Here is a 54,084-nt window from a genome sequence, read left to right as displayed (position 1 = left end):
GCCGAGCCGACCATCCCGGCGACGACTCCGACGCCGAGCGAATCCGTCTCCGCCACGCCGACGAAGACGACGCCGGCGGGCGGCAACGGCGGCGGCACGACGGTCTCCTCGTGCACCTCGTCGAACCTCGCCGCGAGCATCGCCGAGGGCGACGGAGGCGCCGCCGGCACGATCGGGATCACCCTCGTGCTCACCAACAAGGGGTCGGCCTCGTGCACCCTGCAGGGCTGGCCCGGCGTCTCGCTCGTGGGCGGCGGCACCGGCACGCAGATCGGCGCCGCGGCGAAGTTCGATCGCACGACCCCCCACGGCACAGTCACTCTCGCGTCGGGCTCGACCGCGAAGGCCGACCTCCGCTACCTGCAGGCCGGCAACTTCGACAGGGCCAAGTGCAAGCCGACCGCGACCGACGGGTTCCGCGTCTACCCTCCCGGGCAGAAGGCCTCGGTCTTCGCCGCCTACAAGGGCGTGACCGGCTGCAAGTCGACGTCGGTGCAGCTGCTCACCGTCGGCGCACTGCAGTAGCCCGCGGCGCACGCGTCGAGCACAGGCCAGCGCAGGCCAGCGGCAAGCACCGGGCGCAGGAACTAGCTCACGTACTCGAGCAGATCCAGCCCGACGGTCCGGAGCACGTCGAGCACCCGCAGCCGCGTCGGCAGGTCGGCATCGTCGAACGCCACGGTGGCCGCGTACGAGACGCCCCGGCGGCGACCGCGAAGCGCCCCGGCTTCAGAGCGCACGCCCTGGTCGGCCCCGGTGAGGTTCACGAGCTGGAGGCCGTGGTCGCGCGCCCGATGGGCGACGGGGTCGAGCCCGAAGGCGGCGGCGACCATGCTCAGGTCGCTGCCGGTGGAGAGCCAGCCCAGCACGCGGTTGCTGACGGCGGTGTCGACGCAGCGGCCGCCGACGAGGTCGCCGAAGAGGCCCTGCAGCTCGAGGGCTGATCCGATCGAGAACTGCGGTGCGTCGTCGGGCCCGCGGGTGGCCCGGGCGTAGTCGAGCAGCGCCGTGCGGTTGAGGCCGAGCTCTTCGGCGCGGGCGTGGACGGCATCGAGGCCGACGAGCCGGATCAGGGCGTTCGTGGCGACGGGGTCGCGGAAGGCCCCCACGAGGGTCGCGGCATCGAGCACCCGGAGCGACGGCACCAGCATCGACGACCAGAGCCCGCCGACGCGGGGGTCGTCGACGCGCGTCTCGCCCGCGCCGTCACCCGTGGCGGACTCGCGCGACACCTCGTCGACCGGCCCCAGCCGACCGTCCGCAAGGCGCGCGGCGACCTCGACGAGCAGCAGCAGCCCGCCGACCTCGGCGGTCGGCAGGGCGATCTTCTCGTCGATCGCCAGCACGACCTCGCCGGTGTCGAGATCGGCGGCCGATGCCGACACCCGGGCCTCGGCGAAGGCCAGGGTGCCGAGCGCCGTGAAGCTGCGCTCGAACGGCTCGGCCGCCCGCTCGCCGCGGTGCCGGCCCGGATCGCGCGGGACGTCGCGCGACCGGCGGCCGCGTCGACTGTCGATACCGGGGTCAGCCATCGGAGCGGCTACCAGATCGTGACGCGCTCATCTTCCGGCAGCCAGAGCGCGTCGGCGTCGGACACCGCGAAGGCGACGTAGAACTCGTCGATGTTGCGGACGATCTGGTTGCACCGGAACTCGTTGGGCGAGTGCGGGTCGATCGACATGAGACGGATGGCCTCCTCGTCGCGGATCTTCATCTGCCAGGCCTGCGCCCAGCTCAGGAAGAAGCGCTGCGCGCCGGTCAGTCCGTCGATCACCGGCGGCTCCTGGCCGTCGAGCGAGATCAGGTACGCCTTCCACGCGATCGAGAGGCCGCCGAGATCGCCGATGTTCTCGCCGATGGTGAGCGCGCCGTTGACATGGTGACCGGGGGTCTGCGCCGGCTCGAGCGCGTCGTACTGGGCGATGAGCGATGAGGTGAGCTTCTCGAACGCCTCGCGGTCGGCCGGGGTCCACCAGTCGGTGAGCTTGCCGTCGCCGTCGTACTTCGAGCCCTGGTCGTCGAAGCCGTGGCCGATCTCGTGGCCGATCACCGCTCCGATCGCGCCGTAGTTGGCGGCCGCGTCGCGGTTCTCGACGAAGAACGGGAACTGCAGGATCGCCGCCGGGAACACGATCTCGTTGAAGCCCGGGTTGTAGTACGCGTTGATCGTCTGCGGGGTCATGAACCACTCGTCGCGGTCGATCGGCTTGCCGATCTTGCCGAGCTCGCGGTCGAAGCCGAAGACGGCGGTGGCGCGGATGTTGCCGACGAGGTCGGTCGCATCGATCTCGAGCTTCGAGTAGTCGCGCCACTTCACCGGGAAGCCGATCTTGGGCGTGAACTTGTCGAGCTTGTCGAGGGCGCGGGTGCGCGTCTCGTCGGTCATCCACGCGAGGCCCGTGATGCTCTGGCGGTAGGCCTCGACGAGGTTCGCGACCAGGACGTCCATCGCGACCTTCGCCTCGGGCTGGAAGTTCCGCTCGACGTAGATGCGGCCGACGGCCTCGCCCATGGCGCCCTCGACCAGCGAGACGCCGCGCTTCCAGCGGGCGCGCTGCACGGGGGTGCCGGTGAGGGTCTTGCCGTAGAACTCGAAGTTCGCCTTCACGAAGCCGCTCGAGAGGTACGCGGCGAACGAGCGGACGATCTGCCAGCGCAGCCAGTCGCGCCACGCGTCGAGCTGGTCGTCGACGAGCAGCGTTGCGAGGCCGGTGACGAACGAGGGCTGGCGCACGACGATCTCGTCGAAGACGCCGGCGGGAGCGCCGACCGCGTCGCGCCAGATCGAGAGGTCGACGCCCTCGGCGAGCGCCGCCGCATCGGACCACGGCAGGAGGTTGTAGGTCTTCTCGGACTCGCGGGTCGCCACGTTGTCCCAGTGGTGCGAGGCGATGGCGGTCTCGAGCGCGACGACGCGAGCGGCGCGGTCGGCCGCCTGGTCGAAGCCGGCGCGCTCGAGCTGCGAGGCGACGAACGCCTCGTAGGCGGTGCGGATCGACGCGAACTTGTCGTCGCGGTAGTAGGACTCGTCGGGGAGGCCGAGGCCGGCCTGCTCGAGGAACACCATGTAGCGCTCCGGGTTGCCCGGGTCGTTGTCGACGAAGAGCTGCGCGAAGCCCGAGACGCCCTGCAGCTCGAACCGGCCGACGGCCTGCAGCAGCGCGGCGACGTCCGTCACGTCGTCGACGCTCGCCAGCAGCGGCTGGATCGGCGTCGCCCCGAGCTCCTCGGCGCGGTCTTCGTCGAGGAAGCTCGCGAACAGGTCGCCGACCTTGCGGGCCTCGCTGCCCGGCTCGGCCTCCTGCGACTCGTCGATGATGTCGCGCACGGCCTGCTCGGCGGCCTCGGCCAGCAGGTAGAACGAGCCCCAGCGAGCCTTGTCTTCGGGGATCTCGGTCTCGCGGATCCAAGTGCCGTTGACGTGGCGGAAGAGGTCGTCTTGGGGCCGGGTGGCGGGGTCGAGGGCGTCGGTGGCGATTCCGGACTTCGAGGAGACTTCGGTCATGGGGGCAAGCCTAGGCGTGTGGTCCGACAGCCGCGATCGGCTCCCAGTACAGTCACTGCATGGCCCTCCCCTGGAAGCTCCACGCCGACGGCAAGGCGGTCGACCAGACCGCGATCGTGCTCCCGGAGGAGCGGCTGTCGTGGCCGCGCACGGTGGGGCTGGGCGCACAGCACGTGGTCGCCATGTTCGGCGCCACGTTCCTGGTTCCCATCATCACCGGCTTTCCGCCCACCACGACGCTCCTCTTCTCGGGCATCGGCACCTTGCTCTTCCTGGTCATCACGAAGAACCGCCTGCCCAGCTACCTCGGCTCGTCGTTCGCCTTCATCGCCCCGATCGGCGCCGCGACCAAGATCGGCGGGATCCCGCTCGCGCTCAGCGGCATCATCGTCGTCGGCGCGCTGCTGGCGATCGTCGGCCTCATCGTCCACGTGCTCGGCACGAAGTGGATCGACGCGCTGCTGCCGCCCGTCGTGTCGGGCTCGATCGTCGCCCTCATCGGCTTCAACCTGGCCCCGACGGCGGGGGCGAACTTCCAGAAGGCGCCGGTGATCGCCGTCATCACCCTGGCCGCGGTCGTCCTCGCGGCGGTCGTGTTCCGCGGCATCCTCGGCCGGCTCTCGATCGTCGTCGGCGTCGTCGTGGGCTATGTCGCCGCCGTCATCAGCGGGGCCGTCGACTTCAGCAAGGTCGACGACGCGGCGTGGCTCGGCCTCCCCCAGTTCACCGCGCCGTCGTTCGAGGCGACGCACATCGCCGTCTACGTGGGCTTCCTGCCGGTCGTGCTCGCCCTCGTCGCCGAGAACGTCGGCCATGTGAAGGGGGTCGGCCAGCTCACCGGCCGCAACCTCGACGACCTCACCGGCCGAGCGCTCTTCGCCGACGGCCTCAGCACCGTGATCGCCGGCATCGGCGGGGGGTCGGCGACCACGACCTACGGCGAGAACATCGGCGTCATGAGCGCGACGCGCGTGTTCTCGACCGCGGCGTACTGGGTCGCCGGCGTCATCGCGATCCTGCTCGGGCTCTCGCCCAAGATCGGCGCCGTCATCGCAACCGTGCCCCCGGGCGTCATCGGCGGCGTGACCGTGGCGCTCTACGGTTTGATCGGCATCATCGGAATCCGCATCTGGGTCGAGAACGGGGTCGACTTCTCGAAGCCGAAGAACCAGCTCACCGCCGGGATCGCACTCGTCGCCGGCATCGCGAACCTGACCTTCACGGCCGGCGGCGCGGTCTTCGAGGGCATCATCATCGGCACCGTCGCCGCCGTCGTCGTCTACCACCTGATGAGCGCGATCGGGCGGGCGCGCGGCACCGAGTGACCACACCCGCGCGGGCGCTCGACCGCGAGATCGCCCGGCTGGCCGTCCCGGCCCTGGGTGCCCTGATCGCCGAGCCGCTCTTCCTGCTGACCGACACGGCCCTCGTCGGCCACCTCGGGGCGGCGCCGCTGGCCGGCCTCGGCATCGCCGGCGTGATCCTCCAGACGGCGGTGGGGCTGCTGATCTTCCTCGCCTACGCGACGACTCCGACCGTGGCCAGGCGGCTCGGCGCGGGCGATCGCACCGGGGCGCTCCGGGCCGGCATCGACGGGCTGTGGTTCGCGCTGCTGATCGGCGTCGTCCTGCTCGTGGTGGGTGCTCTGGGCGCAGGAACCCTGGTGCTCGCGTTCCAGACCGGGCCCGCCGTCTCCGAGCAGGCCACGAAGTACCTCGTCATCTCGGTGCTCGGCCTCCCGGCGATGCTGTTCGTCATCGCGGCGACGGGGCTCCTGCGCGGACTCCAGGACACCCGCACGCCGCTCGTCGTCGCGACGGCGGGATTCGCCGCCAACGCGGGCCTCAACGCCCTGTTCATCTACGGCTTCCACTGGGGCATCGCCGGGTCGGCGGCGGGCACCGTCGTCGCGCAGTGGGGCATGGCGGCGGTCTACGCGGTCATCGCTGTCCGGGCGGCCCGCGCCGTCGGGGCCCCGCTGCGACCGGGACTCGGAGGCGTGGGCAGGACGGCCTCCGCCGGCGGCTGGCTGCTGATCAGGAGCGCGGCCCTTCGGCTGGCCATGCTCGCCACGGTCTGGGCGGCCGGGATGCTCGGCGTGCCGGGGCTCGCCGCCGTGCAGGTCGCCCTGACCCTCTTCTCGACGCTGGCGTTCGCGCTGGATGCCCTCGCGATCGCCGGCCAGGCGATGGTCGGGCACGCGCTCGGGGCCGGCGATGCGGCGCGGGTGCGCGCCGTCACGCGGAGACTGCTGACATGGGGCGTCGCGGGTGGAGCCGTGCTCGGGCTGCTGCTCGCCAGCGCGGCGGGGGTGCTGCCCGGCGTCTTCACGGGCGATGGGGCCGTGCGGGCGATGCTCCCCGGGATCCTGCGCGCCATGGCCGTCGGGGTGCCGCTCGCCGGTCTGGTCTTCGTGCTCGACGGGGTCCTGCTCGGCGCCGGCGACGCCCGCTACCTCGCCTGGACCGGCCTCGTCGACGTGGCCGTGTACCTCCCGCTGCTGTGGTGGGCGGTCGCGGGCGACGGCGGGCCGGTCGCGCTCTGGCTGGCCTTCGGCATCGGCTACATCGGGGCTCGAGCCGTCACGCTCGGCGTCCGCGCCGCCGGCTCGCGCTGGATCGTCACCGGCGCCTAGCGCGGCGGGGCCGTCGTCGCCCCGCGCCGGAACGCCGACGTGAACGAGACCGAGCGGCCCTCGCGGCCGGCGAGCAGCTCGAGGATGCCGCGCCCCGCCGCCTGCCCCTTCGCGAACCCCGGCTGCACCATGGTCGTCAGCTCGGCGGCGACCGGGTCGTCGATCCGCACGCCGTCGAACCCGACGACGCTGAGGTCGCCGGGCACGGCCAGGCCGAGCTCGGCCGCGGCCCGGATGACCCCGACGGCGAGGAGGTCGCTCTGCGCGATGACGGCGGTCGGCCGCGTCTCGGGATCGCCGAGCAGCGCCAGCCCGGCGATGCGCCCCTCGTCGACCGTGCTTCCGAGCGTGGTGAGCCCGCCGGCCGCGGGGAAGACCTCGCGGGCGCCGTGGACGCGCTCGAGGGCAGTGTGCGACGTGGCTCGGGCGAGGAGTTTCTGCGTCACTCTGCTTCTGCGGCGGTCGCGGTCGAGCTCGAGGGTGACGAGAGCGACGTCGGAGTGGCCCAGGCCCTTGAGGTGCTCGGCGAGCGAGCGCGTGGCCTCGCGGTTGTCGAGGCCGATGTCGAGCACCCCGGGGATCGGGCGGCCCTCGATGGCGACCACCGGGATACCGCGACGCAGCAGGATCGCGACCTTCTCGTCGACGACCGGGCTGCACCCGAACAGCACGGCCGCGTCGACCGGTGCGTCGACGAGGGTGGACCGACCGGCGGCAGTCTCGGTGAGCAGCAGCAGCGAGTTGCCCGCCGGGCCTGTCAGGTCGGCGATCCCGTCGAGCATCGCGAGGTTCATCGGGTCGCGGAAGGCGTCGCGCAGGGACTCCTCGAGCACCACGCCGACGATGCCCGACCGTCCGCGCCGCAGCGACCGGGCGCGCGGGTCGGGACCGGCGTAGCCGAGCGTCCGTGCCGCGTCGAGCACCTTCTCGCGCGTGGACGCCGACACGGGGCCGGAGTCGTTGAAGGCCAGGGAGGCCGTCGACGCCGAGACACCGGCCAGCTTCGCCACGGAGGCGAGGGTGGGGCGGGTCGCGATGCTCATGCTCCAGAACTGTAGTCGCACTCGAATCGATTCGACGAAGGTCTTGTCGGAGTCGCCCGCGGCTTGATAGCGTGTGGTCGATCCCGCGGGTCGAATCGATTCGAGTCGCGCCACCTGCACGCACGAACCGAAGAGAACCGATGGCGACCCCCTCCTCCCTCGACACCCGCACCTACGACGGCGGCCTGACCCGGCGCGACGTGGTCCGCTGGCGCAATGCCCTCTTCGTGATCTTCGCCCTGTCGGGCCTGGCCATCGCGACCTGGCTCGGCCGTGTGCCGTCGATCCGCGACCTGCTGCACGCCAGCACCCTGCAGATGGGGTTCCTCGCGTTCGGCATCAGCGTCGGAGCCATCGTCGGCGTCATCTCGTCGAGCCACATCATCGCCTCGTTCGGTGCGAAGAAGACCGCGACCGGCGCGCTCCTCGTCGTCGCCGTCGGCCTGATCGTGGCCGGCATCAGCGCCACCCTCGGCGCCGGGTTCTGGGCGATCCTCGTCGGCATGGCGATCGTCGGCTTCGGCAACGGCACGCTCGACGTCGCGATGAACGTCTCGGCCGCGGCCTGCGAGCGCGTGCTCGGCAAGACCGTGATGCCGCTCTTCCACGCCTCTTTCAGCCTCGGCACGATGGTCGGGGCTCTGCTCGGCGCCGGTGCGGAGCGGCTGTCGCTGCCCGTCGCCGTCCACGTCTCGACGGTCGCCGTCGTGATCGCCGTCGCCGGAGTCGTCTTCGTGCGCCGCTTCCAGTCCGAGGAGCTCGGGCACGCCGCCCAGACCGACGCCGCCGGCGCGGCCGAGAGCTCGTGGCGCGGCCGCCTGGCCATCTGGGCCACACCCGGCACGATCCTGATCGGCCTCATCGTGCTCGGCATGTCGACCGCCGAGGGCTCGGCGAACGACTGGCTGGCCCTCGCGATGGTCGACGGCCATGGCGTGAGCAACGCCGCCGGATCGAGCATCCTCTTCGTCTTCCTGACCGCGATGACCGTGGCACGCGTCGCCGGCTCGCCGCTCATCGACCGGTACGGCCGTGTGCTGATGCTGCGCCTCTCGGCCGTGTCGGCGATCGTGGGCCTGCTGCTCGTGATCCTGTCGCCGGTCGTGTGGCTGGCCGTGATCGGCGTCGTGTTCTGGGGCTTCGGGGCCGCTCTCGGCTTCCCGGTCGGCCTCTCGGCCGCCGCCGACGACTCCCGCAACGCGGCGGCCCGCGTGAGCGCCGTCGCCACGATCGGCTACGTCGCCTTCCTGGCCCTGCCGCCGGTGATCGGCGTGCTCGGCGAGCGCTTCGGGCTGCTGCACTCGCTGTTCGTGGTGTTCGCGCTGATCGTCGTCGCCGGGCTCGTATCGGGTGCCGCGCGCGAGCCGTCGCGGCGCCGCCCCGTCGAGAACTAGCCGCCCCGGCCGCGCGTTAGGCTCGTCGTCGTGCGTCTCGTCATTGCCCGCTGCTCCGTCGACTACGCGGGGCGCCTCTCGGCCCACCTCCCGCTCGCCACCCGCCTCCTGATGGTGAAGAGCGACGGCAGCCTGCTGGTCCACTCCGACGGCGGCAGCTACAAGCCGCTCAACTGGATGAGCCCGCCGTGCAGCATCACGACGGAGGAGCCCGACGACGACCAGCGCGAAGCCGGGATCGTCGAGCTCTGGAAGGTCACGCAGGGCAAGACCAACGACGTGCTCCTGGTGTCGATCCACGAGTTCCTGCACGATTCGGCTCATGAGCTCGGCATCGATCCCGGCCTGGTCAAGGACGGCGTCGAGGCGCACCTGCAGAAGCTGATGGCCGAGCAGATCGAGGTGCTGGGCGACGGTCACACCCTGGTGCGCCGCGAGTACATGACCGCGATCGGGCCGGTCGACATCCTGGCGCGCGACGCGAAGGGCGGCGCCGTCGCCGTCGAGATCAAGCGGCGTGGAGACATCGACGGCGTCGAGCAGCTCACCCGGTACCTCGAGCTGATGAACCGCGACCCGCACCTGAAGCCGGTGCAGGGCGTGTTCGCCGCTCAGGAGATCAAGCCGCAGGCCCGCACGCTCGCCGAAGACCGGGGCATCCGCTGCGTCGTGCTCGACTACGACGAGATGCGCGGCATGGACGACGGACACTCGCGCCTGTTCTGACGATCGGCTTCTGAAATACAGTATTGACTTCGTGGAGAGACCTCGTAGGATGTGAAATACACAATCCGAAAGGCTCTCTCATGTCCACTCCGCTCTTCGACCAGCTCGTCTCGACCGCCTCCCCGCTCTCCCGCCACGTCGTCGCCCCGATCGCGACCCGCCGCCGCCGGCCCGCCGCACCCGTCCTCTCCGAGACCGAGCCGCTCACGGTCGACGAGCTGACCACCGCCGAGCGTGAGATCGTCGCCGAGATGGGCGGCTCCGTCGCGCGACTGATCCTCCGCATGCTCGACGACGACACGACGTCGAAGCGTCGCTGGCCCTTCCACGAGGTCCGCTGATCCGCTCCCCTGCCAGACCGTAGGCTGGAGGGGATGAGCGACTTCCCCTACTCGGCCGTGCTGTTCGACCTCGACGGCACCATCGCCGACTCCGCACCCGGCATCACGAAGACCCTGGCCAGCACCCTCGCACAGCTCGGCGAGGCCGTGCCGACACCGGCGGAGCTCCTCGAATGGGTAGGCCCGCCGCTTCCCGAGAGCTTCACCAGGCACCTCGGCATCACGGGCGACGAGCTCGACCACGCCATGGCCCTGTACCGCGGCGAGTACCTGGCCGGCGGGGCGCTCGACAGCGTGATCTTCGCGGGAATGGAAGACCTGCTCCGCCGTGTCCACGAGGCCGGGATCCCCATCTCGACGGCGACCTCGAAGCCCGAGACGCCGGCCACCATGATGCTGAACCACTTCGGCCTCAGCCGCTACCTCGACGTCATCACGGGCGCCAGCGACGACGAGAAGCGCGGCGCCAAGGCCGACGTCGTCGAAGAGGCGCTCGCCCGCCTTCGCGCCCTCGGTGTCGACGTCTCGCGTCCCGTCCTGATCGGCGACCGCCACCACGACGTCGACGGTGCCGCAGCCCACGGCGTGCCCACGATCTTCGTCACCTGGGGCTACGGCTCCCCCGCCGAGCAGGTCGGCGCGGTCGCCGTCGTCGACACGGCCGACGAGCTCGCGGAGCTGCTCGGGCTCCCCGCTTCCGGTGACGCGGACGCCGTTCCGACCGGCAGCGTTCCGACCGGCAGCGTTCCGACCGGCAGCGTTCCGACCGGCAGCGTTCCGACCGGCACCGACGACACCGACGCCGAAGGGGTCGCCCCCACCGCGAACCCGGCATGAGCGCGGCCGATTCGACTGGCGGCGGCCGCACAGGCGACGCCGTCCGTCGCGCCGCGAAGTCGCCGGCGGCCTGGATGCTGACCCTCGCGATCGTCTTGATCGCTCTCAACCTGCGCGGCCCCATCGTCGCCACGGCGCCCGTGCTCGACGACATCAAGTCCGACCTCGCGCTCGGGGCCCTTGTCGCGGGCCTGCTGACGAGCATCCCCGTGCTCTGCTTCGCCGTCGCCAGCCCGCTCGCGTCGGCGGTCATCGGCCGCCTGGGCGCCGAGCGCGCCGTCACGGTCGGCCTGCTGGGGATCGTCGTCGGCACCATCCTCCGCTCGCTCGGCACCCAGACCTGGCTCATCATCGGAACCATCGTGATCGGCGTCTCGATCACCGTCGGCAACGTCGTGCTCCCGGTCATCATCCGCCGCGACTTCTCGCCCGAGCGCGCCGGCTTCATCACCGGCGTCTACACGTCGGCTCTCAACATCGGCTCGATGATCACGTCGCTCGGCACCGCGCCGCTGGCGGCGTCCACCGGCTGGCCCCTCGCCCTGGTGGTCTGGGGATCGTTCGCGATCATCGCCGGCGCCGTCTGGATCGTCGCCATCGGATTCCGCTCGGCCCTCCGCGGCACCGGCGAGAACCGGGCGCAGGAACTCCTGACGGGCCCGGTCGAAGTCATCACCGCGAGCATCCCGGTGGTCAGCGCCGGCGCCCGGCCGCCGACGACCTCGCTCTTCAGGCGCTGGACGACCTGGGGCCTCACCCTCGCCTTCGCCGGCCAGGCGTTCGGCTACTACGGCCTCACCGCCTGGATCCCCACCCTGCTGCACGACGAGGTCGGCCTCTCGCGGGCCGGGGCCGGCGCGAGCTCGTCGATCTTCCAGATCCTCGCCGTCGTCGGGGCGCTCGGCGTGCCCCTGCTGTCGCTCCGCTGGCGGCCCGTGTACATCATCGGGCTGGTCGCGACCCTCTGGCTGTTCATGCCGCTCGGGCTGCTCTTCGCCCCGCAGCTCTGGTTCGTCTGGTCGCTGTTCGGCGGGATCGCCCAGGGCGGCGGCATCACCATCGTCTTCATCATCATCGTGCGGATGGTCACGAGCGACGTCGAAGCCCGGCGGCTGTCCGCGCTCGTGCAGGGCGGCGGCTACGCGCTCGCGTCGCTCGGCCCGCTCGTGGTGGGCGGCGTGCACGACGCGACCCGCTCGTGGGCTGCGCCGATGATCGTCGTGTTCGTCTCGGTGCTGGTTCTCGGCGTGAGCGGGGTGCTCTCGGCGCGGAAGGTGCGGTAGACCCGCGTTCCTGCGCCCTGCGTTCCTGCGCCCCGCCTTCCTGCGCTCGCGCTTGTGCCCGCCGTTTCGGCTCGATCCCTCCTGCGCGCAGACGGGGTCGTGCCGATTCGGCGGGGCTGACTGGCGTCAGAGGCGCAGGAACTGCCCGAGCGAGAGCGGGGCACGACCGGTGACGCGCTCGACGTCGCCTGACACGGCCTCCAGCTCGCCCGAGGCGATGGAGGTGTAGGTCGAGACCCAGGCGTCGGCCTGCCACGGCTCGGGGTTCCACTTCTGGCGCGACTCGTATGCCTCGTCGAGGGTCTCGTCATGGAATGTCACGGTGCGGCCGGTGACGCTCGAGACCACCGCGGCGGCCTCGGCGAGCGAGAACGCCTCGGGGCCGGTGAGCTCGTAGGTGGCTCCGGCGTGAGCGGCCGAGTCGCGCAGCACGGCCGTCGCGACGGCGGCGACGTCGGCCCGGGCGACCGCCGACATGCGGCCCTCGCCGGCCGGCCCGCGGATGACTCCGTCGTCTCCGACGAGCTCGGGCACGAAGTCGAGGTAGAAGCTGTCGCGGAGGATCGTGAACGCCGCCCCCGACTCGCGGATGCGCTGCTCGGTCGCCCAGTGGTCGCGCGCCAGCGTGAAGACGGCGTCTTCGGCGGCTCCGACGAAGGACGTGTAGACGATGTGGCCGACGCCGGCCTCGACGGCGGAGTCGACGAAGTCGAGGTGCTGCGCCAGCCGGTCGGGGGCCTCCGCTGCGGACACCATGAGCAGCACGTCGATGCCCTGCAGAGCTGCGACCGAGGCGGCGTGGTCGCCGTACGTCGCGACGGCGATCGACGCGGCGGGCAGTTCGGGGGCGCGCGACGGCGTCCGGACGATCAGGCGCTGGGCGAGCCCGGTCTCCGCGAGCGCTCGAGCGACGGCGCCGCCGATGTTGCCGGTGGAGCCGGTGATGGCGAGGGTCGGTGTCATGACGTCAGTCAAGCACTCGATCCGCGCCGCCACAGCACCGGACCCTACGCCGGGACGTTCTCGGCGACCCACTTCCAGCTGACGTCGGCGGAGGCGCTCGGGTCCATGCTCGCGCGGTCGACCTCGACGATCACCCAGCCGTCGAAGTCGGCGGGGAGGGCCGCGAGAGAACCGACGATGTCGAGGGTGCCGAGGCCCGGCTCGAGGAAGATGCCCGAGTCGGTCGCCTTCCGGTAGGAGGTCGGCGTCTCGCGGCTGGCATCGGCGATGGCCATGTCGAGGTCCTTGATGTGGAGGTCGATGACGCGGTCGCTGTGGCGCATGATCATCTCGACCGGGTCGATGCCGGCCCAGGCGAGGTGGCCGATGTCGAACGAGGCACCGAGCAGGTCGGCCGGAATCGCCGCGAGGGTCTGCTCGATCTCGTCCTCGGTCTCGATCCAGGTTCCGACGTGGTTGTGCAGGCCGGCGCGCACGCCCTCCGCCTGCAGGATCGACGCCGCCTCGCCGACGAACTCGATCTGCTCGTCGAGGCGCCCCTGATCGAACCCGGCGCCGACTCCGACGGCGTCGAGGGTGCGGACGAAGCCGGGCTCCCACGAGACCTCGGGCGCGATGAACACCGTCTCCAGGCCGACCGTGTTCGACTCCTCGGCGCGGCGGCGGACGAGGTCGAACCACCGGATCCGCTCGCCGGTTCCCTTGGCCAGGGTCACGCCGTGGTCGCGCGGGATGGGGACCCCGACGTAGCCGGGTGCCAGCTCGAGGCCGGAGTCGGCGATCATGCGGCCGAAGTCCTGCAGCGTCTGGGTTGCGAGGACCTCCATCATCACGGCCGAGAAGCCCGAGCGGCGGATCTCGGCCAGGACGCCGGGGTAGTCGGCGCGGAACGTCGGGTCGGCGTAGCGCCAGAGGTCTTCGCTGTCGGGGTTCGTCGGGTCGGCCTTGATGTTGATCCACTGGATCGCGTTGAGCGCGATGCGGTTCTGGCGGACGGGGATGGCGGTCATGCGGTTCTCCTCGGTAGGGCGGTGAGTGCGACCCGGGCGGCGGCGACGTCGGCCGGGCCAATGCGGGTCAGACGAGTGGTGCGGGTCAGACGAGTGGTGCGGGTCAGACGAGGGGCGCTGCGGCCGCACCGGCGACCACGCGGCGGGCGGCGCGCGCGGCACGCACGGCGGTGACGGCCCCGGTCAGCGTGGTGTTCGCGACGACGGCGGTCGGGATCACGCCGTTGCCGGCGACGAAGAGGTTGTCGAAGTCCCACACCCGGCCGTCGGGGTCGCAGACGGACGTACCGTCGTCGACCGGCCCGAGTCGGACGGTCCCGGTCTGGTGCAGCGACGAGCCCGGAAGGAGCAGTGCCGACTCCGTGTCGGGGTCGAACGCGCCGAAGGCCGCGGCGACGCGCGCCATCTCGACGCGGGCCGCCTCGATCAGGGCGAGGTCGGCGTCGCTGTACGAGAACTCGATCGAGAAGCGGGGCATCCCGGTCAGGTCGAGATCGTCGTCACGGAAGACGACGCGGTTCTCGGCCCGCGACTCGACGGGTGTGTAGAGCGACAGGCCGACCGAGTGGGCGAGCGCGGCGCCGCCGTCGTCGACATAGGTGGTGTTCATGATCTGCCCGTGGAACGGCTGCTCGGCGCCGTTCTGCGGGAGCCACAGCGAGTCCGTCGCGAACTCCCCGTCGCGCACCGGAGGCAGGTCGGCCCGCGTGAGGCCGAAGCGCTCGAGGTCGAGCAGCACGCGCCCGGTCAGGAAGGCGTGCTCGTTCAGGTACCGGCCGAGCGCCGGCGGCCGGATGCCCGATGCGAACAGGAGCTGCGGCGTGCGGAAGGTGTCGGCGCACACGACGACAGCGCGGGCCGCGACGAAGCGCTCCGCACCCGTGGCCGTGTCGCGGAGCCGGGCTCCACGGGCCCGTGTTCCGTCGTGCTCGATGGCGGTCGCCAGAGTTCCTGCGAGCAGAGTGAAGTGCGCCCCGCCGTCGGCGATCGGAGGGAAGATCGTCGCGGGGCCCGTGCGGGCGAGCATGCCGCTCGCCGACGGCTGCACCGCCATCGGCATGGTCTGCGGAGCCCGCTCGGCCGGGCCGCGACCCGCGAACAGCCCCTGCAGCTCGCGGAGCACGATGTCGCCGACGGCGGTCGGGCCGAGCGCCGGGTCGGTCACGCCGAGGGCCGTGCACGCGGTCTCGAGGTCGGCCCGCCACGGCTCGCCCTCGCCGAACACCTCGTGGCCCCACGGCCACGGCGTCGCCGCAGTCCAGTGCGAGCCCATGCCGCCGACGTTCCAGGCGGCCGCGGCGTTCGGCATCGCGCCGGAGTGCTCGCCGAGGGTCGACAGCAGGTGCATGCCCGACTCGAGGTCCGAGACGCCGCGAGCCGTCGAGAGCACGGGTGCGGCGCCGGCGTAGAAGCCCTGGATCCCGCTCTCGACGCGGGAGTTGTAGAGCTCCCAGATCTCGGGTTCGGCCACGTCGTGCAGGTGCACGCCGCCGCGGGCCCCGATCGGCCGACCGCCGTCGACCATCACGATGGTCGCCGAGGGCTCGGCCGCGCGGATCTGCCGGGCGACGATGCTGCCCATGATCCCGCTGCCGATCACCAGGTAGTCGGCGGGAAGGTCGGGTTCGGTCATCGGCGTAGCTCCCGTGGTTCGTCTCGGCTCGGTTCGGATGATCGCGGCGGCTGCGCGCCGGGTGCGGAGTACAGCCACGAGTCGACGTCGACGAGGGCCCGCCGGACCGCCCCGACGAGTGGCGCCTCGCCGCCGAGGCGGGTGGCGACGAGCTCGACCTCGGGTGTGCCGCGATCGCGCAGGAACTCGGAGACCAGCGGCACCAGAACGCCGGCGCCGACCTCCAGCCCTCCCCCGAGCACCACCGTCTCGGGTGCGATCGTCCAGGTGAGCACGTCGATCACGTCGGCGATCTGCTCGGCGAACGCCCGCGCGTCGCTCACGGCACGGGGATCGCCCGCGGCCGCGGCGACGACGGCCTCGCGGGCGCGCCGCCGGTCGGCCTCGATGGGCGACGTGAGGGAGCGGATCGACTCGTCGGGGACGCCGTGCAGGTTCAGGACCCGCGACTCGACGAGCTCGCCCGCGGTGCCTCGGGGGCCGCGGTGGATCTCGCCGCCGAGCAGGAAGCCCGCGCCGGTGCGGTGGCCGAGGATCAGCCAGGCGCTGTCGGGACGGCCGATCGACGCGCCCGCCCAGTGCTCGGCCAGGGCGGCGAGGTTGGCGTCGTTCTCGGCGGCGAACGGGATGCCCAGCGCCCGCTCGAAGGCGGCAGCCAGCGCGAACCCCGACCAGAGCGGCGCGTTGACGAGCCGGCCCACGACGCCTCGCGCGTCGATGACGCCGCCGGCGGCGACGGTTCCGGCGGCCAGGCGCTCGGGTGCCACGCCCGCTTCGGCCAGGGCGCGTCGAACGGCGTCGGAGGCGAGAGCGACCGTCAGCGCAGGATCGCGCGACTCGTCGGGAAGGGCCACCGCCGCACGCGCCAGCTCGCCCCCGCGGAGGTCGGCGATGACGGACACCGCGCTGTGGCTGTCGAGCACGACGGCCGCGACGACGAGGCGCCTCGACTCGAACCCAAAGCGCTTGGCCGGTCGGCCGGCTCCGCCGCTGACCGTCGGCACGGCCAGGGCGACCCACCCGTCGGCGGCGAGCTCGCCGAGGATCAGCTCGATCGTGCGGCGCGACAGTCCCGTCGCCGAGACCAGCTCCTGCAGAGTGACGTCGGCGTCGGCGTCAGCGAGGGCGCGGAGCACGACGCCCGTGTTCACGCGACGCACGGCCGTCTGATCGAGACCTGGCATGCGGCCATTATTGCGGATAAGTCGCATTATCTCGAGAACCCCCGTCGAGCCGATGTCGGAGGGTGGGCGCAGACTGTCCGCATGTGCGGTCGCTTCGTCGTAGCCCGAGCCACGTCCGATCTCCTGCCCGATCTGCTGAGCGGACTGAGTCTGCCGAGCACCGGGCCGGACCTCGTGGAGTCGTACAACGTCGCGCCCACCGACCCGGTCGCCGCCGTCCGCCTCCGACACGGCGAGCGCGAGCTGGCCACGCCGCGGTGGGGCTTCGTGCCCGCGTGGTACCCCGACCTGAAGAAGCGCCCGCAGCCGATCAACGCACGGATCGAGACCGTCGCCACGAGCGGGATGTTCCGCAAGGCGTTCGCGTCGAGCCGCTGCATCATCCCGGCCCAGGGGTACTACGAGTGGGTGCTGACCGACGACGGCAAGCAGCCGCACTACATCCACGAGCCCGACGGGGCCCTCGCCATGGCCGGCATCGTCACTGCCTGGCCCGACAGGTCGAAAGCCGACGACGACCCCGACCGGTGGGTGATCTCGACGGCGATCATCACCCGCGACGCGCACGTCGCGCCCGGCGAGGTCCACGACCGCATGCCCGCCTGCCTGACACCCGACGCGTACGACGCCTGGCTCGACCCGGCGGTCGGCGCCGACGACGCCCTCGCCCTGCTCGACGCCCGGAGCCTCGAGGTCGCGCACACCCTCGCGCACTACGCCGTCTCGAAGGCGGCCAACAGCGTCAAGAACAACGGGCCCGAGCTGATCGAGCCGCTCGGCTGACGGAGGCTCCTACGACTCGAGCTCGTCGTCGACCGACGCCAGGCCCTTCGTGACCTCGTCGAAGCGCGAGTCGAGCCAGGGCCCCACGAGCCGGAGATACGCGACGCGGATCAGCGTCGTCGCCCCGAGCGCCCACGCCATCGACGCGATGACGTCGCTCGGAAAATGGATGCCGATGACGAGGACGCTCCCCGCGACGACCCCGACCAGCACCGCCCCGATCACGGCGACGACCGGGCGGCGGGGGTCGCCCGTGCGCAGCAGCAGGAAGGCCGCTATGGCGAGCGACGCGGCGAAGACGACGTGGCCGCTCGGGTACGACGGGTCGAGCTGCGCCGGCGTGAACGGGTGGGCCAGCGACGACGCCGCGGGTCGGGCCCGGTCGACAGCGAGCTTGAGCAGATCGCTCGGCACCCAGCTGACGGCCACGACGGCGCCGAAGCCGATGGCTCGGCGCAGGTCGCGCGTCCGGAGGGCGATGGCGACGACGGCGACGAGGGTCAGCAGGATCGCCTGCAGCGGATCGAGGAGCCAGTGGACGGCGGTGGCGATCGCGACGAGGGGAGCCTCGTGGTGGGCGCTGAGCCACTGGTCGACGCCGAGGTCGAAGGTCGAGTGCGCGGGCGACGAGACGATGACGAACCCGACGACGCACACGGCGACGAGAGCCGCAGCCCCCAGCACCGTCCGGGTCACGAGGTTGCGCTGCACGGCGGGCCGGGTCGAGTGACGGCTGCGGGGGCGGCTGAGGGTGCTCATGGGAGGAGGGTCGCGCGCCGTCTCCCAGAATTGCCCCAGGCGGCGAGGGGCCCGGGTCGAAGAGTGGTCACCGGAAGGCAGTTCCTGGGTGAAGAATGGTCACTGCTGAGTGCAACAGAGAGGAACCGCCCCCATGACCACCGTCACCGCCCCGCGAATCCGATACGGCTACGCCGCAGGTCCTGCCCAGGTCTGCGCCCTCGTCGTCGGCCTGCTCCTCCTCGTGCTCGGCATCCTCGGATTCATCCCCGGCGTCACGACCGACCTCGGCACGATCACCTTCGCGAGCCCTGACTCGCACGCGATGATCTTCGGCCTCTTCCAGACCACCGTGCTCCGCAACGTCCTCTTCATCATCGTCGGCCTGGCCGGCCTCGGCGCGCCTCGCTCGCGTGCCGGAGCGACGCTGTACATCGTGGGCGCGGGCGGCTTCCTGATGACGCTGTGGCTCTACAACCTCCTGTTCGGCAACAGCGACTTCGGCGGAAACATCTTCTCGGCGAACCTCAACGACTTCGCGCTCGACTTCTGCCTCGGCCTGGCGATCCTGATCGCGGCCCTCGCCACGAGCCAGTTCGCGCTCTTCGGCAGCGACTACGAAGAGGCCTGAGCCTCAGCACACCGAGAACGCCCCCTGACGCCGCAGATCATCGGTGTCGGGGGGCGTTCCTGGTGTCGGGGGTGCCGGTTAGGGTCAGGCCATGACCGCGCAGGAACTGCGGTGCGCCGCCACCACCGCCACCGCCCCGTGCCCCGACCTCGCGGCCCCCGGCGCACCGGTGCCTCTGTGCACGGCACACCTGGCCCTGACCGCCGAGTGGGTGGGCCGCGAATTCGGAGCCCCCGACGCGCTGCCGTCGGCGTGCCCGGCGTGCGGGGCGCGTCTCGGCCTGCGGTTCCCGACCGGCTGGCTCTGCGCCGTCTGCGAGTGGAGGTACGGCGACCTCCCCGATGGCGAGCTGCCGCCGCCCCGCGTCGACGTCGTCTACTACATCCGCTTCAGCGACCGCATCAAGATCGGGACCACGGCGAACCCGCGGCAGCGGATGGCCCGGCTGTGGCACGAGCAGCTGCTGGCCTTCGAGCGCGGCGACCGGCGGGTGGAGGCGGCGCGGCACGAGCAGTTCGCCGCGCTCCGGTTCGACCGCACGGAGTGGTTCGCGGCCGGCCCCGAGCTCGAGCGGCACGTCGAGGAGGTCGGCGCCGGGCACCCTGACCCGTGGGCGCTCCACGCCCGGTGGGTGAGCGAGGCGCTGGCGCGCCGCGTCTGACCCGTCGGCGGGCGGCCGGGCGGGCGGAGGGGGCGGCCGGACGGCGGACAGCGGACGCCGGCGGCGCTCAGCGGAGGTAGGCGTCGACGATGAGGTCGCCGCGGATGGCCCGGAGCTCGTCGACGACGCGCGCGAGGGTGGTCTTGGACGGGCCGGACGCCAGCACGTCGTGGGGGCCGAGCGCCAGCAGGCGGCCGGTGCGGATCCGGACCACCTCCCACCCGACGGCCCGGAGCGCACGGTCTTTGCGGCGGTCGGCGTCTTCGCGCTTGCCGACATGCTCGAGCCCGTGCCGGCCGGTCGAGTCGTACTCGACGGCCACGCGGAGCTCGGGGAGGAGGATGTCGGGCCAGGCCTCGAGGTGGTCGAAGAAGGGGCCCCGGAGGCGCACGGCGTTGAGCCCCGCCGTGAACTCGAGGCGGGCGGCCAGCTCGGCACGGACGTCGGATTCGGCGGCCGAAGCGGGCGCCGGCGCGCACAGGCTCGCGAACGGCTCGCCGGCGGGGACGGACGGCGTCTTCGAGCAGAGTTGCTTCGGCCGGGCGGCGGCGGGCCGGCGCCGAGCCCGCACCGGGGCAGGGCGTGCGGGAGCACTCGGCGGGGCCTCGAGCTGCTGCGCCCGCCAATTCAGCGAGGGCAGGAACGGCATGCCCGGAACCCGCGTCGGGGTCGCCTGCTCGGTGCACATCGGACACCAGGCCGAGCGGCGGCGCTGGGGACCGGGGCGCCCGCGCTGCTCGTCGGGGGTCGCGACGAAGACGTGGCCGAGCTCGCACTCCCAGCACAGGAAGACGTCGGCCGCGGGCGGGATCTGGCTGAGCACGATGCCGCCGTTGTACTCGGGCCGGTACTGGCGGACCAGTGCCGGGTAGTACGACCACGCCTCGCGGTAGTCGCCCACGGCGTAGGGCATGGCGGAGCGGCGCGACAGCTGTCGTCGCGCCCACCAGCTCGCGATCGGCTCCGGCACGCGGGCAGGCTACGTCGAGCCACCGACACTCGCCCGGTGCGCCGGCGCGCGGCCCGGACTCATTACGGGTTGGTGACGACGTCTTCCGTTTCGCCGGGAATCTGCGAAGATTCGCATATGAGTCTTGAGACCCGGGCAATTCACCGCAGATACGTCGCCGTCGCTGTCGCCGCGAGCGCCGCACTCCTCGCCTCCGCCCTCGTCGGGGCCCAGCCGGCCCGTGCCGACGACTCCTCGACCCTCACCGTGGTGGGCACGAGCGACGTGTACGACTCGAACCTCGTGCAGTCGGTGATCAAGCCCGGCTTCGAGAAGGCCTACCCGCAGTACACCCTCAACTACGTCAGCAAGGGCACGGGCGCCGCCATCGCCTACGCCGAGGCCGGCACGGCGTCCGCGATGATCGTGCACGCCGCGAGCCTCGAGAACCAGTTCGTCGACCAGGGCTACTCGGCCGAGAAGTACGGCCGAGCGATCTTCTGGGGCGACTACGTGCTGCTCGGCCCCGCCAGCGACCCCGCGGGCGTGCTGACGGACGACTCCCACGACATCGCCGGCGCATTCGAGAAGATCGCCGCGGCCGGAGCCGACCACAAGGCCAACTTCGTCTCGCGCGGAGGCACCCCGGGCACCACCGTGCAGGAGCACGCCATCTGGGGCCTCACCTCCGGCGTCCAGGACTGCACCGTCACCGACGCGAACGGCGGCGGCAAGGCGCCGAGCACGGGCGACGGCGCCTGCGCCACGGCCGCCGACCTGCCGGACTGGTACCACTCCACCGGCCTCACTCAGGGGCCGAACGTCGTGGCGGGCGACAGCTGCTCGTTCGGAGACGACGACTGCTACGTCTTCACCGACCGGGGCACGTACCAGTACCTCGTCTCGACGAAGGCCGTCTCGAACCTGAAGATCCTGACGCGCGACAACTCCGACTCGGCGCCCGGCACCAGCACGGCGCTCGTCAACTCGTTCCACGCGTATGCGGTCAACCCGGACGCCGTCCCGGCCGGCAGCCAGATCAACACGGCCGGCGCCAAGGCGTTCTTGAACTGGATCACCTCGCCGACCGGCCAGACCGCCGTCGGGAAGTTCCTCGCCGCCGACGACGACCCGCCGTTCATCCCCTCGGCCGCGCCGTCGATCACGAACGCCAAGCTCGCGTCGACCGTGGCCTTTGGCAAGCCGCTGACCTTCTCGGGCACGCTCGCCAACGTCACGCCGGGCACGCCCGCGCTGGCCGGCAAGACGGTCGACCTCTACGCGGTGCCGTCGCCCACCCCGGACGCCACGGCGAAGAAGGTCGCGACGGGCACGACCGACGAGAACGGCAAGTACAAGATCGCGTTCACACCCAAGCTGAACTACGTCTACTCATTGAAGACGGCGGGCGGCACCCAGGTCGAGAACGCCACGCTGAACCCGATCTTCGGCGACATCCTCGCCGACGCGTCGCAGTCGCTGTCGCGCGTGATCCTCAGCACCCCGCCGGCCAAGATCGTCGGGCTCAGCACCACCGCGAGCCACGACGCGACCGTCAGCGTGAAACTCGCCGCGAAGACGACCACTGCTGCGAACACGATGACGTTGCAGGGCTACTTCGAGGGCGGCTCGACGAGCTGGTCGAATCTCGTCGCCACGAAGGTGCCGTCGGGCGTGGCCTCGTCGGTGCTGAAGTACGATCTGGGTTCCAAGGACCGCACGTGGCACCTCCGGGTCGTCTACACCGGCCCCGGTCTCATCGGCTACTTCTCCGACCAGAAAGTCGTCACCACGAAGTGATCCACAGGCGCCCCGGCGCCCATCGGGTGCGAGCGGCGCTCCTCATCGCAGCGCTGCTTCTGACCGCGCCCCTCGCAGCGGCGGGGGGCGCCGATCCGGCGAGCGCGGCAGCGGCACCCGAGCAGACCTGCCCGGCCGGCCAGCCCTGCGTGCTGGTCACGATCGAGGCCGGCGGTTCGGCCACCCGCACGGTGACGCAGGCGCAGGTGCTCGCCGGCGACGTCAACGCCTCGTACCCGACCCGGTCGAGGACCGGGGGCTCGACCATCAGCGTCGAGACCCGCGGTATCGCCGTCCGCACGCTCCTGCAGAACGACCTGGGTATCCCCGTCGCGGCGGTGTCGTCGGTCGACATCTCCGTCCGCGGCCTGACCTCGACTCTCACCCCGGCCGACCTCGGCGAGCCGACCGACGCCGGTTTCCCCTACCCCGACGGCCTGCTCCCGGCGGTCTTCACCTCGTCCGAGGCGCTCGGCTACATCGAACCCCTCCGCAACGACACCGACACCAACCCGAACTTCCAGGGCCTCTCGAACAGCCCGGTCTCCCTCGCCGTCCATGTCGCGGCGCAGCTGAACACGCCGATCATCACGACGCCGTCGACCTCCGTGCCGATCGCCACCGACCTGCCCTTCACAGCGAGCGTCCCTGCCGGGGCACCCGGCGTCGCCTACTCGTATGTCTGGGACTTCGGAGACGGCCCCGACGTGCCCGGCACCGGAGACACGATCTCGCACCGGTACACGGCGGCCGGCACCTACCCGGCCCGTGTGATCGCGTCCGGCTCCGACGGGTCGGTCGGGGTCTCCTCCGCCGTGACCATGACGGCGACCTCGCCGGTCGTCTCGCCATCGCCGAGCCCGTCGGCGGCGGGGTCCGCGGGCGGCGGCTCGGGCGAGAAGGGGCCGACGACCGGTCCGGTGACGAGCTCGGGCAGCCGCGGCGGCGCGGCCCCCTCGACGACCGACACGAAGAGCCAGGCCAAGAACGGCACGGCTGCCGACGGCGCCGCGAGCGGCACGTCGACGGGCCCCGCACAGAAGAGCACGACGAAGACTTCCAAGCCGTCCACCCCGGCCCGGACCGCAACCGCCGTGACTGGTTACGTTATTCTCGCGGCGGGCACGACGCCGACCACGACGGCAGCGGACGCGGCGCGGGCCTCAGCACCCTCGGCGCGGGCCGCGACCGTGGAGGCCGACCATCGGCGCCAGCTGCTGGCGCTTGCGGGAGGCGCGGGTCTCGCGTTCCTGCTGGCTCTCGGTATCGTTCGGGAGGTCCGCTCGTCGCGGGCGCGCCCACGAAAGGACCCTCGGTGACCGAAGGCATCTACCAGGCCGTGTTCGCGGCGGCCGCAGTGCTCGAGCTGCCCGTGATCGTGATCGCGTTGGCCTCGCTCGCCTGGCTGATCGTGGAGGTCGGGTCGTTCCTGGTCGAGACGGCACGGCGAAGGCGTCGGCGCATGTCCGCTCTCGTGACGGCGGCCGAGAAGGGCCGGGCGGCCATCGACGGCGGCGAGCGCGAAGCCGCTCGCACGGCCCTGATCCCTGCGGGGCGGAGCGCCGGCATGCAGCGCTCGCTCGACGTCTTCACCGACGTCGCCGGCACCGCGGGCGGCGACACCCGCATCGCCAAAGAGCTGGCCGACTTCGACTTCGCCTGCCAGCGCCTCCTCGGCCGCACCCGGCTGCTCGTGCGCCTCGGCCCCGCGCTCGGACTGATGGGCACGCTGATCCCGCTCTCGCCGGCGCTTCAAGGGCTCGCGCAGGGCGACGTCACGACCCTCACCGAGAACCTCCGCGTCGCGTTCAGCGTGACGGTGCTGGGAATCCTCATCGGCGTCGTCGCCTTCGCGCTGTCGCTGGTGCGCGAACGGCTCTACGGACAGGACTTCTCCGACCTCGAGTTCGTCGCCGCGGTGCTGACGGCGCCGAGCGAGGTGTCGGGCGACGCAGGCGCGGGATCGGCCGAGGTCGCCGTCGACGCGGGCGCAGCAACGGACGGCCCCCGGTGATCAAGGTCACACCCCGCGCCCGCCGCAACGCCGACCGCGCCGGAGACCCGCTCGACGGCCTCGTCAACCTGTTCGACGTGGGCATCGTGCTGGCCGTGGCGTTCCTGCTGGCGGGTCTCTCGTCGCTCGGCCTCACCAAGGCGTTCACCGAGCAGGGCCTGAAGCAGTCGACGAGCGATCAGGTCACGGTCAAGCCCGGCGAGACCAGCGGGCCGGTGCCCGCCGAGTCGGGAACCGTGGTCGGCAACGGCAGCAGGGTCGGCACCGTCTACCGCCTCGACGACGGCACGCTGGTGTACGTGACCGGCGAGCCGACGAGCGCGCCGACCCCGTGAGCTTCTTCGAGATCGGGCTGCGCGAGGCGTGGCACCTGATCGTGTCGGGCGATCCTGCGCTGCGGTCGATCGTCGGCGTGACACTGCAGGTGGCGGGGGTGTCGACGGGCATCGCCATCGTCGCGGGAGTCCCGGCCGGTCTGGCGCTCGGCCTGGGCAGGTTCCGCGGGCGCAGGATCGGCCTGGCGGCAGCCAACGCCGGAATGGGCCTCCCGCCCGTCGTGGTCGGCCTCGTGCTGTCGCTGCTGCTGTTTCCGGCGGCTCCCCTCGGCCACCTCCGCCTCCTCTTCACGCTCGAGGGCGTGTTCGTGGCGCAGACGATCCTCGCCGTGCCGATCGTCGTCGCGCTGACGGCATCGTCGGTGCAATCCATCGACGCGGGGCTGCTCGATCAGGCCCGCGCGTTCGGAGCCTCCCGCGTGGCCGTCGCGACGCTGGCTCTCCGCGAGGCGCGCATCGGCGTGCTCGCCGGCATCATCGCCGCCGCCGGCTCCGCGCTGTCGGAGGTCGGAGCCGTCGTGCTGGTCGGCGGCAACATCGAGGGGCTCGACCAGACGCTGGCCAGCGCCGCCCTGCAGAAGGTGGAGGCCGGCCGCTTCAGCGAGGGGCTGGCCATCGGCATCGTCCTGCTCGCGCTGATCGCGGTCGTGGCAGGGCTGCTCACCGTGCTCCAGTACGCCGACCGGCGGGCCGGCGGGCGAGGGATCGGGCGGGTACGACTGTGAACCGGGTACGACCGTGAACCGGGTACGACCGTGACAGTGCTCGTATCGGTGCGCGATCTCGAGGTCGCCCGCGATGGCCGCCCCGTGCTCCGGGGCGCCTCGTTCACCATCGGCGACGGCGAGGTCGTCGCCCTGCTCGGGCCGAACGGCGCGGGAAAGAGCACGCTGCTGTCCGCGCTCACGGGCCTCGTGACACCGTCGGGCGGCACCTTCGAGATCGACGGCAGGATCGCCACGGCCCTGCAGACCCCCGGCATGGCGCGGCGCTCGGCCATCGCCAACGTGGAGCTCGCCCTCGGCTGGTGGGGGGTCCCGCGATCGGAGCGCCGCCCCCGAGCCCGCGCGGCCCTCACTCAGCTGGGGGCCGACCACCTCGCCGACCGCCGCGCCTCGCTGCTGTCGGGCGGCGAGCAGCGGCGCGTGCACCTCGCGCGGGCCCTCGCGGTCGACGCCGACGTGCTCCTGCTCGACGAGCCGTTCGCCGGCCTCGACGGCGCGAGCCGGGCCGCCCTGCTGAACGACACGTCGTCGGCGCTCCGCTCCCGCCGTGGCGGGACGCTCGTGGTCGCGCACGACCGGGCCGAGGCCTGGGCCCTCGCCGACCGGATCCTGGTGCTGCTCGACGGCAGGATCGCCGCCGACGGGCCCGCGCAGGCCGTGCTCGATGCGCCGCCGACGGCCGAGGTCGCGCGATTCCTCGGGTACGACGGCGAGATCCTGCGCGATGGTCAGACCGTGCTCACGCGCGCCGTCCATGTGCGGGTGACGCCCGGCGGAAGCGGCGAGCGAGCGATCGTCACCGCGGTGGTCCCGATCGAGGACGGCTTCCGCGTGGCGCTCGACGTCGACGGCGGCCGCGTGCACGCCGTCGTCGGCCCCGCACCGCGCCCGGCGGTGGGCGACTCGCTCTCGGTCGTCATCGAGACGCCCGTTCGGTTCGACGCACCCGGCCTCCCCCGGAAGTGACCGAGGTGGACGAATCCGTCCACGACACGCTGACAAAGCGTTGTGAATCCGATATGGATTTGGCAAGCTCCTCAGACCAGACCGTTCGGCTCCGGCCCAAGCCCAAGGACACTCTTTGCCACGTTCGTCATCCCGGCCGATCCGCAAGGTAGCCCTTGCCTCGGTCGCAGCAGCGGCACTCGTCGCCGCCTCACTCGCCACCACCTCCCAGATCGCGACCGCGAGCACCTCGCCCGGCTCGCTCACCAGCCTCGCTCCGGCCCTGAAGCTGAACGCCCGTCTCGACAAGGCCACCGGCAAGGTCGCCGTGTTCGTCCGCACCGAGGGCGCCGGCGCCCTCAGCGTCGATGCGACGGCGAAGGGCGGCTCGCTCTCCGGGCGTCCGCAGTCGTCGGCCGCCAAGAACCGCGTCGCCGACATCCGCCGCACGAACTCCGCCGTCACCAAGGCGATCGCCTCGGCCGACCCCGCTGTCACCACGCTGTACACGACCGCGTACACGGTTCCCGGCGTCGCCGTCATCGCTGATGCGTCCGTCCTGAAGGCCATCGCGGCACGCAGCGACGTCGTCAGCATCAGCCCGATCACCCAGCGGAGTGTTCCGAAGCCGGTCACGACCAAGGGCGAGGAAGCCCCGCTGAACTCGAACGACGCGATCTACACGCGCACGCTCAACGCCTGGCAGCAGACCGGCCACACCGGCACCGGCATCAACATCGCCGTCATCGACACGGGCCTCGACTACACGCACGCCGACTTCGGCGGCCCCGGCACGACGGCCGCCTACGACGAGGCGCTGGCGAGCACCGCGGCGCCCGCCTCCTCTCTCTACGACTCCGCCAAGTTCCTGGGCGGAACCGACTTCGCCGGCGCCACCTACAACGCCGACCCGGACTCGGACGCCTACGACCCCGACCCGGCTCCCGACGCCAACCCGATCGACGGGCGCGGCGGCGGACACGGCTCGCACGTCGCCGGCACCGCGGCCGGATTCGGCGAGAACGCCGACAAGACGACGTTCACCGGCGACTACGGCGACCTCACGACCGACTCCGTCAACGACATGTACATCGGCCCGGGCTCGGCTCCTGACTCCGGCCTCTACTCGCTGAAGGTCTTCGGCGACGGCGGCGGCTCGACCGACCTCACCGGCGCGGCCCTCGACTGGGTCGGCCAGGCGCTGACGCAGGGCAAGAACATCAACGTCGTCAACATGTCGCTCGGCTCGGACTACTCGAACCCCGACGACCCCGACAACGCCAAGGTCGACGCCCTCGTCGCGCGCGGCGTGCTCCCGGTCATGTCGGCGGGCAACTCGGGCGACTTCACGGACGTCGGCGGCAGCCCCGCCAACTCCGAGAACGGCCTCAGCGTCGCCGCGGCCTCGAGCGGCTCCGCCGTCTACGACGGCATCGACGTCACCGCGCCGTCCGACCTCGCGGCGGCCGGCCCGTACAACGCCCAGTACTCGATCGCCTACACGAAGCCGCTGACCCTCACGGCCCCCGTCGTCGTGCCGAGCGCCGCCGGATCGACCGGCTGCGAGCCGTTCTCGACCGCCGACGCCGCCAAGATCGCGGGCAAGATCGTCCTGCTGCACTGGAACGACGCCGCCCTCGAGTGCGGCTCGGTCCTGCGCTTCACGAACGCCAGCAAGGCGGGCGCCGCGGGCGTGCTGCTCGGCGGCTCGGTCAACGTGTTCGACGCCGGCATCTCGGGCAACGCCGACATCCCCGGTGCCGAGATCACGAAGGACGCCTACGCGGCGCTCCTCCCCGCAGCCGCGGCCGGCACGCTCACCGTGTCGTTCAAGGACTCCCTGCGCCTCTACAAGTCCGAGATCGTCCCGAGCCTGACCGACACCCTCGCGACCTTCAGCTCGCGCGGCGTGCACGGCTCGTACGACAAGATCGTGAAGCCCGACGTGGCCGCCCCCGGCGTGAACGTCCTCTCGGTTCTCTCGGGCGCAGGAACGGGGCGCACCTCCGAGAGCGGAACGTCGATGGCCTCCCCCGACGCCGCCGGCATCGCCGCCCTCGTGTTCGAGGCCCACGACGGCTGGACCGCCAAGCAGGTCAAGGCCGACATCATGAACACGGCCACGCACGACCTGAAGGACGCCGACGGCAACCTCTACTCGACGATCAGCCAGGGCACCGGCCGCATCGATGCGCTCCAGGCGGTCACCAACCAGGTGACGGTCCGGTCGGACGAGAACGAAGGGCTCATCACCGCCTCGTACGGCGCTGTGGCGGTCTCGAAGCCTCTGACGGCGAAGCGCACGCTGGTGCTGCACAACTCGGGCAACACGTCGCAGACGTACTCCGTGGCGTACGCGTCGCGGATCGCGGCCCCCGGGGTCACCTTCACCGTCTCGGCGTCGACCGTCGTCGTCCCCGCCCGCGGTGACGCGACAGTCACGCTCACGATGAAGATCCCCGACCCGAAGGCCCTGCGCAAGGTCATCGACCCGACGCAGAACGCGACCGCCGGAGTCGGCGACGCCGAGATCGTGCGCGACTTCGTGGCTTCGGCGACCGGCTCGGTGCAGTTCACCCCGGCCGACTCGACCAGGTCGCCGCTGCGCCTCTCGGTCTTCGCCGCCCCGAAGCCAATCTCGGCGAACACCGGAGCCACCGCCGTCTTCGCGAAGAAGACGTCGACCACGGCTGTTCTCGGCATCAGCGGCACCACGCTGAAGCAGGGCACCGGCGTTCAGGCCTACACGGGCCTCACGGCCGCGTTCGTGCTCGGAGCCACCAGCCCGGTGAAGGCGTTCCCCGCCGGCTCGCCGCAGCAGTCGCTTGCCGGTGCCGACCTCATCGCGGTCGGTGCGGCGTCGACGGCCCCGCTCGAGAAAGACAGATCCGACGGCATCCTGTCGTTCGGAGTCAAGACGAACGGACCGATCGCCAACCCCGGCGTCGACGGCGCCCCCGAGGTGTACATCGACACGGACGGCGACGGCGAGGCCGACTTCGTGACCTACGTGACGAAGTCGACGACGGCTGACGCCACATTCGTCACGACGATCGACCTCGTCTCGGGCAAGGCCGTCGACGTGGAGCCGTTCAACGCCGACTACGCCGGCGTCGACGTCAACACCTTCGACAGCTCGGTGGCGGTGCTCCCGGTCTCGCTCAAGGCGCTCGGCTTCACGAGCAAGTCGAAGAAGACGTCGATCACCTACGAGGTCGCGACCGAGTCGGCGTACGCGCCGGGTCTGGCCTCGACCGGCAGCTACGTCGTCGACCAGACGAACGCGGCCACCTTCGACGTCTTCGCGCCGAGCCTGTGGTTCTCGCAGAAGAAGTCGGACGACCTCGGCGGCGTCCTGCTGCGTGACCAGTCGGCCGGCATCGCGGTGCACCGCACGACGGCGAGCACGAAGCGGATCCTGCTCCTGCACCTGCACAACTCGGTGTCGAAGCAGTCGCAGATCGTCTCGCAGAAGACGAAGTAGCGGCCGGCCCTCACCGGCCGCAGCACCGCCTCGCGACTTGCTCCGATCTGGGCATCCACAGCCTGTGGAAGCCCGGATCGGGGCATCTCGCGTTCTGGGCGCGGCGCCGCAGGCGGCGCTTCCGACATGCACGCCCGACTTAGAGGAGGATGGGCGGATGGAACTCACCGATCCATCGATCACCGCTGAACTGCGCCGACGCGTCGTCCATGCCGGCGTCGATGCCTTCCGCGCCGAAGGGCACCGCTCCGTGCGCGTCGCCGACATCGCACGCGTCGCTCGCGTCGACACCGAGACGGTCGAGATGGTGTTCCCGAGCTGGGACCTCCTCGTGATCGCGATCCTCGACGCCTGGTCGGGCACGCTCCGGCGCGAGCGGGTCGTCGTGGCCGAGACAGAGGGCGGAGTGGCCTACGTGCGCTCCCTCCTCGAGGCGGCCGCCGCCGACCCCGCGCTCATCCGCACGCGGATGGCCCTCCTCGGTGCAGCCTCCGACCCCGCTCACCCCGGTCGCGGCTGGTACCGGGCTCAGTACTCCGGCTTCGTGCAAGACGTCGGGCTCTTCCTCACGCGCGACGTCATCGCCAAGCGCGAGCCCCGCTCGGTGGCTCCGCTGCACGCGGCCGAGCAGGTCATCGCGCTCTACGAGGGCCTGCAGCTCCAGTCGACGCTCCTCGACACCGTCGAGCTGCTGCCGGCCTTCGATCGCGCCATCGCCCGCCTCCGTGCCGGGTGGGCGGATCCTGCGGCGAAGCCCGTCCCCGTCCCCTGATCAGCGCCGCTCAGGCGCCGGCGAGCACCGTGCGGAGGGCGGCCTGGGCCCCGTCCGCGTGCAGGGTCGCAAGGGTGGCGCGGTAGGCGGCGACGAAGCGCTCGTCGTCGACGAGGTCGCCGAAGACGTCCCGATTGCGCAGGAATGCGAGGTCGTCGGCGCGGTTGCCGGCCGCCGCGGCCATGAGCGGCTCGCGAAGCTGGTCGACGACGTCGATCGGGTCGCCCATCTCGTCGACGCCCTCGTCGTAGCGGGCCCAGCTCGCGACGACCGCAGCAGACAGCAGGAACTCCCCGCCCGCGTCGAGGTTCGCCCGCACGACGGGGAGCAGCCACTTCGGGATCCGGTCGGACGACTCCGCCGCCAGACGAGCCAGCGTGTCGCGGATCGCCGGGTTGCCGAACCGGTCGATCAGCGTCGCCTTGTACGCGTCGAGGTCGATGCCCGGGACCGGCTCGAGGGTCGGCGTGCCCTCTTCGTCCATGTACCGCCGCAGCAGCTCGCGGATGAGCGGGTCGGCCGTGGCCTCGTGCGCGTAGGTGTGGCCCGACAGGATGCCGAAGTACGCCATCGCCTGGTGCGAGGCGTTCAGGAGGCGCAGCTTCATCAGCTCGTACGGGACGACGTCGTCGACCACCTGCACGCCGGCCTCCTCGTAGGGCGGGCGCCCCAGCGTGAAGTGGTCTTCGAGCACCCACTGCTCGAACGGCTCGGCCACGACCGGCCATGCGTCGTCGATGCCGAACTCGTCGCGGACCAGGGCGCGGTCGGCGTCGAAGGTGACGGGGGTGATGCGGTCGACCATGGAGTTCGGGAAGGCCACGGTGGCTTCGATCCAGGCGCCGAGTTCCTGCGCCTTCGCTGTCGCGACAGCGACGATGGTCTGCCTGGCGGTGTCTCCATTGCCCTGGATGTTGTCGCACGACATGACCGTGAACGGCTCGACGCCGGCATCACGGCGACGGCGGAGGGCCTCGGTGACGAAGCCGAACATGGTGGCGGGGACGGCTCCGTCGGCGAGGTCGGCGGCGATCGCGGGGGCGTCGAGGACGAACTCGCCGGTGACGTGGTCGATGTTGTAGCCGCCCTCGGTCACCGTCAGCGAGACGATGCGCGTCGACGGGGCGCTCATCAGCGCGAGCACCGCCTCGGGGTCGTCGGGCGCGTAGAGGAAGTCGTGGATCGAGCCGACCACGCGCGGCTCGAGGCTGCCGTCGGGGTACTTGAGCACGAGCGTGTAGAGGTGGTTCTGGGCGGAGAGCACGTCGCGCATCTCGGCGTCGCGCGGCATGACACCGACGCCGGTGATGCCCCAGTCGAGAGCTCCCCCGGCCTCCATCAGCCGGTCGACGTACATGGCCTGGTGAGCGCGGTGGAAGTTGCCGAGGCCGAAGTGGACGATGCCGGTCGTCACCGCCGCGCGGTCGTACGTGGGAGTCGGCACGTCGAACCGGCCGAGCGTTGCGGTGGACAGCGGCACTGCTGGATCAGGGTGCGACATTGCGACCTCTCGTTGGTTGACCCAGCCTGGCACCCTGCGCGGCACTCCGCGACACCCGTTCGGCAGATTGTGAGCAGGACGACCTGCCGCGGCCCCGGCGAGCGCCTCGCGCTGGGCGTTCGCCAGGGTCCCGGCCTCCGTGGTCACTTTCGCTCGGGCGCGTGGTCGCCGATGATCTGCGCGAGCCGATTCTCGTAGGCGGCGTTCTGCGCCTTCACGCGCTCGAGCGCATCGGCGTTGTCGTGCAGCAGCGGAATCTGACGCTCCCACTCCGCGTCGTAGAGGGCCCGAAGGTATCCGCTGGACGCTCGGCATCGCGCGTCGAACGTCGCTTGACGGATTTCCTCTGCTGTCGCCACGTTCGAGCCGGACACGTCTTGATCGAGACCGAACTCGGAGACCTGCGATGGAGTCGGCATCAGCTCGGGTGTGAGGGACAGATCGGCGATCCCCAGTGGCGACATGCACTGTCGCCACACTCTCGCTCGGTCCGTGACGGTCTTCGAACCCAGCGCAGCGTCGTACGCGTCGCCCTCGAGCTGCCCGGCCAGCTGCTCGGAGCCGTCGGGGACGCCGAGCTCTTCGTTCGCTTGCTCCAGGCAGGAGAGAAACCTCGAATCGGCCGCGGGCTTCGCCTCGGCTTCGGCAGCGACGGCGGCCCCGAATGCCTCCCACGCCTCCGCAGTTCGATCGTTCGCGGGAGCCTCGTGGTACCCGAAACGGCTGGCGATCTCGCTGGTGAACAGTCTTCGGTCGACGGCATTGAGCGTAGGACCGTTGTCCGAAGTCAGCTCACGGTACGGGACGTCGAACGCGTACCCGGCCGATTGCATGCACGGCTGAACGAGGAGGTTCTGCGCATACGTCTCGAACCTGGCCGGATCGATGTACGAGTCGAGCGGCATGACCCACTCCGCGATGTTCTTCTCGGGAAGGAACTACTTTCGACCAGCCCTGGCGAGCGCCGCGCGAGGCGCTCGCCAGGGCCGGCCGAAGGGCGGGTCAGCTCGACTTCGTGCCGGGCGTCACCGTGGCCTCGGGCATCGGGGCACCCGAGGGCTGCTCGCCCTGCGCCGGCGGCGTGGGCGTCGTGCCGCTCTCGGGAGCGGCCGGTGCCGTTCCACCCTTCGGCGCAGCCGGCGCGGTTCCGGCCTTCGGCGCAGCCGGCGCCTTCTCGCCCTTCGGCGGTGCCGGAGGGGTCGCGCCGTCGCCCGCAGCTGCAGGGCCGCAGGCCGGGCCGCCGGCCGGAGCCGGTGCGCCGCTGGGCGCCGCCTTCGGCGCGTCCGTGGCGGTTCCCGTCGGGGCGTCCGTCGCGGAGCCGGTGGGCTGGCCGGACGCCGCGTCGGTCGGCGCGCTCGACTCGGTGCTGCTCGGGGCTGCCGCACTGCTGGCCTCGGGCCCTCCGGTCATGGCAGCAGCGGCTCCGACGCCGACACCGCCCAGGCACAGGGCCAGCGCGGCGGCGCCGATGACGACGCGCTTCCGGACGCGAGGCCGAGGGGATTCGTCGACCTCGGTGGCGTACCCGGCCTGGCTGGCCCAGAACGCCGAGTCGGCGTTCTGCGGTGCCGTCGGGAGCTCCCGCGTCGCGGCGTAGTCGTCGGAGCCTGCCGGGGTGCCCGCGGTCGGCCGAGCGAACTCCTCGGTGGGCTGGTCGTCCGCTCGGCGGGTGTCGTCGGCGTCGTTGTCGTGTGTGTCGGTCATGAGATCTCCTTGGGTGATGAAGCCCGATCGGGCCGTGGATCAACCGTCGAAGTCGAATCTGAAGCATCGCTTAAGCTCAGGCTCCCAGCAGGTCTTTCATAGGTCGGGCGCTCCGATCGCGACGTAGGGTTCCCTCCATGCCCAACCCTGCCCGCGTCCTGATCGTCGACGACGACGAGACGATCCGCACCTCCGTCGCCACCGCCCTGCACGCGGAGGGCTTCTCGTGTCGAACAGCGGCAGACGGCTTCGAGCTGACCGGCGAGCTCGCCTCGTTCCTGCCGGATCTGGTCGTTCTCGACTGGATGCTGCCGGGGCCGAGCGGCATCCAGCTCGCGCAGACCGTCCGCACGGTGTCCGACGCCGCGGTCGTGATGCTCACCGCCCGCGACGAGGTCGACGACCGGCTCCGGGGCTTCTCGGAGGGCATCGACGACTACCTCGTCAAGCCGTTCGCGATGGCCGAGCTCATCGCCCGGGTCACGGCTGTTCTTCGTCGGCGGGGCCGCGTGCCGTCGGTGATCGAGATCGGCGATCTGCTGATCGACCAGGAGGCGGCGCTCGTCTCTCGCGGCGGGCATCGGCTCGATCTGACGGCCACCGAGTTCCGCCTGCTGGAGTTCCTCGCGTCGAGCCGCGGCCGGACGCTCTCGAAAGGCCAGATCCTGACGCAGGTCTGGGGGTACGACGACTACGACCCCAACCTCGTCGAGGTGCACCTGAGCTCGCTCCGCCGCAAGATGGAGGCGCACGGCGACCGGCTCATCCACACGGTGCGCGGCATCGGCTACCGGGTCGCCGTCTCCGAGCCGGCTCGATGAACGCAGGATCGCCACCGCCGTCGGGGCAGCCGCTCCGCACGGGTTCGCTGCGCCTCCGCGCCGTAGTGGCCGTGCTGCTTCTGCTGGTGCTCCTGCTCGGCGCCCTCGCAGTGACCGTCGAGGCCACTCTCGGATCACGACTCCGCGGGCAGATCGAAGACCGCCTCCGCGATCGAGCGTCGGCGGCCACCGCCCTGGTGGGCACCGTCAGCTCGGACGACCTCGCCGAGCGCCTGTCGTTCCAGGGGCTGTCGGTCGTCATCCGCGACGAAGACGGCAGCTCCGTGGTCGCCGGCCCGACGCCCGCCCAGCTGCGGGCCGGACCCAAGGCGGGTGCGGGGCTGCCGGGGCCGGCGAATGAGCAGCCTCCGACAGCGGATGCCACTTCGCCGGCGCAGTCCACCGCGACACCGACCACGACGGTGTCCATCAGCTCCTCCACGATCACTGCGGACGATCAGATCATCACCCTCGTCTCCCGCCTGAGTGACGGCTCGACGATCACGCTGACGGCCGACGCCTCGTCGGTCGGACAGACCCTCGCTCAGCTTCGCTGGGTCATGCTCGGCGCATCCGCCGGCTTCCTGCTGATCGCAGCGGCCGGGCTGGTGCTCGTCATGCGCATCTCGCTCCGACCCCTCGACCGGATGTCGGCCGTCGCGAGGTCGATCGCCGGCGGCGACCGCGGTCGACGCCTGACGCCTGCCAAGCCCCGGACCGAGATCGGCCGGGTCGCCCTGGCCTTCGACGAGATGCTCGACGCCGTGGAGGGGGCCGAGCGGAAGGCCGTGGAAGCCGAGGCGCGGGTGCGCTCCTTCGTCTCGGACGCCGCGCACGAGCTCCGGACTCCCGTCGCAGGCATGAGGGCAGCGGCCGACACTCTCGTCCGCGCGCCCGCCGACCCTGCGGACCGTGAGCGGCTAGCCGTCCATGTGGCACGGGAGGCGGGCCGTGCTTCGCGCCTCATCGACGACATGCTGATGATGGCTCGGGTCGACCGTGGCCTGGAGCTCGATCTGGCTCCGGTCGATCTCGGCGACCTCGTCCGCGCCGAAGCGGATCGGCACCGTCTCCGACACCCCGCGCTTCAGGTGACGACGCAGCTTCCCGAGAGGCCGGTGACCGTTCGGGGCGATGCCGACCGTCTCGCTCAGGTGATCGGCAATCTCGTGGACAACGCCGCCCGCGCGACGAGAGGACACGGGCACGTGACGCTGACTCTCGACCCGCCGGACGAATCGCGCGCCCGCCTGTCGATCGCCGACGACGGTCCCGGAGTTCCTGCATCCGACAGAGAGCGGATCTTCGACCGGCTCGTTCGACTCGATGCGGGGCGCGAGCAGGCATCGGGGGGCGCAGGACTCGGCCTCCCCATCGCCCGGGGCATCGCCCGCGCGCACGGCGGCGACGTCCGCTGCCTGGCGGTGTCCTCCGGCGCCGTCTTCGAGCTCGACCTTCCGGTCGTGCCGCGCTGACGGCGCCGGGGGTTGAGCTAGTCGCGCAGGACGCGGTAGATGCCGTAGATGACGCCCGGCACGTGACCGAGCAGCTGGAGGAGGAACGCCCAGAGCACGCGGATGCTCGGGCCCTCGGCGATGAGCACGGCGAGGAACGGGAAGAAGCAGGCGAGGACGATCAGCAGGATCTTGCGCATGGGGTCTCTTTCGGTTGGGGGTGGAGGGCCGGTGCCTCAGGAGGCCTTGCGGGCCTTCTTGACACGGTCGGCCGCGGCGGTAGCCACCTTCTTGCCGAGCTTCTTGCGGGCCTTGGCGGACTTCGGGTCCTTCCAGAGCCGCTCGGCCTGGTGGCGGAGCGTCTCAGGCTGCTTGCCCTTCACGGGACGGTGCGAGCGTGCCCCGCGGAAGTAGATGACTGCGGCGATGAGGCCGACGACGATGATCTTGTTGCGCATGGTGGTCTCTTTCGGTTGTGGAGGGGTGAGACAGGGGCTGATCAGCTGCCGGTGATGCGGCCGATCAGCTCCTGGACGAAGGGGATGACGTCCTGGACCTGAGCGACGCTGGCGAATGCCGTCGCGAACAGGGGCCAGAGCGACCCCACGAGCGTGGCGATGATCGCGGCGACGGCCGTGATCCAGGCCAGAGCCCCGAAACGAGCGAGGAAAGTGAGGGCCAGGAAGCCGAGGCCGATGAGGTAGCTGATCACGATCGACGCCGTGATCGCGCCGACCGGGATTCGGAGGGTGCCGAAGGTGGTGGCACCCACCCCGCCGATGAGTCCGAGGACCGGCAGGAGCACTCCGACGACGATCACTGCGCAGAGGACAACGGCGACGATGAGCGCTGTCCACGCCGATCGCGGCTTGGGGTGGCGGCCGTAGCCGCGCGACCTGGTCTTCACGGTCGGGGCTCGTCGGCGGGACGCTCGGCTGCAGGGCGCCGAGCGTCGACGGCATCGTCGAGCTCGTCGAGCTTCTGATCCGCTTTCGCGTCCAGCTCATCGAGCTTCTGATCGGCCTTCGCGTCGAGTCGCGCCAGGTCGTCGCCGGCGGTCTCGGCCGCATCCGAAGCGGACTCGGCCACCTCGTCGACCTTCGCTTCGGCTTGCGCCTGGAAAGCGTCGACCTTCGCATCGGCCTTGGCCGCGAACTCGTCGACCTTGTCACCGGCGTCGGAGGCGACTGCCCCCGCCTGGTCACGGAGATCGCTTGCGGTGTCGCTGACCTGCGCCTTCAGCTCCCCCGCCTTCTCCTTCATCTCGGCGACCTTCACGTCGGCCTGATCGCGGAGGTCGTCCGCCCGATCACGGAGGTCGTCCGCCGTCGCACCGGCCCGGTCACGCAGATCCTGGGCCGTCGCACCGGCCTGGTCGCGGAGGTCTCTGGCCTTATCGCCGGCCTGGTCGCGCAGATCGCGAGCCTTCTCGCCAGCCTGGTCGATCGCATCGAGGATCGCCGGGTCCTGGTCGAACGGACCGTGGATATCGGTGACGGCGATGTTGACGCTGACCGGACCGGCTGCGAGCTGACGAGCCGCGTGAGCGACCTGGACGCGGGTCTCGTCGACGACGTCGTCGATGGCGTGCGGGTACTCGACGACGATGTCGAGGTCGATGACGGTGGTGCCGTCCTCGACCGCCACCGTCACGCCGGGGGCGCTCGAGGTGCCGAGCACCTGACGGCGAGCGCGGTCGAGGGTGCGCGCGGCGACGCCGCCGAGGTGGTGGACTCCGGTCACCGCGGCGGCCGTCTCGGCGACCGTCGTGCCGAGAAGGTGTTCCGGGCTCTCCTGCTCGGCGTGGTGCGGGTCGATTCCGGTGAGGTCGACGGGTGCCGGCTGAGGCCGGGTTGCGTCTCCGGTGACTGCGTCGGTCATGTGGTTCTCCTTCGGTGGGGCAGTGACAGGTGGGGCTGGCTAGTCGCTCAGAGTGAGAGCGCGAGTCCGTGAGAGCTGACGATGCAGGAGACCTGCGATGGCGGCTCCGACGAGCGGAGCGACGATGAACACCCAGAGCTGCCCCAGAGCGGTGGGTCCGCCGTAGATCGCGGCGGCGATGGAACGGGCGGGGTTCACCGAGGTGTTGCTGATCGGGATGCTGATGAGGTGGATCAGCGTGAGCGTGAATCCGATTCCGATGGGGGCGACGGCCTTGTACTCGGGCTTCGCCGTGATCGAGAGGATGACGGTGACGAACACGGCGGTCAGGACGACTTCGGCCAGGACGACGGCGCCGAGGCCGAATCCTCCGGGAGACGAGGTGCCGAACCCGTTGGAGGCGAAGCCGCTGTCGCGAGCCGAGGCGAAGTAGTTCGAGGGCCCGTCGGCGGCGATGAGGGCGAGGACGCTGGAAGCGATCGCGCCGCCGACGATCTGCGCGACGATGTAGCCCGGAACATGCCGCCACTCGGTACGGCCGGAGATAGCCAGGCCGACGGTGACGGCGGGGTTGAAGTGCCCGCCGGAGATGTGGCCGACGGCGTAGATGCCCGCCATCACGGTGAGGCCGAACGCCAGTGCGACACCGAGAAAGCCGACGCCGAGGGGGTTCTGGCTGGTGGGAAACGCCGAGGCGAAGAGAGCGGTGCCCACGCCTCCGAAGACGAGGAGGAACGTGCCGAACACTTCGGCGAGGAGGCGGGAGGTGGTGGGGTAGGTCTGCGCCTGCTGGCGTCGTTGCTCAGCAGTGGACCGGCTGACGGGCTTCTTCTGGCTCACGGGGGGACTTTCGTGTCGGTGCGGGGGGATCTGCGGGGCGGAGCTCGCTTCGGTGGCCGGTGGCGGTCGCTCGGGGTGTTCGTCTCGACGGGGGAGAGGATCGGCCCCCGCCCGAGTGGGCGGGGGCCGAAAGCGATCAGTTCTTGAACGCGTCCTTGACGTCTTCGGCAGTGTCGCGGCCCTTGCCCTTGAGCTGGTCGGCCTTGCCCTCGGCGACGAGCTTGTCGTTGTCCGTCGCGTTGCCGACGGCCTCCTTGGCCTTGCCGGTGACGGTCTCGGCTGCGGCCTTGATCTTGTCTGCTGCACTCATGGTGATTTCCTTCTTCTCGTGGTGGCCCGGAGGCCGTCGGTGGGTGGGGTTGACGTGCTATTCGACGCGGCTGGTGCCGGTCAGCTGGCTGCGGAGCCCGCCGGTGATCTGGATCACGACGGGTGTCGCGGTTCCGAGGAGGGCGTCCCAGTCGGCGACCGCGCGGTCGATCGACCGGCGCACCTCGATCGGCGAGACACCGCGGCGGGTCTGCGCCGTGATGCGGAGCACGTTCTCCTTCTTGACCTCGAAGGCGCTGACGTCGACCGACACGATGGACGGGTCGCGTGCCAGAGACTCCTCGAGCACCTGCTCGGCGACCTTCGCGTCGATGGTCAGGGTTCCGCCGGTGGGCGAGCCCTTGCCTTCGCCGCTTGCAACCTCGAGGAGCGTGCTCGTGCGCCCGTGGCCCTGCCGGAAGATGAACCATAGGAGCAGCAGGATCAGGACGAGCGCGGCCACGGCCGTCACCCACAGGATCCAGGGCTGGCCGCTGGAGAGGGCGTCCGACGTGGGCTGCGTGGCGTCCTTCGCCGACTGGCTGACGTTCTTCTTCACGTCGGCGAGGAGCGCCCCGGCCGCTACAGCTCCACCTGCCAGAAGCAGGACGAGTCCGATGACGAAGACGAGCAGACGGTTGAGGAATCGATTCGTGCTGGTCATCAGGCGACCGTTCCTTCCTTGGACAGGCGCACCTTGCCGCGGAGGCTCGGGCTGTAGTCGTACGACGACAGCTCGTCGTCGACGGCTTCCTGGATGCTGCGGAGGTCGGCGGTGCGCCCCGACGTGCGGGTGACGTCGACGTCGACGGAGCGCTTGCCGACCGTGACCTTGACCTGGTCCGGCTCTATGTCGCCGGCGTAGCTGGCGGTTCCGGCGATGCTCTGCGCGATCACGCGGTCGTCGACGAGTGCCGCCGTCCGGTCAGACGACGCACTGCGTCGGCCGCGGCGACCGGGTGCCAGCGCGACGATGATCAGGATGATCCCGATCACCGCGACGACGGCTCCGGCGGCGGTCAGCAGACCCACGGGGGCGCTGGCCGCGTCGAGGATCGTGACCGCGGCGTCTTTCGGCGGGGCCAGGAGGGCAGGCTGCTTCAGTGCTGCGAGGACAGCCTCGACGCCGATCCAGGCGAAGACGAGGATCAGGAGCACTGCCAGGACGATGGCGATGCCAGAACGAGACGAATGCGTCTCGCGTCGCACGACGCGGCGGTAGAGGCCGGGGGTCGTCATGACAGTCTCTTTCGTTCACGGAGGTCGACGCCCGTGATGCGGAGGTCGACCCGGCCGATGGAGGATCCGGTCAGCTGCAGGCAGCGGTCGCGGATGGTGGTCTGGGCGGCCGTCAGGCGTTCCAGCAGGGTGCCGCTCGAACGACGCCCGACGTCGCCCAGCGGGCTGACGTGGATCGGCGTCTTCGCGATCACGGTCAGTGAGCCGTCGTGGTCGGCGAGTTCCACCGACACGTCGGAGGCGCTGACGCTGAGAGCGTCCGCGGTGACGGCCGACACGACCCGGCGCACTGCGCGCGAGGTGATCTTCGTGCGGCCATGGAGGCCGCGGGCGGCCGCGGCGTCGACTGGCACGGAGTCGGCCATCACCGCCGCGGTCACGAGGACCGCCGCCCGCGGAGGGCGTCAGACAGGGACTTCACGTCGAGCTTTCCCTCGACGACCCGGCCCACACCCCAGCCGATCACCATCGCCACAGCGACCAGGATCATGGCCCAGAATCCGAATGCGACTGCCGTCAGCGCGAGCACGGCGCCGATCAGCATTCCCTTGGTAGTGGAGGTCACTTGACGCGGCTCTCGGTCTCGGTGTCGTTGTCCTCGTCGTCCGACGGGATGAAGACGTCGGAGACGGTGACGTTGACCTCGGTGACCTCCATGCCGACGACGGTCGAGATGGCCTCGGTGACGCTGGCGCGGACGCTGTCGGCGAGCTTCTGCAGCTCGACCGGGTACTCGGCGACGACGACGATGTCAGCGGCGACCTGCTTCTCGCCGACCTCGACCTTGATGCCCTGGCCGCGGTCCTGCTGGTTGATCGCGGAGCGGATCGCGCCGATGGCACGAGCGGCACCGTTGCCGAGGTCGTGCACGCCGGGCACCTCGCGGGCGGCGATGCCGGCGACCTTCTCGACGACGCCCTCGGCGATCGTGTTCTTGCCGGTCGCGGTTCCCGAGGCGGGGGTGGTCTTGGCGACGGAGCTGGACGTGGTGGGGGTGACGTTCGTCATTTGCTTTCTCCTTGATATTTGTTGTTGTGCTACCCGGGACCCGGAGAGCTGCACCCGAATTCGTGGGGCACATCATTCAGACGCATTGACTGGTGACTTCGTCATGGGCGTCCAGAAAATCTTCAGAAAACCGTCAGTTCGGATCGGTTTCCGGCCAGCGGAGCGACTCCCGAAGGCCGCCCTCGCCGGAGTGTCTCGTTCGGTTTCTCCCCGAAGCGAGCCTGATACGACGACGCGAATCGACCCAGGTTGCCGAACCCCCAAGCGCGCGCGAGATCGTTGACCGTCGCCGTCTTCGGGGTGTGCTCGAGAAGGTCCCGGCGCACCCTGTCGAGACGCACTCGACGGAGGTACTCCGTGGGCGACATCTCGAGGTGGCGCTGGAACGAGTTCTGCATGGACCGCGTGTTCAAGCCGACCGCCGACGCGGCATCCGCCGGCGTGATCGGCAGGTGCGCGTTCTCGTGGAGGAACTCCACGGTCGCCCGCACCTTCGCGAGGCGCGGTGTCAGGAGCGCCGCCGGGACGTGATGCGTGTGCCAGGAGAAGACGTCCAGAAGCGTTCGCGCTACGGCGAGGTTGGACTCCATGCGGATCAGTGGCGGCGCGTCGGCGTCGGTGATGACGGGCGAGGCCGCCGACATGGTCTGCCGCCACTGCGCGAGGCCGCTCTCGCTGGGCCTGACCTGGTGCCGGAATGCGAGGGGCTGCTCGGGGCCGCCGTGACGCTCGGTCGCGATCCTCTCGAGGAAGGGCCTCGCCACGTGCACGAGGTTCTGGAGGCCGGGCCCGGTCTCGAACCGGAAGCTCTCCGAGGAGGGGAGCACGGCGAGACCTCCGGGACGGAGGTCGAGGGTCTCCCGGGTGGTCGCGATCCTGCCGCCGCCCTGACGGAACCAGGTGGCGACGTAGTCGTCGAGCCGACCGATCTCGCCGACCAGGGTGCCGGACAGGCTCGACAGGCGGAGGCTGACGTTCTCGTCGCCGAGAGATGCGAAGCGAAACGAGAAGGGCTCGTCCGGCTCCAGGGCGGTGAATCTCGCACCTCCGTACGCGCGCTCCGACAGACGGGCGGCCTCGGCGGCGCTCCGCCCCGATACCTCGAAGCGGGCCAGGGGCGCGTCGACCAGCGACGAGATCGGATCGGGGTCCTGCGACCTCGCATCAGTGGCGGGGGTGGTGCTCACTTCTCTCCTCCTCCCGCGGCATGCGATCGGTCTCACCGGGCGATGGACCGCCCGTCAGCAGTTGGGACGAGATGAGTGGACCGAATGTCACAAACCCGTCTGATGAGATATTCGGAGTTCGCTTTCGACGCGAAGGGCCGGCCGTCGCCCCCAGAACGAGGGCAGAAGCACGGCTTCGCTGGGTGCCCGATCGGTCTCGGGTCGGTTCCGGGCCAACAGCTGGTGCGGCGTGCAAGGTTGGTGGTAGTCAGGTGGAGGCCGATCCGGCCGCACGTTCGATCGATCAGGGAGGCCGTCATCGTCGACCTCGATCCGCTGTCGGAGGCTGCTGACGCGACTCTCGCCGCGCGAGCCGCCGACGGCGACGTGCACGCGTTCGAGATGCTCGCGCGTCGACACGGGCCCCTCATGCGGGTGTACTCCGCCAAGCTCCTCGGCTCCGACATCGAGTCGGACGACGTCGTCCAGGAGTCGTTCCTCACCGGCTGGCGGCAGATCGCCGAGCTCGACAGTCCCGCTCATGTCCGCAACTGGCTCATGCGCATCGTCACCCGCAAGGCGATCGACAGGATCCGCGTCCGTCGCGATCACGACGACGTCGACCAGGTGAACCCCCCGGCTCACGAATCCCGCTCTCCCGAGAAGATCGTCGAGACCCGCCTGCAGCTCGACGCCGTGTGGGAGGCTCTCGACAGACTCCCCGCGGATCAGCGACGGTGTTGGCTACTACGAGAGACCGCCGGCTACAGCTACCAGGAGATCTCGGACGCACTCGAGATCCCGGTCTCCACCGTGCGGGGCCTCCTGGCTCGCGCCCGACGATTCGTTCTCCACGAAATGGAGGCATGGCGATGACATTCGACGCTACCTCCGTGCCGGAAGACGACCTCGACGGCCACACGATGGAAGAGCTGGGCGACTACCTCGACCGAGGCCGCACGCCGTACGACCCCTCGATCGAGACCTCCGCAGCCTGCCGTCTCGCCCTCGTGGGGATGACCCGGATGCAGGAACTCGCCCGCACTGCGCTGGAGCACGAGTCCGGGCGCGATCCTGCCCGCGACGATGCCTGGATCTCAGGACTCCTCGACACCATCAAGACCGAGATCCGATCCGGGAGGGACATCCCCGTCGGGCATCCGAACCCCGTGCTCCGGCTCGCACTCACCGAGGCGGCCGTCCGAGGCGTCATCCGCCGCGCCGGCGACACGATGGGCGGCGTGATCATGGGCCGGTGCGTGCTGGACGGAGACGTGACGACGCCCGGAGCGCCCATCCGCATCGACGTGACGGCCGGCCTCGAGTACGGGATGTCCGTGGCCGAGACGGCCGACAGGCTCCGCGAGCGCATCACACGCGCGCTGGCGGAGCACACCGAGCTCGTCATCGGCCAGATCGACGTCACGATCGACGATGTCTACCCGGGAGGGGACCGCACCGATGACCGATGACACCGAGCTCTCCCGCCAGCTGACGGCGGCCATCCGAGCGACGGAGGGGGTCTCGGGCGTCTACCCGGCGCAGCCGATCCTCGAGGCTGCCGCCGGGGCGGTGGCCGTGCGGCTCGCCCTGCGCGTCCCGGACGTGCTCGTCGACATCGACCGGGCCGACGACTTCACGACGGTCAGCGCGCACATCTCCACTGCCGGCGAGAGACCCGCCACCGAGACGCTCCGGCGGGTGGGCGAGCTGCTTCTCGAGCGGCTGGGGGCAGAGCCGTCGATTCGGGGCGAGGTCGCTGTCAACGTGAAGGTGCGCCTGGTCGAGGAGGCTGGCTCGCAGGGGTCTGGCGCGATCGGGTGAGGCCGCAGCCGTGCAGGAGACCTGAACGTCTGCGGCCTCCCCGTCAGGGTTGGTAGAGCTGGATCTGGTCCAGCTCGGCGAATCCGGTCCCCTTCGTGAAGGTGAGCGTATTGGTGCCTGCGGTGAGCGCGACAGTCTTCTGCGACCAACCGAACCGCCCCCAGTTCGCCGTCTTCGGGTAGGAGATGGCGCTCGTGGTGCCGCCGTTCACGCTGACGTTGTGGGTGCTCGTCGCGCCGGTGCCGTTGTCGTACCGGACATTCATCGTGTATGTGCCGGCCGTCGGAGCCGTGACCGAGAACTTCACGGAGCTCGTCGCATTATTGATGTTCCCGACCTTGACCCCGCCCTTTGCGTCACCCTGAGTGACCAGCGATGTGTCGGTGAGTGCGGCCGACTCCGCCTCGTACTGAGTCGCACTGATCGGGATCGAGCCCACCCTCACGTCGTTGTAGGTGGTCGTCAGATTCTCGACATTCGTCGCCTGGTACAGGGTCTTCCCATCGGCGCTGCTGTCGAAGCTCTGCGCAAAGCCGCTGAAGGTGCCGCCAGCGGTGTCCGCCGCGTCGTAGGTCACCGCGTAGGGGAGCTGCTCCCACGAGCCGCTGCCCTGATTGCGGTTGACGAAGAAGTTCTGGCCCCCGTCGATGGCACCGGACGACGTGAGACCCCACTTCGACGAGACGACGATCATGCCGTTCGCGTTGCCTGCGGTCGGGATCCACCGGACCTCCGGCGACGAGCCGATGCCGCGGCCGTTCGGGAGGGTGATCTGCGTGCCGATGCTCGTCGACGGCGCCCAGTTCAGACCGTCGGGAGAGATCTTATAGTACACGGGAGCCGTGTTGTTGGTCTGGCTCGGGCGGTTGACGACCTCGAAGGTGGCGATGTAGCTGCCGTTCGGGAGCCGCGTCACTGTGATCATTCCCGGGCGGTCGCTCTGGTTGGTCGGAGCCGAGACGTTCACGAGACCGCCCCAGGTGAGGCCGCCGTCCGTCGATCGTCGGTAGCTGACCGCCTGCAGGACCCCGTTGGCCTTCTGCCTTTCGTCGGAGAAGTACGTGACGAGACCGCCGTTCGCATCGACCGCGAGAGAGGGCTCCCAGACCGTCGAGGTCGTCGAGCTCGGGGTGGGGTCGTACGTGGCCGGACCGCCGGTGTCGACGGTGCTGACGAACGACCAGGTGACGCCGTGATCGAGGCTCTTGTACATGACGAGCCGGCTGGTCGAGCGGTCGGTCGGCATGATCATGCCGCTCAGCAGGAGCGTGCCCGCCGCATCGACCCCAGCTGGATGGGCGTCTCGTAGAGGGACGGTTGAGCGGTACGCGTGAGGGCCGGGAACTGCGTGCTCGGCTTGACCGCCGCGATCCTGCTCCACGACGTCCCGTTGTCGGTGCTCCGGTAGATCGGGTACACCTGAACGCCGTTCTCGAGGACGAGCTGATCGAAGGTGACGATCTCGGTGCCGTTCGACGATCCGCTGTTCTTCAGGACGATCATCTTGGCGTAGGTCGTCCCTGCAGCGCGGCCGCCCTCCGGGTTGAACGACGTTCCCGCCGCGGGCGAGTACACCAGGGCACCGTTGCCGGCGGTGACGGCGGATGCCTCGGGAGCCCGGGCGACCTGGCTGGCGAGCGAGCCGGCGATGAGGGCGGTCGCCGCAAGGACGAGCGCGAGCGCCCGCCTGCGTCGAGGGCGGGTACTGGACTGCGGTGTCATCAGTTCTCCTTCTTCAACATGGCCTGGAGGGTGATCTCCGTCCAGGGGATCAGCGGGAGGGCGAGGACAAAGCCGTCGCCTTCCCGCCGAACGATGGGGCTATCGGATCTACTTTCGAAGCGGCGTCGCGACGACCCGGGACTGGGCCGCAAGGTGGCGATAGCGGTCGGCGACCGGGTTGCGGACCCGGTCGAGACGACCGGTCGGCGACTCCACGAGGTCGAACAGGCCCATGGTGAGCAGGTGGTCGACGCGCGGGGCGGTGCTGTGGCGATACGTCCACTCGTACATGTCGAACAGCGGCCACCACGTGTAGCCGACCACCGGCAGGCCCTCGGCACGCAGCTCGTGGAGCGCCCGGACCGACTCGTCCATCCAGGTGATGCGCTCTTCCGCCGACCCCGTGACGCAGGTCTCGGTGAGCATGACGGGTGCGCCGTACCGCTCGGCATGGCCGCGCAGCACCTCGCGGAGCCCATCGACGCCGGCATCGTGGAACGGCCGCGAGTCGGCGAAGCCCCCGCCGTGGTGCACGCCGGCCTCGAAGACCTCGGTGGAGTGGAGCGGGTAGTAGTTCACGCCCATGACGTCCGGGCGCACCGCGTTGTCGGCGAGCCAGGCCAGCTGGTCGTCGGTCACACCGCCTCGCCGGAGCTGCGCCAGGAGGGCGTGGGAGTCGTCGACGGCGCCGGTCACGAGGTCCTCCACGAGGAAGGTCTGGGCACGGAGGCGGGCCACTGTGTCACGATGCTCGGGAGCCTCGACGTCGCCCACGTACCGCATGCCGGCATCGACGTGGACGAAAGTCGCGGCAGACCCGAGTTCCTGCGCGATTCCCTGCTGGGTGAGGACGAAGCCGCGTGCCAGCGACGACGCCACCTTCACCAGGCCCGTCGGACCGGTGAGGTAGGGGGGCCAGTAGCCGAACTCCCCCGAGAACAGGGAGTGGATGACCGGCTCGTTGACCGGCGTGTAGTCGGTCGCGTAGTGCCCGTACCGCTCGGCGAAGCGCACCGCGAACTCGGCCATGCGCTCCGGGTAGTCGGGGTTGGCGAACTGGTCGTCGAGCCAGAGGGGCGTTCCGTAGTGGAGCAGGTCGACGATCGGACGGAGCTCCTCGGCCTGGAAGGCGTCCATGGCGCGGTCGACCCACGACCAGTCCCAGGTGTCGGGCGTCGGCGCGACCCGGTACCAGGGCACGCCCCACCGGATCATCTCCGCGCCCACGCCGCTGGCGAGCGTCAGGTCGGTCTCGACCTGCTGGTAGTGCTGGGTCAGCTCGTACTCGTCGATGGGCCGTTCGCCGGCCCGGCTCTGAGGCACGAAGGTGTCTTCGATGCCGAGGGCGAAGTGCAGGGCGCCGTCGTCGAACCATTTCATGGCGTACTCGTCTCTGGAAGTCGGGAAAGAGGTGGCGAGGCAGGCGGCGTCACTTGAGCCCGGTGCTGGCGACGCTCTCGATGAAGCGCCGCTGCACCAGCAGGAACATGATCGCAAGGGGGAGCACCGCGATCAGGGCGCCGGCCATCATCACGCCCTGCGGGATGATCCCGCCGGGGCCGGTCAGGAGGGTGAGGCCCGACGTGATCGTCCCCATCTTCTGGTCGGTCGTGAAGACCAGCGGCCAGAGCAGATCGTTCCAGTTGTTGACGAAGGTGAAGATGCCGAGTGTCAGGAGCGCCGGGACCGCATTGGGGAGGACCACGCTGCGGAACACGCGCCACTCGGACGCCCCGTCGATGCGGGCCGCGTTGTCGAGATCGCGCGGAAGCGAGACGAAGAACTGCCGCAGGAAGAAGATGCCGAACGCGTCGGCGGCGCGCGGGGCGATGAGACCCGCGAACGTGTTGACCCAGCCGAGCTGCGACACGAGCTGGTAGATCGGGATGAGCGTCGCCTGGAACGGGATCATCAGGCTCGCGATGATCACGATCAGCAGCACCTTGGACCCGCGAAAGTCGAGGCGCGCCAGCGCATAGGCGACCAGCGAGTCGAAGACGAGTGCGAAGAGCGTGACGCCGCCTGCGAAGACGAAGCTGTTGACGATCAGCCTGCCGAACGGCAGCTCTGAGAAGATCGCGCGGAAGTTGTCGAGGGTCCAGTGGTGCGGCGCCAGGGTCGGCGGGAAGGCGTTCACCTCGGAGGCGGGCTTGAACGCCGTCAGCACGATGATGATGACGGGGAGCATGAGGGCGAACGTGACGACGAGGAAGCCGGCGAACGCGAGCCAGCGAGCGGCATCCGGACGTTTGCGGGTGGTTGCGCGCTTTGCGACGCGGACCCCGGGGCGGGTGAGTGCGGTCATGAGGCGGTGTCCTCTCCACGACGGCCGAAGAACAGGAACTGGACGAGGCTCAGGAGAAGCGTGACGATCAGGAGCACGTACGAGAGAGCCGACGCGAAGCCGAGGTCGAGGTCTTTGAATCCCGACTGGTAGATCTGCATGACGATGGTCTCGGTGCTCCGGTACGGACCGCCGCCGGTGAGGACGTAGATCTGGTCGAACGCCTGCAGGGCCGCGATCAGCGCCACGATCACGACGAACGCCATCGTGTTGCTCAGCATCGGATAAGTGACGTTGGTGAACCGCTTCCACGCGTTCGCGCCGTCGAGCTGCGCCGCCTCGTACAGGCTCTTCGGGATCTCCTGCAGACCGGCCAGGAAGATGACCATGTAGAACCCGAAGCTCTTCCAGACCGCGACGAGGACGACGGTCGGCATGGCGAGGGTGGGATCCTGCAGGACGTTCCCGATGCGGATCCCGACCGCCTGCAGCCAGTAGTTCGCGAGCCCGATCTGCGGGTCGAGGAGATACGACCAGGCGAAGGCCGCCACGGCGAGCGAGACGATGAACGGAAGGAAGAGCGTCGAGCGGAAGAACCCGCGGAACGGGAGTCGGGGGCTGTTGACCGCGAGCGCCAGGAGTAGGGCGACGACGATCGACACCGGCGTGAAGAGAACCGCGTAGAGGGCGGTGTTGCCCATGGCGCGGATGATGTCGGAGTCGGTGAAGACGCGCACGTAGTTGTCGAGCCCGACGAAGCTCGGTGTTCCGAACCCGCTGGCGTCGGTGAAGGAGAGTCGGAGGGCGGAGATCATGGGCCACCCGACGAACGCGCCGAGGATGACCAGCGCGGGCGCCAGGAAGCCGACGATCGTTGCCCTCCGCTTGAAGGACCCGGCCAGGGCCACCCGGCCGCCGAGTTGCCCCGGCGGCCGGTACGGCTTCTTGCGCTGCAGCTGCTGAGTGGTCACGAGGTCACTTCGCCAGAGCCTGCTGGATGCTCGACTGGGCCTGACCGAGGAGCTGCTTCGGGTCGCCGCCCGCCATCGCCTTCTGCGTCGCCGTGTCGATAGCAGTGAGCACGTCGCCGCTGTTCACGACGCCGGGCAGGAGGGGCTGGGTGTTCGGGGCGATCTTGGTCAGGCTCGCGACGGTCGCGTTCGAGTCGACATCGGCTGCCGTCACGTCGGTGCGGAGGGGCGGCCAGCCGGAGCCGAGCGACCACTTCGTGGCAGTCGACTTCTCGTTGAAGTAGGCCAGGAACTTCTCGGCCGCCTGCTGCTTGACGGAGTCGGTCTGAGCGGTGACGGCGAGCGAGATCCCGATGGCCGACGAGGCCTGCGCCTTCGGGCCGGCCGGGATGGCGGCGAGGCCGTAGTCGATCTTGGAGGCCGTCGCGACGCCGGCCATCCAGGGTCCGCCGATCTCCATGGCCGTCTTGCCTGCCGTGAAGAGCTTGTCGGCGCCGATGCCGTCGACGCCGGTGGGCGAGATCTTGTCGTTCTCGATGGCGTCGGCCCAGTAGGCGAGGGTCTCGGCGTTGGCAGCGGAGTCGATGGTGGCCTTCGTGCCGTCGTCGTTCGTGATCGAGCCGCCGTTGCCCTCGAAGAGGCTCGGCCAGATGCCGTTTCCGACTGTGGCGTGATCGGGCAGGACCAGTCCGTACTGCTCGGGAGTGCCGTCGTTGTTCGTGTCGACGGTCATCTTCTTGGCGTCTGCCACCCATTCGTCCCAAGTGGTCGGGAACTCGGTGATTCCCGCCTTCGCGAAAAGCTTCTTGTTGTAGATCACAGACAGCGGGACGAAGCCGCTGGGAACGCCGTACTTCGTGCCGTCGACGGTCTCCATCGCGACGGCCTCGGGCTTGAGTTTCGACGTGTTGCTCGACGCCTGCCCGTAAAAGTCGTCGAGGTCGACCAGTGCGTGCTTCTGGGCGTAGACCGGCAGGCGGTCTGACGTCATGGCGACGAGGTCCGGGCCCTTCTTCGACGACAGGGCCGGGAGCAGCGTGTCGTCGATGACGGCCCATGTCTTGGTCTGCGTCGAGATGGTGATGTTCTTCTGCGAGGCGTTGAACTGCTTGACGATGTCGTCGAGCACTCCGCCATCGGCTTCCGTGTAGCCGTGCCAGAAGGTCAGGGAGACCTTCTCGGACGACGACGGGCCGGACGAGCCGGCGCAGCCGGTCAGCCCGACGGCTGCGATGGCCGCAGTCGCAACGACTGCAATCAGCTTCTTCACTGTGGACCTGCTATCTGCTCCCGACGTCTTCGTTGGGGAGCCTCTGGTGCTTCTGGGGAGTGTGAGGGTGGTTGCTTCCATTAAATTTACATCGATGTAAATTGCAAGATACGGGAGAGGGCGAGGGGTGTCAACCGAGGTCGGAGAGAAAGTCTCCGGCCGCGTTCAGGCCTGCGAGGCGCCGACCGACGACTCGCGGACCACGAGGCGGAACCCTGTCTCGATATCGACTGCGCCGGCAGGCGGCGCCACGCCCTCGATCCGGTCGATCAGGAGCGAGACGGCCTCGCGCGCGATCTCGTCGCGGCCGGGAGAGATCGTGGTGAGCGACGGTGTCGAGAACGAGCTGTCCTCGATGTCGTCGAATCCGACGACGATGACGTCGTCGGGAACCCGGATGCCATGGGACTGCATCCCCCGGAGGACCCCGAGGGCGAGCGCGTCGTTGAAGCACACCACCGCGTCGAAGTCGACGCCCGACGCGACGAGACGCTCGGCGGCGGCGACGCCGTCGGTCCGGTGCCACAGCGGCGTGGCTACCGACAGAGCAGGGTCGGGCTCGATCCCGTGCCCGCGAAGGGCATCCTCGTACCCGCGAAAGCGCGACGCGGCGGCACCTACCGGTCCGTCGGGATGCACCCCGACCACGGCGACGCGGCGACGTCCGAGATCGAGAACGTGGTCGGTGACCGCCCGGACGGCCTTCGCGTTCGACATCGTCACGTGGGCCGCGCGGCTCCCGTGAACACGCTCCCCCAAGACGATGAGCGGGAACTCGCCGTCGAGTTGATCGACGTCGGAGGCCTCGATCGTCAGCGGGCTGTAGATGAGGCCGTCGATCGAATGCTTCCGCATCGAGGCGACGGCGCTGATCTCACTGGCGGTATCGGACACGGTCTGCTCGATGAGCACCGTGTAGCCTCGATCGCCCGCCGCACGGATCACGGCGTCGGCGAGCTCGGCGAAGTACGCCTGGCTCAGCTCGGGCACGGCGAGACCGAGCACTCGCGTGCGGCCGACCCGGAGGTTGCGCGCCGACACGTTGATCTCGTAGTTGAGCTCCTCGACGGCCGCCATGACTCGGGCCCGCATGCGCTGCGACACGTGCTCGTAACCGGAAAGGACGTTCGACACCGTCTTGACAGACACTCCGGCGAGTGTCGCGACATCCTGCATGGTGGGCGCAGGGGTAGCGGACCAAGCCAACCGACGCCCCCCTCACTCGTTGCGAATGGACACAACCTAGCTCACGGTCGTCCGGGGAAGACGAACGGGGCGGCCCGCTGACGGCCTATCATTGGGCACTCCACCGCGCTGGAAGGACAAACATGGCAACGACGCCCCACAGCACGACCCGAGCGCCTTCCCTGGCGTCGCCAGCACCGCTCAACGCTCTCGCGGTCATCGGCTTCGTCCTGGCGTTCGTCTTCTCCCCAGCCGGTCTCGTGGTCTCCCTGATCGCTCTGCGCAGCACCTCCCGGACCAGCGAGCGCGGAAGAGGCCTCGCCATAGCCGGGACCGTGGTCAGCCTTGTCTTCATCGCGATCGGGGTCACGGCCGGCTTCATGGTCGGGTGGCAGCTCCAGGTCTGAGTCGTCACCGGCGCGGTCACGCCGCGATGGGAGCCCCGCCGACCGGCGACCGTGACGAGCCGGCGGCAGCCGACCCGATGGTCGTCCCCCACAGGTGGTGCAGCTTCTTCCACGAGAAGCTCTCCTGCACGTAGGCGTGCCCCTCGCGCCAGTCCGGAGTGACCACGAACACGCTGCCCGCGTCCGAGCGGTCCTCCTCGAGGACGGCCATGGCGGTGGCGTTGAGCAGGTCGATCCGCTCCTTGATGAGCAGGCGCGCCAGCCGCGGGATGGGCTGGAACTCGTGCATGGGCGGGATGCCGGCGAAGACGATCTGCGTGTCGGGGCCGAACGACTCCCGCGCGCGGGCGAAGACGGTGCGCAGGTCGCGGCCCCAGGCGCTCGCGTCGGTGGCGAGGAGCACGTCGGGGATGCCGATCATGAACACGACGCGCGAGAAGTCGTACGTGTCGTGGCACGGCAGGGTCGCCACCCGATGCGCTGTGAGGTCGAAGGCGGTCAGGGTCGACCAGGTGACGCCCCGGCCGGTGCGCTGCCCGATGGCCGCCGCCGTGTACGACGCGGCGCTCATGCCGTGACGGAGGACGCCGTAGCCGGCGACGGCGATATCGCCCACGAACAGGATGCGCTCGGGATCAGGCCCCCCGACGACACCCTCCGGTTCGTCCTCGGGGAAGAACGCGCGGTCGACATTCCGGCTGTAGAGCCAGAAGTGCAGACGCAGGATCGGCCGGGCGAAACGGAAGGCTAGGCGTGAGAGGAGAGATGTCATAGTCGGGGTACCTCAGGGTGACGAGGCTGATCAGCAGGCACGGTTCGTGACGCGCGCTGAAATTCTCCCCGGTCGAGGCCGCAGGCGACTGCCCCCAGTTCTGAGGGTCGACCGATCGTTATGACAACGGTAGACAAGGGTGACCGCCCATTCGGCCGGTTCGTCGCACCGTCGTCAGGGAGTCACCGTGCCGCTTCTCCGCACGCGCCCCACCCTGCCCGATCTCGTCGGCACGCTCCGAGCCGGCCGCCGACAGAAGTACCTGATCAGCTCCGCTCTCGTCGAGAAGGTCATCGCTCGAAGCCTCGCCCTGTACTGCCTCGTCTTCGGGGCGGTCGCCGTGCCGGAGGCATTCCGCGGCCAGCCGGCCATGAACCAGGTCTGGGCCTGGTGCATCGGATTCGCCGTCTTCGGCAGCCTGAGCGCGACGGTGATCGCCGGTCTCACCGGGCGACATGCCAAGACCGCGGCAGGAACTGCCAGCGCCGTCTACCTGATCGTCACCGTGTCCTGGCCCTTCTTCGCCTCCGACCCCGCGCGGGTGGCGCCGACCGCCCCCTGGCCGAGCCCGCTCTCGACGATCGCCTTCGCCGCCGCCGCATTCGCGTTCCCGCGAGTGCTCGCGATCGCCTACATGGCCATGGTCTACGTCGCCTACATCATCGTCCGCGAGACTCCGGCCGGCGGCGGCAGGCCGTTCCTGCAGTCCATCGCCGAGGCCGGGTACGGTCTCATGCTGGGTCTCGTCGTGCTGCTGCTGATCGGCATGTTCCGCCGCGCATCGGCCGCCGTCGACTCCGCGCACGGGACCGCCACGCGCAAGTACGCGCACGCCGTCCGCGAGCATCGCACCGAGCTCGAGCGCGTGCAGGTGGATTCGATCCTGCATGACAGCGTGCTCACCACGTTTCTCACGGCGGCGCGTGCGCACTCCCCCGAGGAGCGCCATCTGGCCGTCGCCATGGCGAAGCACGCCCTGACCGAGGTGGCCTCGGCCGGGGCGCTGCCCACGACCATCGACGACCTCGTGCCCCTCGATCAGCTCCGGGCCCGGTTCGCCGCGGCGTGCCAGGAGCTCGGCATCACCGCGGGGTTCAGCAGCGAGGGGCTGAAGGACTACTCGATCCCGGGCAGCGTCGTCGAGGCCTTCTTCTCGGCCGTCATGCAGGCCCTGACGAACAGCATCCAGCACGCCGGCCCAGGTGTCGTGACCCGCAACGTGCACATCCAGTGGCGCGACGAGGTGCTCACCGTCGGCGTCACCGACGACGGCATGGGCTTCGACACCGCCACCATGACGCCGGGCCGCCTCGGCGTACGGGTGTCGATCATCGA

At 70.4% G+C, this 54,084-nt stretch carries 58 protein-coding genes (2 of these 58 running past the window's edge); 26 read left to right on the top strand and 32 right to left on the bottom strand.

The genetic code is table 11. The features are described 5' to 3' along the window. Nucleotides 1–525 carry the 3' portion of a DUF4232 domain-containing protein gene (locus AC3CBB_RS15170; protein WP_488625242.1) on the top strand. 123 nt of this gene lie to the left of the window's left edge, so only the last 525 of its 648 coding nucleotides appear in the window; its start codon lies beyond the left edge, outside the window; it ends in the stop codon at nucleotides 523–525. 62 nt (nucleotides 526–587) lie between these two features. Here the strand turns inward: AC3CBB_RS15170 and AC3CBB_RS15165 are convergent, their stop codons facing one another. Together AC3CBB_RS15165 and AC3CBB_RS15160 are read right to left on the bottom strand one after the other, a co-directional pair. Continuing rightward, a complete protein-coding gene (locus AC3CBB_RS15165) occupies nucleotides 588–1,532 on the bottom strand; it encodes a serine hydrolase (protein WP_488625241.1) in 945 nt (314 codons plus the stop codon). An 8-nt stretch (nucleotides 1,533–1,540) separates the two neighbouring features. Further along, nucleotides 1,541–3,505, bottom strand: coding sequence for a M13 family metallopeptidase (locus AC3CBB_RS15160; RefSeq protein WP_488625240.1), 1,965 nt, complete (start codon nucleotides 3,503–3,505; stop codon nucleotides 1,541–1,543). A 59-nt stretch (nucleotides 3,506–3,564) separates the two neighbouring features. Between AC3CBB_RS15160 and AC3CBB_RS15155 the strand changes: the two genes are divergently transcribed. Then, nucleotides 3,565–4,830, top strand: a complete 1,266-nt coding sequence (locus AC3CBB_RS15155) for a uracil-xanthine permease family protein (RefSeq protein ID WP_488625239.1) — start codon at nucleotides 3,565–3,567, stop codon at nucleotides 4,828–4,830. Further along, a complete protein-coding gene (locus AC3CBB_RS15150; protein WP_488625238.1) occupies nucleotides 4,827–6,140 on the top strand; it encodes an MATE family efflux transporter in 1,314 nt (437 codons plus the stop codon). Before AC3CBB_RS15155 ends, AC3CBB_RS15150 begins: the two co-directional genes overlap by 4 nt. Here the strand turns inward: AC3CBB_RS15150 and AC3CBB_RS15145 are convergent. Beyond that, on the bottom strand, nucleotides 6,137–7,183 hold the full coding sequence (locus AC3CBB_RS15145) for a LacI family DNA-binding transcriptional regulator (protein ID WP_123506717.1): 1,047 nt from the start codon (nucleotides 7,181–7,183) through the stop codon (nucleotides 6,137–6,139). The genes AC3CBB_RS15150 and AC3CBB_RS15145 overlap by 4 nt on opposite strands. A gap of 140 nt (nucleotides 7,184–7,323) precedes the next feature. Here AC3CBB_RS15145 and AC3CBB_RS15140 point away from each other — a divergent pair, with 140 nt between their 5' ends. The 5 genes from AC3CBB_RS15140 (at nucleotide 7,324) to AC3CBB_RS15120 (ending at nucleotide 11,764) form a co-directional block, all read left to right on the top strand. Beyond that, on the top strand, nucleotides 7,324–8,577 hold the full coding sequence (locus AC3CBB_RS15140; protein ID WP_488625237.1) for an MFS transporter: 1,254 nt from the start codon (nucleotides 7,324–7,326) through the stop codon (nucleotides 8,575–8,577). Between the two features lie 30 nt (nucleotides 8,578–8,607). Next, on the top strand, nucleotides 8,608–9,303 hold the full coding sequence (gene nucS / locus AC3CBB_RS15135; protein WP_123506715.1) for an endonuclease NucS: 696 nt from the start codon (nucleotides 8,608–8,610) through the stop codon (nucleotides 9,301–9,303). An 80-nt stretch (nucleotides 9,304–9,383) separates the two neighbouring features. Then, nucleotides 9,384–9,644: a hypothetical protein gene (locus AC3CBB_RS15130; protein ID WP_488625236.1), complete on the top strand. Its 261-nt coding sequence runs from the start codon at nucleotides 9,384–9,386 to the stop codon at nucleotides 9,642–9,644. Nucleotides 9,645–9,677: 33 nt separating this feature from the next. Then, a complete protein-coding gene (locus AC3CBB_RS15125; protein WP_488625235.1) occupies nucleotides 9,678–10,481 on the top strand; it encodes an HAD hydrolase-like protein in 804 nt (267 codons plus the stop codon). Then, entirely contained in the window at nucleotides 10,478–11,764 is a 1,287-nt protein-coding gene (locus AC3CBB_RS15120) for an MFS transporter (RefSeq protein ID WP_488625234.1), read from the top strand. Before AC3CBB_RS15125 ends, AC3CBB_RS15120 begins: the two co-directional genes overlap by 4 nt. Nucleotides 11,765–11,890: 126 nt before the next feature. On the opposite strand, the gene AC3CBB_RS15115 is transcribed toward AC3CBB_RS15120, so the two are convergent. The 4 genes from AC3CBB_RS15115 to AC3CBB_RS15100 all read right to left on the bottom strand — a co-directional run bounded on the left by AC3CBB_RS15115 (nucleotide 11,891) and on the right by AC3CBB_RS15100 (nucleotide 16,554). Then, nucleotides 11,891–12,727: an SDR family oxidoreductase gene (locus AC3CBB_RS15115; protein ID WP_488625233.1), complete on the bottom strand. Its 837-nt coding sequence runs from the start codon at nucleotides 12,725–12,727 to the stop codon at nucleotides 11,891–11,893. Nucleotides 12,728–12,771: 44 nt separating this feature from the next. Then, on the bottom strand, nucleotides 12,772–13,737 hold the full coding sequence (locus tag AC3CBB_RS15110) for a sugar phosphate isomerase/epimerase family protein (protein ID WP_488625232.1): 966 nt from the start codon (nucleotides 13,735–13,737) through the stop codon (nucleotides 12,772–12,774). Nucleotides 13,738–13,840: 103 nt separating this feature from the next. Beyond that, entirely contained in the window at nucleotides 13,841–15,370 is a 1,530-nt protein-coding gene (locus tag AC3CBB_RS15105) for a GMC oxidoreductase (protein WP_488625231.1), read from the bottom strand. After that, on the bottom strand, nucleotides 15,367–16,554 hold the full coding sequence (locus AC3CBB_RS15100; protein ID WP_488625230.1) for an ROK family transcriptional regulator: 1,188 nt from the start codon (nucleotides 16,552–16,554) through the stop codon (nucleotides 15,367–15,369). The genes AC3CBB_RS15105 and AC3CBB_RS15100 overlap by 4 nt, the downstream gene beginning before the upstream one ends. An 81-nt stretch (nucleotides 16,555–16,635) precedes the next feature. Between AC3CBB_RS15100 and AC3CBB_RS15095 the strand changes: the two genes are divergently transcribed. Beyond that, nucleotides 16,636–17,337, top strand: a complete 702-nt coding sequence (locus AC3CBB_RS15095; RefSeq protein ID WP_123506708.1) for an SOS response-associated peptidase — start codon at nucleotides 16,636–16,638, stop codon at nucleotides 17,335–17,337. A 9-nt stretch (nucleotides 17,338–17,346) separates the two neighbouring features. On the opposite strand, the gene AC3CBB_RS15090 is transcribed toward AC3CBB_RS15095, so the two are convergent. After that, nucleotides 17,347–18,096 (bottom strand): phosphatase PAP2 family protein, encoded by a 750-nt coding sequence (locus tag AC3CBB_RS15090; protein WP_488625229.1) that lies wholly within the window; start codon nucleotides 18,094–18,096, stop codon nucleotides 17,347–17,349. A 133-nt stretch (nucleotides 18,097–18,229) separates the two neighbouring features. On the opposite strand from AC3CBB_RS15090, the gene AC3CBB_RS15085 reads away from it, so the two are divergent. Both AC3CBB_RS15085 and AC3CBB_RS15080 read left to right on the top strand, forming a co-directional pair. Further along, a complete protein-coding gene (locus tag AC3CBB_RS15085) occupies nucleotides 18,230–18,706 on the top strand; it encodes a DUF4383 domain-containing protein (RefSeq protein ID WP_123506706.1) in 477 nt (158 codons plus the stop codon). Between the two features lie 91 nt (nucleotides 18,707–18,797). Further along, the gene (locus AC3CBB_RS15080; RefSeq protein ID WP_488625228.1) at nucleotides 18,798–19,367 is read left to right on the top strand and encodes a GIY-YIG nuclease family protein; all 570 of its coding nucleotides are present in this window, start codon (nucleotides 18,798–18,800) and stop codon (nucleotides 19,365–19,367) included. Between the two features lie 67 nt (nucleotides 19,368–19,434). On the opposite strand, the gene AC3CBB_RS15075 is transcribed toward AC3CBB_RS15080, so the two are convergent. Next, nucleotides 19,435–20,337, bottom strand: a complete 903-nt coding sequence (locus tag AC3CBB_RS15075; protein ID WP_488625227.1) for a hypothetical protein — start codon at nucleotides 20,335–20,337, stop codon at nucleotides 19,435–19,437. Between the two features lie 117 nt (nucleotides 20,338–20,454). Here AC3CBB_RS15075 and AC3CBB_RS15070 point away from each other — a divergent pair, with 117 nt between their 5' ends. The 8 genes from AC3CBB_RS15070 (at nucleotide 20,455) to AC3CBB_RS15035 (ending at nucleotide 30,391) form a co-directional block, all read left to right on the top strand. Next, on the top strand, nucleotides 20,455–22,116 hold the full coding sequence (locus AC3CBB_RS15070) for a substrate-binding domain-containing protein (protein ID WP_488625226.1): 1,662 nt from the start codon (nucleotides 20,455–20,457) through the stop codon (nucleotides 22,114–22,116). Further along, nucleotides 22,113–23,435: a PKD domain-containing protein gene (locus AC3CBB_RS15065; RefSeq protein WP_488625225.1), complete on the top strand. Its 1,323-nt coding sequence runs from the start codon at nucleotides 22,113–22,115 to the stop codon at nucleotides 23,433–23,435. The genes AC3CBB_RS15070 and AC3CBB_RS15065 overlap by 4 nt, the downstream gene beginning before the upstream one ends. After that, complete coding sequence (locus AC3CBB_RS15060; protein WP_488625224.1) at nucleotides 23,432–24,130, top strand: MotA/TolQ/ExbB proton channel family protein; 699 nt, start codon at nucleotides 23,432–23,434, stop codon at nucleotides 24,128–24,130. Before AC3CBB_RS15065 ends, AC3CBB_RS15060 begins: the two co-directional genes overlap by 4 nt. Next, nucleotides 24,127–24,465: a DUF2149 domain-containing protein gene (locus tag AC3CBB_RS15055; RefSeq protein WP_123506701.1), complete on the top strand. Its 339-nt coding sequence runs from the start codon at nucleotides 24,127–24,129 to the stop codon at nucleotides 24,463–24,465. The genes AC3CBB_RS15060 and AC3CBB_RS15055 overlap by 4 nt, the downstream gene beginning before the upstream one ends. After that, entirely contained in the window at nucleotides 24,462–25,190 is a 729-nt protein-coding gene (locus AC3CBB_RS15050) for an ABC transporter permease (protein ID WP_488625223.1), read from the top strand. The genes AC3CBB_RS15055 and AC3CBB_RS15050 overlap by 4 nt, the downstream gene beginning before the upstream one ends. Before the next feature lie 30 nt (nucleotides 25,191–25,220). Then, nucleotides 25,221–26,156, top strand: a complete 936-nt coding sequence (locus tag AC3CBB_RS15045; protein ID WP_488625222.1) for an ABC transporter ATP-binding protein — start codon at nucleotides 25,221–25,223, stop codon at nucleotides 26,154–26,156. A gap of 115 nt (nucleotides 26,157–26,271) precedes the next feature. Further along, nucleotides 26,272–29,619, top strand: coding sequence for a S8 family peptidase (locus AC3CBB_RS15040; protein WP_488625221.1), 3,348 nt, complete (start codon nucleotides 26,272–26,274; stop codon nucleotides 29,617–29,619). A gap of 157 nt (nucleotides 29,620–29,776) precedes the next feature. Continuing rightward, nucleotides 29,777–30,391 (top strand): TetR/AcrR family transcriptional regulator, encoded by a 615-nt coding sequence (locus AC3CBB_RS15035; protein ID WP_488625220.1) that lies wholly within the window; start codon nucleotides 29,777–29,779, stop codon nucleotides 30,389–30,391. Between the two features lie 10 nt (nucleotides 30,392–30,401). Here the strand turns inward: AC3CBB_RS15035 and AC3CBB_RS15030 are convergent, their stop codons facing one another. The 3 genes from AC3CBB_RS15030 to AC3CBB_RS15020 all read right to left on the bottom strand — a co-directional run bounded on the left by AC3CBB_RS15030 (nucleotide 30,402) and on the right by AC3CBB_RS15020 (nucleotide 33,596). Continuing rightward, nucleotides 30,402–31,892: a mannitol dehydrogenase family protein gene (locus AC3CBB_RS15030; protein WP_488625219.1), complete on the bottom strand. Its 1,491-nt coding sequence runs from the start codon at nucleotides 31,890–31,892 to the stop codon at nucleotides 30,402–30,404. A 143-nt stretch (nucleotides 31,893–32,035) separates the two neighbouring features. Beyond that, complete coding sequence (locus AC3CBB_RS15025; RefSeq protein ID WP_488625218.1) at nucleotides 32,036–32,797, bottom strand: hypothetical protein; 762 nt, start codon at nucleotides 32,795–32,797, stop codon at nucleotides 32,036–32,038. Nucleotides 32,798–32,894: 97 nt separating this feature from the next. Further along, nucleotides 32,895–33,596 carry a hypothetical protein gene (locus tag AC3CBB_RS15020; RefSeq protein WP_488625217.1) on the bottom strand — a complete coding sequence of 234 codons (702 nt, stop codon included), beginning with the start codon at nucleotides 33,594–33,596 and terminating at the stop codon, nucleotides 32,895–32,897. A gap of 137 nt (nucleotides 33,597–33,733) precedes the next feature. On the opposite strand from AC3CBB_RS15020, the gene AC3CBB_RS15015 reads away from it, so the two are divergent. Next, the gene (locus AC3CBB_RS15015) at nucleotides 33,734–34,417 is read left to right on the top strand and encodes a response regulator transcription factor (protein WP_488625216.1); all 684 of its coding nucleotides are present in this window, start codon (nucleotides 33,734–33,736) and stop codon (nucleotides 34,415–34,417) included. Next, complete coding sequence (locus tag AC3CBB_RS15010) at nucleotides 34,414–35,892, top strand: sensor histidine kinase (protein WP_488625215.1); 1,479 nt, start codon at nucleotides 34,414–34,416, stop codon at nucleotides 35,890–35,892. Before AC3CBB_RS15015 ends, AC3CBB_RS15010 begins: the two co-directional genes overlap by 4 nt. 17 nt (nucleotides 35,893–35,909) lie before the next feature. Here the strand turns inward: AC3CBB_RS15010 and AC3CBB_RS15005 are convergent, their stop codons facing one another. The 12 genes from AC3CBB_RS15005 to AC3CBB_RS14950 all read right to left on the bottom strand — a co-directional run bounded on the left by AC3CBB_RS15005 (nucleotide 35,910) and on the right by AC3CBB_RS14950 (nucleotide 42,335). Beyond that, a complete protein-coding gene (locus AC3CBB_RS15005) occupies nucleotides 35,910–36,071 on the bottom strand; it encodes a YqaE/Pmp3 family membrane protein (protein ID WP_123506688.1) in 162 nt (53 codons plus the stop codon). Between the two features lie 36 nt (nucleotides 36,072–36,107). Further along, nucleotides 36,108–36,329 carry a hypothetical protein gene (locus AC3CBB_RS15000; protein WP_488625214.1) on the bottom strand — a complete coding sequence of 74 codons (222 nt, stop codon included), beginning with the start codon at nucleotides 36,327–36,329 and terminating at the stop codon, nucleotides 36,108–36,110. Between the two features lie 41 nt (nucleotides 36,330–36,370). Next, nucleotides 36,371–36,778, bottom strand: a complete 408-nt coding sequence (locus tag AC3CBB_RS14995; protein ID WP_488625213.1) for a hypothetical protein — start codon at nucleotides 36,776–36,778, stop codon at nucleotides 36,371–36,373. Beyond that, the gene (locus AC3CBB_RS14990; RefSeq protein WP_488625212.1) at nucleotides 36,775–37,752 is read right to left on the bottom strand and encodes an Asp23/Gls24 family envelope stress response protein; all 978 of its coding nucleotides are present in this window, start codon (nucleotides 37,750–37,752) and stop codon (nucleotides 36,775–36,777) included. The genes AC3CBB_RS14995 and AC3CBB_RS14990 overlap by 4 nt, the downstream gene beginning before the upstream one ends. A 39-nt stretch (nucleotides 37,753–37,791) precedes the next feature. Next, nucleotides 37,792–38,592, bottom strand: a complete 801-nt coding sequence (gene aqpZ, locus AC3CBB_RS14985; RefSeq protein WP_488625211.1) for an aquaporin Z — start codon at nucleotides 38,590–38,592, stop codon at nucleotides 37,792–37,794. Nucleotides 38,593–38,728: 136 nt separating this feature from the next. Further along, nucleotides 38,729–38,902, bottom strand: a complete 174-nt coding sequence (locus AC3CBB_RS14980) for a CsbD family protein (protein WP_488625210.1) — start codon at nucleotides 38,900–38,902, stop codon at nucleotides 38,729–38,731. Nucleotides 38,903–38,959: 57 nt separating this feature from the next. Next, a complete protein-coding gene (locus tag AC3CBB_RS14975) occupies nucleotides 38,960–39,565 on the bottom strand; it encodes a hypothetical protein (protein ID WP_488625209.1) in 606 nt (201 codons plus the stop codon). Next, a complete protein-coding gene (locus AC3CBB_RS14970; RefSeq protein ID WP_488625208.1) occupies nucleotides 39,565–40,140 on the bottom strand; it encodes a DUF6286 domain-containing protein in 576 nt (191 codons plus the stop codon). The genes AC3CBB_RS14975 and AC3CBB_RS14970 overlap by 1 nt, the downstream gene beginning before the upstream one ends. Beyond that, nucleotides 40,137–40,520: a hypothetical protein gene (locus AC3CBB_RS14965; protein ID WP_488625207.1), complete on the bottom strand. Its 384-nt coding sequence runs from the start codon at nucleotides 40,518–40,520 to the stop codon at nucleotides 40,137–40,139. The genes AC3CBB_RS14970 and AC3CBB_RS14965 overlap by 4 nt, the downstream gene beginning before the upstream one ends. Further along, nucleotides 40,517–40,705: a DUF2273 domain-containing protein gene (locus AC3CBB_RS14960; protein WP_488625206.1), complete on the bottom strand. Its 189-nt coding sequence runs from the start codon at nucleotides 40,703–40,705 to the stop codon at nucleotides 40,517–40,519. Before AC3CBB_RS14960 ends, AC3CBB_RS14965 begins: the two co-directional genes overlap by 4 nt. Then, nucleotides 40,702–41,148 carry an Asp23/Gls24 family envelope stress response protein gene (locus tag AC3CBB_RS14955; protein WP_123506679.1) on the bottom strand — a complete coding sequence of 149 codons (447 nt, stop codon included), beginning with the start codon at nucleotides 41,146–41,148 and terminating at the stop codon, nucleotides 40,702–40,704. The genes AC3CBB_RS14960 and AC3CBB_RS14955 overlap by 4 nt, the downstream gene beginning before the upstream one ends. Nucleotides 41,149–41,270: 122 nt before the next feature. Next, nucleotides 41,271–42,335, bottom strand: coding sequence for a helix-turn-helix domain-containing protein (locus tag AC3CBB_RS14950; RefSeq protein WP_488625205.1), 1,065 nt, complete (start codon nucleotides 42,333–42,335; stop codon nucleotides 41,271–41,273). A 240-nt stretch (nucleotides 42,336–42,575) separates the two neighbouring features. Here AC3CBB_RS14950 and AC3CBB_RS14945 point away from each other — a divergent pair, with 240 nt between their 5' ends. The 3 genes from AC3CBB_RS14945 to AC3CBB_RS14935 are packed head-to-tail and all read left to right on the top strand — an operon-like array spanning nucleotide 42,576 to nucleotide 44,138. Next, nucleotides 42,576–43,190, top strand: coding sequence for an RNA polymerase sigma factor (locus AC3CBB_RS14945; RefSeq protein WP_488626753.1), 615 nt, complete (start codon nucleotides 42,576–42,578; stop codon nucleotides 43,188–43,190). Continuing rightward, complete coding sequence (locus AC3CBB_RS14940; protein WP_158614244.1) at nucleotides 43,187–43,786, top strand: Asp23/Gls24 family envelope stress response protein; 600 nt, start codon at nucleotides 43,187–43,189, stop codon at nucleotides 43,784–43,786. The genes AC3CBB_RS14945 and AC3CBB_RS14940 overlap by 4 nt, the downstream gene beginning before the upstream one ends. After that, a complete protein-coding gene (locus tag AC3CBB_RS14935) occupies nucleotides 43,776–44,138 on the top strand; it encodes a tautomerase family protein (RefSeq protein ID WP_488625204.1) in 363 nt (120 codons plus the stop codon). Before AC3CBB_RS14940 ends, AC3CBB_RS14935 begins: the two co-directional genes overlap by 11 nt. A 43-nt stretch (nucleotides 44,139–44,181) precedes the next feature. Here AC3CBB_RS14935 and AC3CBB_RS14930 read toward each other — a convergent pair whose 3' ends face one another. The 7 genes from AC3CBB_RS14930 to AC3CBB_RS14900 all read right to left on the bottom strand — a co-directional run bounded on the left by AC3CBB_RS14930 (nucleotide 44,182) and on the right by AC3CBB_RS14900 (nucleotide 51,561). After that, complete coding sequence (locus tag AC3CBB_RS14930) at nucleotides 44,182–45,384, bottom strand: CBM35 domain-containing protein (protein ID WP_488625203.1); 1,203 nt, start codon at nucleotides 45,382–45,384, stop codon at nucleotides 44,182–44,184. A gap of 11 nt (nucleotides 45,385–45,395) precedes the next feature. Then, nucleotides 45,396–45,860, bottom strand: a complete 465-nt coding sequence (locus AC3CBB_RS14925; RefSeq protein ID WP_488625202.1) for a hypothetical protein — start codon at nucleotides 45,858–45,860, stop codon at nucleotides 45,396–45,398. A gap of 108 nt (nucleotides 45,861–45,968) precedes the next feature. Beyond that, nucleotides 45,969–47,240: a family 1 glycosylhydrolase gene (locus AC3CBB_RS14920; protein ID WP_488625201.1), complete on the bottom strand. Its 1,272-nt coding sequence runs from the start codon at nucleotides 47,238–47,240 to the stop codon at nucleotides 45,969–45,971. Between the two features lie 49 nt (nucleotides 47,241–47,289). Beyond that, nucleotides 47,290–48,165, bottom strand: coding sequence for a carbohydrate ABC transporter permease (locus AC3CBB_RS14915; protein WP_488625200.1), 876 nt, complete (start codon nucleotides 48,163–48,165; stop codon nucleotides 47,290–47,292). Continuing rightward, nucleotides 48,162–49,115 (bottom strand): carbohydrate ABC transporter permease, encoded by a 954-nt coding sequence (locus AC3CBB_RS14910; protein WP_488625199.1) that lies wholly within the window; start codon nucleotides 49,113–49,115, stop codon nucleotides 48,162–48,164. The genes AC3CBB_RS14915 and AC3CBB_RS14910 overlap by 4 nt, the downstream gene beginning before the upstream one ends. 4 nt (nucleotides 49,116–49,119) lie before the next feature. After that, a complete protein-coding gene (locus AC3CBB_RS14905; protein WP_488625198.1) occupies nucleotides 49,120–50,385 on the bottom strand; it encodes an ABC transporter substrate-binding protein in 1,266 nt (421 codons plus the stop codon). Between the two features lie 165 nt (nucleotides 50,386–50,550). After that, the gene (locus AC3CBB_RS14900; protein WP_488626752.1) at nucleotides 50,551–51,561 is read right to left on the bottom strand and encodes a LacI family DNA-binding transcriptional regulator; all 1,011 of its coding nucleotides are present in this window, start codon (nucleotides 51,559–51,561) and stop codon (nucleotides 50,551–50,553) included. 152 nt (nucleotides 51,562–51,713) lie between these two features. Here AC3CBB_RS14900 and AC3CBB_RS14895 point away from each other — a divergent pair, with 152 nt between their 5' ends. Further along, nucleotides 51,714–51,977, top strand: a complete 264-nt coding sequence (locus AC3CBB_RS14895; RefSeq protein WP_488625197.1) for a DUF4190 domain-containing protein — start codon at nucleotides 51,714–51,716, stop codon at nucleotides 51,975–51,977. A 16-nt stretch (nucleotides 51,978–51,993) separates the two neighbouring features. On the opposite strand, the gene AC3CBB_RS14890 is transcribed toward AC3CBB_RS14895, so the two are convergent. Next, nucleotides 51,994–52,749: a GDSL-type esterase/lipase family protein gene (locus AC3CBB_RS14890; protein WP_488625196.1), complete on the bottom strand. Its 756-nt coding sequence runs from the start codon at nucleotides 52,747–52,749 to the stop codon at nucleotides 51,994–51,996. Between the two features lie 187 nt (nucleotides 52,750–52,936). Between AC3CBB_RS14890 and AC3CBB_RS14885 the strand changes: the two genes are divergently transcribed. Next, nucleotides 52,937–54,084: the 5' portion of a sensor histidine kinase gene (locus AC3CBB_RS14885; RefSeq protein WP_488625195.1), read on the top strand. 88 nt of this gene lie beyond the right edge of the window; the window shows 1,148 of its 1,236 coding nt (coding positions 1–1,148); its start codon is at nucleotides 52,937–52,939; the stop codon falls past the right edge of the window.

This window comes from Frondihabitans sp. OV104 (genome assembly GCF_057787745.1).
Note: the sequence above shows the minus strand (reverse complement) of the source record. Positions and strands in the feature narration are given on the sequence as shown.

What these genes read in the sequence shown, in the direction of transcription:
- AC3CBB_RS15015 (WP_488625216.1), top strand. Translation starts at nt 33,734, where the DNA reads ATGCCCAACCCTGCCCGCGTCCTGATCGTCGACGACGACGAGACGATC.
- AC3CBB_RS15105 (WP_488625231.1), bottom strand. Translation starts at nt 15,370, where the DNA reads ATGACCGAACCCGACCTTCCCGCCGACTACCTGGTGATCGGCAGCGGG.
- AC3CBB_RS15160 (WP_488625240.1), bottom strand. Translation starts at nt 3,505, where the DNA reads ATGACCGAAGTCTCCTCGAAGTCCGGAATCGCCACCGACGCCCTCGAC.
- AC3CBB_RS15025 (WP_488625218.1), bottom strand. Translation starts at nt 32,797, where the DNA reads ATGCCGCTCGACTCGTACATCGATCCGGCCAGGTTCGAGACGTATGCG.
- AC3CBB_RS14900 (WP_488626752.1), bottom strand. Translation starts at nt 51,561, where the DNA reads ATGCAGGATGTCGCGACACTCGCCGGAGTGTCTGTCAAGACGGTGTCG.
- AC3CBB_RS15115 (WP_488625233.1), bottom strand. Translation starts at nt 12,727, where the DNA reads ATGACACCGACCCTCGCCATCACCGGCTCCACCGGCAACATCGGCGGC.
- AC3CBB_RS14980 (WP_488625210.1), bottom strand. Translation starts at nt 38,902, where the DNA reads ATGAGTGCAGCAGACAAGATCAAGGCCGCAGCCGAGACCGTCACCGGC.
- AC3CBB_RS15020 (WP_488625217.1), bottom strand. Translation starts at nt 33,596, where the DNA reads ATGACCGACACACACGACAACGACGCCGACGACACCCGCCGAGCGGAC.
- AC3CBB_RS15110 (WP_488625232.1), bottom strand. Translation starts at nt 13,737, where the DNA reads ATGACCGCCATCCCCGTCCGCCAGAACCGCATCGCGCTCAACGCGATC.
- AC3CBB_RS15030 (WP_488625219.1), bottom strand. Translation starts at nt 31,892, where the DNA reads ATGTCGCACCCTGATCCAGCAGTGCCGCTGTCCACCGCAACGCTCGGC.
- AC3CBB_RS15120 (WP_488625234.1), top strand. Translation starts at nt 10,478, where the DNA reads ATGAGCGCGGCCGATTCGACTGGCGGCGGCCGCACAGGCGACGCCGTC.
- AC3CBB_RS15125 (WP_488625235.1), top strand. Translation starts at nt 9,678, where the DNA reads ATGAGCGACTTCCCCTACTCGGCCGTGCTGTTCGACCTCGACGGCACC.
- AC3CBB_RS15095 (WP_123506708.1), top strand. Translation starts at nt 16,636, where the DNA reads ATGTGCGGTCGCTTCGTCGTAGCCCGAGCCACGTCCGATCTCCTGCCC.
- AC3CBB_RS14890 (WP_488625196.1), bottom strand. Translation starts at nt 52,749, where the DNA reads ATGACATCTCTCCTCTCACGCCTAGCCTTCCGTTTCGCCCGGCCGATC.
- AC3CBB_RS15140 (WP_488625237.1), top strand. Translation starts at nt 7,324, where the DNA reads ATGGCGACCCCCTCCTCCCTCGACACCCGCACCTACGACGGCGGCCTG.
- AC3CBB_RS15035 (WP_488625220.1), top strand. Translation starts at nt 29,777, where the DNA reads ATGGAACTCACCGATCCATCGATCACCGCTGAACTGCGCCGACGCGTC.
- AC3CBB_RS15090 (WP_488625229.1), bottom strand. Translation starts at nt 18,096, where the DNA reads ATGAGCACCCTCAGCCGCCCCCGCAGCCGTCACTCGACCCGGCCCGCC.
- AC3CBB_RS15155 (WP_488625239.1), top strand. Translation starts at nt 3,565, where the DNA reads ATGGCCCTCCCCTGGAAGCTCCACGCCGACGGCAAGGCGGTCGACCAG.
- AC3CBB_RS15100 (WP_488625230.1), bottom strand. Translation starts at nt 16,554, where the DNA reads ATGCCAGGTCTCGATCAGACGGCCGTGCGTCGCGTGAACACGGGCGTC.
- AC3CBB_RS15010 (WP_488625215.1), top strand. Translation starts at nt 34,414, where the DNA reads ATGAACGCAGGATCGCCACCGCCGTCGGGGCAGCCGCTCCGCACGGGT.
- AC3CBB_RS14935 (WP_488625204.1), top strand. Translation starts at nt 43,776, where the DNA reads ATGACCGATGACACCGAGCTCTCCCGCCAGCTGACGGCGGCCATCCGA.
- AC3CBB_RS15145 (WP_123506717.1), bottom strand. Translation starts at nt 7,183, where the DNA reads ATGAGCATCGCGACCCGCCCCACCCTCGCCTCCGTGGCGAAGCTGGCC.
- AC3CBB_RS14895 (WP_488625197.1), top strand. Translation starts at nt 51,714, where the DNA reads ATGGCAACGACGCCCCACAGCACGACCCGAGCGCCTTCCCTGGCGTCG.
- AC3CBB_RS14920 (WP_488625201.1), bottom strand. Translation starts at nt 47,240, where the DNA reads ATGAAATGGTTCGACGACGGCGCCCTGCACTTCGCCCTCGGCATCGAA.
- AC3CBB_RS14940 (WP_158614244.1), top strand. Translation starts at nt 43,187, where the DNA reads ATGACATTCGACGCTACCTCCGTGCCGGAAGACGACCTCGACGGCCAC.
- AC3CBB_RS15165 (WP_488625241.1), bottom strand. Translation starts at nt 1,532, where the DNA reads ATGGCTGACCCCGGTATCGACAGTCGACGCGGCCGCCGGTCGCGCGAC.
- AC3CBB_RS14975 (WP_488625209.1), bottom strand. Translation starts at nt 39,565, where the DNA reads ATGACCAGCACGAATCGATTCCTCAACCGTCTGCTCGTCTTCGTCATC.
- AC3CBB_RS14915 (WP_488625200.1), bottom strand. Translation starts at nt 48,165, where the DNA reads ATGACCGCACTCACCCGCCCCGGGGTCCGCGTCGCAAAGCGCGCAACC.
- AC3CBB_RS14955 (WP_123506679.1), bottom strand. Translation starts at nt 41,148, where the DNA reads ATGACGAACGTCACCCCCACCACGTCCAGCTCCGTCGCCAAGACCACC.
- AC3CBB_RS15000 (WP_488625214.1), bottom strand. Translation starts at nt 36,329, where the DNA reads ATGCGCAACAAGATCATCGTCGTCGGCCTCATCGCCGCAGTCATCTAC.
- AC3CBB_RS14990 (WP_488625212.1), bottom strand. Translation starts at nt 37,752, where the DNA reads ATGACCGACGCAGTCACCGGAGACGCAACCCGGCCTCAGCCGGCACCC.
- AC3CBB_RS15080 (WP_488625228.1), top strand. Translation starts at nt 18,798, where the DNA reads ATGACCGCGCAGGAACTGCGGTGCGCCGCCACCACCGCCACCGCCCCG.
- AC3CBB_RS14930 (WP_488625203.1), bottom strand. Translation starts at nt 45,384, where the DNA reads ATGCCGACCGACCGCTCGACCAGCCGGCTCGTCATGTACAAGAGCCTC.
- AC3CBB_RS14970 (WP_488625208.1), bottom strand. Translation starts at nt 40,140, where the DNA reads ATGACGACCCCCGGCCTCTACCGCCGCGTCGTGCGACGCGAGACGCAT.
- AC3CBB_RS15130 (WP_488625236.1), top strand. Translation starts at nt 9,384, where the DNA reads ATGTCCACTCCGCTCTTCGACCAGCTCGTCTCGACCGCCTCCCCGCTC.
- AC3CBB_RS14925 (WP_488625202.1), bottom strand. Translation starts at nt 45,860, where the DNA reads ATGACACCGCAGTCCAGTACCCGCCCTCGACGCAGGCGGGCGCTCGCG.
- AC3CBB_RS15005 (WP_123506688.1), bottom strand. Translation starts at nt 36,071, where the DNA reads ATGCGCAAGATCCTGCTGATCGTCCTCGCCTGCTTCTTCCCGTTCCTC.
- AC3CBB_RS15070 (WP_488625226.1), top strand. Translation starts at nt 20,455, where the DNA reads ATGAGTCTTGAGACCCGGGCAATTCACCGCAGATACGTCGCCGTCGCT.
- AC3CBB_RS15085 (WP_123506706.1), top strand. Translation starts at nt 18,230, where the DNA reads ATGACCACCGTCACCGCCCCGCGAATCCGATACGGCTACGCCGCAGGT.